Source organism: Streptomyces sp. NPDC033165, assembly GCF_055577965.1.
In genome coordinates this window covers 203,360-260,085 of the sequence record NZ_JBVIPK010000007.1, presented here as the reverse complement: position 1 = coordinate 260,085, position 56,726 = coordinate 203,360, and the positions used below count along the sequence as shown (strand labels likewise).

The following is a 56,726-nucleotide window of genomic DNA, read 5'->3' as shown; positions in this document are numbered from 1 at the left end:
GACTCGTCATCAGCACGGCCAGGTGAACGGAGCGCGCAGGGGACTCCTCCATGGAACGGATCTCATCACCCACGCATGGAATGGGATATTCCGCCTAGGCTGATGGGGTGAGCGCCGAACCGAACACGAACCCGCTCCGGTCCGGGCAGGGGCCCGCCCAGCTCCGGCCCGGCCCTCTCGTTCCGGTGGTCGCCTTCCTGCTCGCCGCGCTGTGCGTGACGACCGTCGCCCTGACCGCCACCGTTCGCGGCACCGCCGCCTCGCCCGGCTTCTACCAGGCCGTACTTGACGAGGAGTCGGCGTACGGCCGGCTCTACAGCGAAGTGCTCGTCGACCCCGAACTCTCGCCCGTCACCCGTGATCTGCTGGCCCGCCTGCCCGTGCCCGAGGCGCTGGTGACGTCCAACATCAAGGTCGTACTGCCGCCCGACACCGTGCGGGCGCTCACCGACCAGCAGATCCACGCGGTCACCGGCTATCTGCGCGGCGAGGACGACGAACTGCGGCTGCGGGTGGACATCACCCCGGTGCTGGAGAACCTCGCCGACCTCGCCCGTATCTACTTCGGCGACCTGGTGGCCAACCTCCAGGGACGCGACCAGCCGGACTTCGACCGCTTCACCGCCGACCTCAACTCCGCGCTCGACGAGCTGAAGGAGGGCCGGGCGCCCGCGCTGCCCGCCCTGGCGCTCACCGACGAGCAGGCCGACCGGGCCGCCGACGCCCTGCTGGCGGCCGCCCCAGGGCAGGAGCGGGCCGCCTTGCGCCCCGAGGTCGAGGTGGCCCTGGCGGAAGGGGACGTGTCCACCGCCCTGGCGGCCACCGTCGCGGCCGTCCTCTCCGACAGCTCACGGAATGCCGCGGCCGGCCTCCGCAGCACGCTCCAGGGCGGTGCGTGGGACCTCACCGGCACCCTGACCGCCGCCGGGAACGACCTCACGGCCCTGGAGCGGGCACGCGACGGCATCCGGTTCCTGCCCCTGGTCCAGATCCTCGCCGTCATCCTGGCCCTCGCCGCTCTCACGACGCTCTGGTTCACCGGTCCCGCAGCCCCGGCCCGACGGCTGATGCGGCTGGGCCAGGCGCTCGCCTGTGGAGGCGCCCTGACCGCCGCGACCGTCGTCCTGGCCCGCCTGATCACCGGAGGACGGTTCCTCACCACGCCGTCCTCCTGGGCCCCGAGCGTCACCGCCCTCGTCGACGACCTCCAGCGCACCGCCGTGGACCAGGTGATGGTCACCGGTCTCGGTGCCGCCCTCGTGGCCCTCGTCGGCGGCGCGCTCCTCACCGGCGCGGGCTGGGCGCTCCTGGTACGCCCGGGCCGGCCGCTGCCCCCGACCCAGACCGTGGTGCGCGGTACGGCGGCGGGCGTGGCCTGCGCCGCACTGGCCGGAGTCCTGATCGTGCCGCCCGTGTTCGGCCCGTCCGCGCCCCGCCACTGCCAGGGCAGCAGCCGCCTGTGCGAGCTGCGCTACGACGAGGTCGCCCACCTCACCTCCCACAACGCCATGTCCACCACGGCCGACCGGTTCATCGGCCCCCTCCAGGACCCCGACATCACCACCCAGCTCAACACCGGTGTCCGGGCCCTCCAACTGGACACCTACCGCTGGGAGAGCCCGCAGGACATCGCGGCACGGCTCGACGACCCCGAGTTCACCCCCGAACAGCGGCGGCTGATCGCCGGCGCCGTCGACCGGGCCAACCCGCCGCGCGAGGGCCTCTGGCTCTGCCACAGCGTCTGCCGCGCCGGAGCCATCGAACTGGTCCCGGCCCTGACCGGCATCGGCGACTGGCTCCGCGCGCACCCCACCGAGATCGTGACGCTGATCATCCAGGACGACATCAGCGCCGAGGACACCGAGAAGGCGTTCCGCGCGGCAGGTCTCGACGACCTCCTGCACACCCCCGCGGAGAACCCGGACGAACCGTGGCCCACGCTGGCGGAGATGATCGACAGCGGTCGACGGCTGGTCGTCTTCGCCGAGAAGGCCGACGGACCGGCACCCTGGTACCGCAACTTCTACCGGTACGGAATGGAGACCCCGTTCGCCTTCCGCAGCCCCTCCGACATGACGTGCGAGCCGAACCGCGGCGGCACCGGCAAACGGCTCTTCCTGCTCAACCACTTCATCACCGACGGGGGCGGCAGCCGCCTGGACGCCGGGCAGGTCAACCACCGCGAATGGGTCCTGGAACGGGCTCGCGCCTGCGAGGCGGAACGCGGCAGCCCGGTGACCTTCATCGCGGTCGACTACACGACGATCGGCGACGCGCTCGGAGCGGTGAACGAACTCAACTCCCGCCGCGCGCAGAAGTGACGGGCCGCAACCCCGGGGGAAGTGTCGGACCGGCGTGAGAGGCTACATTCCCAGCGGCGCCGTACCGTGCGGACGGGGCCGGACGACTGCCGACAGATCGGGAACCAGCGCCCATGACTGCTCCGAGCGACCCCGCACCGCACGGTGCTCCCGCCGCCGTTCCGCCCCCCGGTGAGGGGCCCCGACCGCCGGGCGCGGGCCGCCTGCTGGCCGTGAGCGATCTGCACGCGGCGGTCACCGACAACCGGCCCATCGTGGAGTCCCTGCACCCCACCTCCGACGCCGACTGGCTGATCGTCGCGGGCGATGTGGCCGAGCGCCCCGAGGACATCCGGTGGGCGCTCGAACTCCTTGCGGAACGCTTCGCCCACGTCATCTGGACCCCCGGCAACCACGAGCTGTGGACGCTCGACAAGGACCCGGTCCAACTGCGCGGCGAGGCCCGCTACACCTACCTCGTCGAGCTGTGCCGGAGCCTCGGAGTGACCACCCCCGAGGACCCCTTCCCGCTCTGGCCCGGCCCTGAAGGACCGGTGGCGGTGGCACCGCTCTTCCTCCTGTACGACTACACCTTCCGCGCCCCGGGCACGCACACGAAGGAGGAGTCGCTGGCCGTCGCCCACGAGGCCGGGATCGTCTGCAACGACGAATACCTCCTCCACCCGGACCCCTACCCGGCCCGCGACGACTGGTGCCGCGACCGGGTGGCCCTGACCGAGCGCCGACTCGCGCAGCACGACCCCGAGATACCCCTCGTCCTCGCCGGACACTGGCCGCTCGTCAGGGAACCCACGTCGGTGATGTGGTATCCGGAGTTCGCCCAGTGGTGCGGCACCGAACTTACCGCCGACTGGCACCGCCGCTTCAACGTCACGGCCGTCGTCTACGGCCACCTCCACATCCCCCGTACGACCTGGTACGACGGGGTGCGCTTCGAAGAGGTCTCCATCGGCTACCCCCGGGAGTGGCGCGACCGCGGCCACCCGCGCGGACTGTTGCGCCAGATCCTCCCGTACGAGGGAGAGCCCGCCCCCACCGTCACGACCGGCGCCGAACCGTCCGCCCGGCGCCACACCCCCGGAGGCTCCTCGTGATCGAGCGGCTGTTGCCCGCCGACGTCTCCTGCGCCGCCACCCGCGCGGAGACCGTCCCGGACGGAACCCTCTTCTCCGAGGAGGAGGCGCTGGTCGCCAAGAGCGTCGCCAAGCGAAGGAACGACTTCGCGACGGCGCGCGCCTGCGCCCGCCGCGCCATGGCCGGGCTCGGCCTGCCCCCGGCCCCCGTGCTCCACGGCCACCGGGGGAGGCCGCTGTGGCCCGAGGGCATCGTCGGCAGCCTCACCCACTGCGGCGGCTACCGAGCGGCCGCGCTGGCGCGGGCCGCGGACGTGTTGTCACTGGGCATCGACGCGGAGCCGCACGCCCCGCTCCCCATCGACGTACGGGAGTTGGTCGCCCTGCCCGCCGAACGCGAGCGGATCGGCCCTCCCGCGCCGGAAGGCACGGACGCCATCCACTGGGACCGCGTTCTGTTCAGTGCCAAGGAGAGCGTCTTCAAGGTCTGGTACCCGGTCACCCGACTCGAACTTGACTTCAGAGAAGCCGATCTGACGTTCCGCCAGGCAGAAGGCGGGGTGGACGGCAGCACGAAGGACGGAGTGGCCGAGGGCTCCTTCGCCGCCCGGTTGCTGCGGACCGACCCGGCGCTGCCGACGGTGCTGGAGGGGCGCTGGCGCATCGAGGAGGGAATCGCCGTCACGGCGGTGCTGGTGCGGCCCGACTGGGCCGAGAACGAAGGCTGATGACGGTCAGTCAACGGACGGTCCGGGGGTGGAGGCGGTCAGGGGGCGTCCCAGCCGTACGTTCCAGCGGCCCGGCCTCCCGCTGAGTTCGGTCAGCGAGAGCGGGGCGACGTCCAGTCGCCAGAACGCCTCCAGGGGCAGCCGCAGACCGTGGACGACCGCCGCCCGGACCACCGAGGGTTCGACGACCGCGAGGAGGCTCCCGCCGCTCCCGCCGCCTGAACCCTGGAGGGTCTCCAGGCACGCCCCGGTCCGCTCCACCAGGTCCCGCAGCGATTCGCCTCCGTGCGGGGCCGCCGACGGGTCGCCGAGCCAGTCCGCCACCTCCGCCGGTTCGGCCGCGCCCACCTCGTCGAGCCGACGGCCGGTCCAGCGCCCCAGGTTCCAGCCCGCCAGGGCCGGTTCGGTCACCACGGCCGCCAGCCCGAGCGCGGCGGCGGTCCCGAGGCACCGCGTGGACGGGCCGCTCAGCTGGACCCCGGCCTCCGGCACCGCACCGGCCGCCGCCTCCGCGAGCTCCCGGCCGGACCGGTCCAGCGGGGCGTCGCCGTCGAAGCGGGCCTCCCTCAAGGCCGCGTTCATCGCCGGTGAGGCCAACATCACCCGTATCGTCATGCCCTGTCCTCACTCCTGCAACACGGGCCCCAGGGCCCTGTTCCGCCAGGGAATCCGCGCTCCGCGGACCCGCAGATTGGACCATGGCGGTGCCTGCGTACAGACGGTATGGTCTGGTCGACCATGACGACGGTGTGACGGAAGTCCGGTGAGAATCCGGCACGGTCGCGCCACTGTGTACCCGCACTCCTGCGGGAAGTCAGACCCAGCACCTTCGTCCGGGGCACCACTACAGGGACGCGTGTTCCCACAGGAGGTTCTGCCATGGCACAGTCCGCCGCTCCCGCCACGGGGGCATCGGCGATCACCCCGATCTCGGCGAAGGCCATCGCCCCATGGGCGGTCTTCTTCGGCATTCTCATGCTCGTCCTGCTCTACTTCGTCGGCGCCGAACAGGGCGCCACCGCGCTCATCTCGGGCGAGGGCGTCCACGAATGGGTCCACGACGGCCGTCACCTGCTCGGTTTCCCCTGCCACTGAGGCACCTGAGGCACCTGAGGCACTCAGGGATTCAGCGGGCACGGGAAGCAAGAGAAACCGAGAAATCAGGGATACATCGTGAACTCCATATCTGTCAGAGCTCTGCTCGTGCGCGGCATGCTCGCGGGGCTGATCGCGGGCGCACTCGCGCTCGCCGTCGCCTACTTCCTCGGTGAGTCCCAGGTGGACGCCGCCATCGCCCTGGAAGAGACCCACAGCCACGCCGGCCACGGCGGGGGCGAGGAAGAGGAGTTGGTCAGCCGCACCATGCAGGCCACCGGCGGACTCGCCACGGCCCTCCTGGTCTTCGGCGTCGCGGCGGGCGGGATCGCCGCCCTCGTGGTCTCGTACGCGCTGGGCCGTATCGGCAACTTCGGCCCGCGGGCCACGGCCGCACTGATCGCGGGAGCGGCCCTGCTCACCGTCTACATCGTGCCGTTCCTGAAGTACCCGGCGAACCCGCCGGCCGTCGGCAACCCCGACACCATCGGGCAGCGCACCACCCTGTTCTTCCTGATGGTCGCCCTCAGCGTGCTGCTGGCCGTCGCCGCCGTCATCGTCGGCAAGCGGCTCGCCCCCGGCCTGGGCAACTGGAACGCGACCATCGCGGCGGCCGCCGGTTTCGTCGTCGTGATCGGCCTCGCCCATGCCTTCCTGCCCTCGTTCGACGAGGTCGGCAAGGACTTCCCGGCCAGCCTGCTGTGGAAGTTCCGGCTCTCGACGCTCGCCGTCCAGGTCACGTTCTGGAGCGGCTTCGGCCTGATCTTCGGCTACCTCACGGAGCGGCTCCTGACGCCCGCCTCGGGAGCGGGGCGTCAGGAGGCGAAAGAAGGAGCCGTGGTCGGAGCGTCCTGATCGCGGAGGCCGCCCTCCATGCGCCGCGCCGTGTTCTCGACGATCCTCGCGAGGCTCTCCTGTACGTCCACGTCTCGCTCCTCACTTCCGTGCGGAGCGTACGCGGACACCGAGAGCAGGAGGTCTCCCTTCCGGAGGATCAGGGTGCGGCCGGGGCGGCCCTGCTCGTCGGCGGGCAGGGCGTAGGCGCCCGCGTGCACCCCGGCCGGTCGGCGCCCGCGCGCCCGGTCGACGTCCTCCTTGACGCGGTAGGCGTGCCGGGCGGGCTCGGCGCCCTCGTAGACGGAGGCCGTGGCGCTGAGCTCTCCGATGCCCGTACCGGCGGGTATAAGGAGTGCGGGCCCGCGCTGGAGAGGCGCGGGCCCGGCCCGCTGTACGGAACGGCGGCTCAGGGGCGATCGGTCCCCGGGCCGAAGTCACCGGCGAACGCGGCGGCCATCCGCAGATGCGGCGCCGCGTCGGAGGGCCGCCCCTGGCGCTCCAGCGTCCGGCCCAGCATGAGCCGGGCGTAAGCCTCCACCGGGTCCAGTTCCAGGACGGCCCGCAGTTCCTGTTCGGCCTTGCCCAGCCGTGCGGAGTGATAGTAGGAGCGGGCCAGCAGCAGCCGCGGCGCGACCTGCTCCGGCGCCTCCTCGACGAGTCCGCCCAGGATCAGGGCGGCCGTCAGGTACTCCTTGGCCTCGAAGAACAGCTGCGCCCGGTCCCACCGCTCGGCGGCCGTGCCGAATTCGTAGTAGGTCTCGTCCATCTGTCCTGCTTTGAGTGGTGCGGGCCCCTGGGAGAGCCGCCCCGCCGTACGTTCAGCGATGACAACACCGCAGAATGATTGAACATTCCACTAAAATTCTGGCGTGGGACCCGGCACTCCGCGCGCCCACGGGAATAGGTTGAGCGCCATGAGCAATCTCGATCGCCAGGCCACTCCCTCCGTCTGCGGAGGGCGCGGCTTCGTCGTCGCCGAGCCGGTCCGCGAACTCCTCGCCCCCCGCCGCGTCCAGCTCGGTGAGTCCACCGAGGTCCGCCGCCTGCTCCCCAACCTCGGCAGGCGCATGGTCGGCGCCTGGGCCTTCGTCGACCACTACGGCCCCGACGACATTGCCGACGAACCCGGGATGCAGGTTCCGCCGCACCCCCACATGGGGCTCCAGACCGTGAGCTGGCTCCACGACGGAGAGGTCCTGCACCGGGACAGCCTGGGCAGCCTGCAGACGGTACGCCCCCGGGAACTGGGCCTGATGACCTCCGGCCGGGCCATCAGCCACTCCGAGGAGAGCCCGAAGCGGCACGCCAGGTTTCTGCACGGTGCCCAGCTCTGGGTCGCCCTCCCCGACGCCCACCGTGACGTCGAGCCCCACTTCCAGCACCACACGGATCTGCCCGCCGTCACCGCCCCCGGCCTCACCGCCACCGTCATCCTCGGCGAACTCGACGGAGCGGCCTCGCCCGGCACCGCCTACACCCCCATCGTCGGCGCCGACGTCTCCCTGACCGGGGGAGCCGAAGCCCGCCTGCCGCTGGACCCCGACTTCGAGTACGCGGTCCTGTCGATGTCCGGCGAGGCCGAGGTCGACGGTGTCCCCGTGCTGCCCGGCTCGATGCTCTACCTCGGCTGCGGCCGCACCGAACTGCCGCTCCGCGCTGTCTCCGACGCGAGCCTGATGCTGCTCGGCGGCGAGCCCTTCGAGGAGGAGATCGTGATGTTCTGGAACTTCATCGGCCGCTCCCACGAGGAGATCGCCCGGGCCCGCGAGGACTGGACGAGCGGATCGCGGTTCGGCGAGGTCAAGGGCTACGACGGCCCTCCGCTTTCGGCACCCGAGCTGCCTGCGACGCCACTGAAGGCGCGGGGGAGGGTGCGCTGAGCTGCGATTATAGCCCGAACTGACTTTACGCTGGCTGGTTTCGGGCCGACGTTCGGTGGAACGAATGCTGACCCGCTGTAGATCGTCATCTTCATGACCGGGGCGCTGCCTGGCGGCGGTAGTGGCTGGTTCGGGCTTGGTGGCGGCGTCAGGCAGACGCGTAAGGTGCCCGGATGATCGAGATACCGGAGGAGTTTGCGCAGAGCACCATTGAGCGTGAAGGAGAGCCCGGAGCAGCGTGGCTCGGTGAACTGGCCGGGATCGTGGAAGAGCTGCTGGGGCGCTGGGAGTGCGTGCCGGACGGGGAGGTCATGCACGGGGGCGTCGGGGTGATCATCCCCGTGAGGCAGCGGGCCGAAGGCACTGCCGTGCTGAAGGTGTCATTTCCGCACCCCGGCAACGTCCACGAGCCCGACGCTTTCGCGGCGTGGGGCGGGCGCGGAGCGGTCCTGCTGCACGAGCGCGACGATGAGCGGTTCGCGATGCTTCTTGAGCGGGTCCAGGCGTCAACCCTGGCCGGAGTCGAAGACGGCGACGAGGTTGTGACGGTCGCAGGGCGGATCAGTCGCCGGCTGGCCATTCCCGCGCCCCCGGGCCTGCCCCGGCTGAGGGAGCAGGCCCATGTCTGGGAAGAGCAGCTGCGCAAGGACGCTGAGGAGCTGACGCACGCACTGTCGCGCTACGTGGTGGACGCCGCCGCGGCGACCACCCGCGAGCTGGGCCGCGTCCAGCCGGACACCCTCATCCACGGTGACCTCCACGCAAGGAACATCCTGCGCGCCGACCGTGAGCCATGGCTGGCCATCGACCCCAAGGGATATGCAGGAGATCCCGCTTACGACGGCGGCACGCTGCTGAAGTCGCGCGCGTTGACGCTCCTCGACGCGGACGACCTGCGCAAGGCGGTCCACCGCACCCTGGACGTCTTCGCCGAGGCCGCGGAAGTCGATCGCGAACGCGTCCAGCGTTGGGCCCAGTTCCATGCCGTCCAGGCTGCGTTCTGGGCCCGCCGCCACGGATTCCGCATCGCTCGCAGCGGACCGCGGTTGGACGGGCTCACCGAATTCGCTGACCACCTCGCGGAGTTGCTCGCCGAAGGCCCGTAGGTCGTGATCACGGTGGGCTGGGGCTGGGGCTGGGGCTGGGGCGGGTGCGAAGGCGGGTGCGACCACCGTTGATCATCGCGAGTTGTGTGGACTGGCGAAGAGGCGGTGGCCGCAGGTCACAGCATGGACCCGCCCGCTGGCGGGAGGCGTTCGAGGTGGCCACGGGGCGGATCGCTCTGTCACTGCGGATGGCGCAGGGCGTTGCGGAGGATTGCGAGGACCTCGTCGCGGGTGGGGGGCAGCGAAGCCGAAGCCCATGGTGGCCGGTCGCCCAACGGGACACGCCCCTCACCACGGCCGCTGCTTCAACCCCCGACGCCTGCATGCATACAAGGCGTACGACACTCTCCACCTGCGGAAATGGTTACGCGGCAAGCCCGTCGGGGTGCGCATCGCCCGAAAGGGCGTCGAGTCCAGCGAAGGGTCGGGCCGCCGTCGGTGGGTGATAGAGCGGGCCGTCTCCGGACTATCCGGCTACCGCGGACTCAGCCCTCGCTATGAACGCAATCCAGGCGAACACCTGGCCTTTCTGCGCCTGGCCGCAGCCCTCCGCTGCTACTGGCGGTACATCCACCTCACCCCATAGGAAACCGTCCAATGAGTGTGGATGATGCGCATCAGTGCGTCACCACGGACCTGAGTCCCGTGGCGGTCAAGGGACCGCGCAAGACTCCTTCCGGCAGGCGCGGACTCCCTACACGGTCTTGATCATCCCGCCGTCGAGCACCACATCCGCGCCCGTCAGGTTGGGCGCCGCCGGAGAGGCCAGGAAGGCCACCAGGGCCGCCACCTCCTCCGGCTCCGCGAACTGTCCCGTGCTCACCCCCGCCTCGCCCGGCAGCGACTCCACGAGTTCCTCCAGCGACAGCCCCGACTCGTGGGCGAGCCGCTCGCCCTCGCTCCCGGGCTCCGTCCACACCCCCGTCCGGACCAGGCCCGGCGTGACGGTGTTGACGCGGAGGCCGTGCGGCGCGAACTCCTCCGAGAGCGCCTTGGAGAGATTGGTCAGGGCCGCCTTCGCCGCCGAGTATGCCGCCACCGAAGGCAGCGGCACCCGGGCGTGCGCCGAGCTGATGTTGACGATGGCGCCCCGCCGGTCCAGCAGGCTCGGCAGACATGCGCGGCTGGTGCGGACGCAGCTGAGAAACGTGAGGTCGAACTCCGTCCGCCACAGGTCGTCGTCGATGGTGAGGAACCCGCCCTTCTGCGGAAGGGTGCTCGCCACGTTGTTGACCAGGATGTCGATGTGCCCGAGTTCTTCCAGGGCGTACGCGGCAAGGTCGGCGGGCCCCTGAGGGGTGCTCAGGTCGACGGCCAGGGCGTGGGGCGTGTACCGGGCCAGCTCCCGGCCGGGGGTACGGGCCCCGCCTGCCACGCGGGCACCCTGGCGGGACAGCTCGGCGGTGACGGCGAGGCCGATGCCCCTGCTCGCGCCGGTGACCACGGCGGTCCGGCCCGCCAGGGGAAGGGGGGACTGGGAGGAAGGCGCCTGGGAGAGAGCCATGAGAGTGTCCGCTTCTTTGTCGAGAGATCGAGCAGGTCGGGAGGATCAGGAGGCAGATGGAGGAGGCCGGTTCAGTGCGTGATCTCCTCCAGGACCTCCGCCGCCGCCCGCTCGCCCGACCGGACCGCGCCCTCCATGTATCCGGGCCAGTGGTCGGAGGTCTCCGTGCCCGCCCAGTGCACGCCGCCCACCGGCTCCCGCAGGGCGCGCCCGTGCCGGGAGAGGACCCCGGGGGCGCTCACCGCGACCGGGCCCCCGCGCGACCAGTCCTCGGTGTTCCAGCGGACGAAGCCGTAGTCGGCCATGCGGGCGGCCCGGGGGCCGAAGTAGTCGATGAACGACTGACGGCATTCCGCCACGAACCGCCGCTCCGGGACCCGGTCGAGCCGTCGCATGTCCTCCGGCCGTACGAAGCCCAGCAGCACATGACGATCGCCGTGGTGGCTCTCGTAGATGCAGTCGATGGGCCGTCCGTCGCCGACCACCTGCCCGGACAGCCCTTGCTCCCGCCACCAGGGGCGGTCGTACACGGCGACGAACTTGCCGATCGAGCCCATGCGGAACCCGGCGGCCAGCCCCCGGCGGGCGCGGGGCAGTTCGGGGCTGAAACCGATCCGGGCGGAGAGCGGGGGCGGCACGGCCACGATCACCCGGCGGGCCCGGTACGTGCCCCGGTCCGTGTGAACGCGGAGCAGTGGGCCGCGCCGGGAAACGTGTCGTACCGGCGCCCCGTACATCACCCGCGAGCCCAGCTCCGCCGCCATCGCCAGCGGAATCCCGGCCGCGCCCGGCCCGCCGATGAAGCTCTCCTGGGCGCCGCCCCGGGTGGCCATCAACCGGTTGTAGGTGCCGGGATGGTCCCGGTCACCGGCGGCGGCGTAGTAGTTCATCATGTACAGGGTCGAGAACTCCTCGGGCGGGGTCGAGACCACCGCCGACCCGCTGACGCGGCCCAGCACCAGTCGGGCCGCCGCGTCCGAGGTGCGGCGGGCGATCCACTGCGCGAAGGAGATCGCGTCCAGCTCGGCCGCCTGCGGATGCAGCCATGGCTCGCCGACCGGGAAGTCCCGTGCCAGCGTGTCGATCTCGGCGATCGCCCGGTCCACGGCGGTGCCGCCCAGCTCGGGAGGGAGCGGGGAGTCCACGGGGTAGCGCAGCGGGCTGCCCCGGTACCAGAAGATGCTGTCGCCCTCATGATGGGTGGGCACCACGGGTACACCGAACTCGGCGGCCAGGGCGTACATACGGTTCTGGGTCGGCCCGACGAACTGCGCCCCGCCGTCGACCGTTCCGCCGCCCTGGGTGCCGACGGTCCACACCCGGCCGCCGGGCCGCTCGCGAGCCTCGACCAGTCTCACCCGGCGCCCGGCGGCCACCAGCCGACGGGCGGCGGCCAGTCCCGCCAGTCCCGCGCCGATCACCACGACGTCGTGGACCCGGTCGGCACCACCACCGGGAACGGCCTCGGCGGCATGGGCGGAGAACGTCCCGCCCACCGCGAGGGCACTGCCGACGGCAACCGTTGACTTCAACACCGAACGGCGCTGGAGGTCGGGCATCACGAGGTCACTCCTTCGGGGGGAGAATCACTGGGAGAGAGCAGGAGAGGCCAACGGGCGGCGTCCTCACCGCGGCGCGCGCCACCGCGACATGCGCCACTCGGGCGCGAGCATCGCGTAGACGCACTCGCTGCCCCAATCGCCCTTGAAAATCAGGGAGTCGGTGAACTCGGCCTCCTTGCGCAGGCCGAGCCGCTCCATCAGCCGGGCGGAGGCCGTGTTCCGGGCCTCGCAACGGCCGATGATCCGGTGCAGCCCCATGCGTTCGAAGCCGATCCGGAGCATCTCCACCGCCGCCTCCCCGGCCAACCCCCGCCCCTGGTACGCCGGGTGCAGCACATAGCCGAACTCACCCTGCCGGGCGGCCGCGTCGAGCCAGATCAGCTGGGTCCAGCCGATCACGCGGCCCTCGTGCTCCACCGCCAGCACCAGGACATCGCCCTGCCGGGTCAGTGACGTACGGGTGCAACGGTCCTTCAGTTCCCGTGCGTTGTCCTCTCTGCCGCGCGGCTCGTTGAAGAGATAGCGCGCCACCTCCGGCCGCGATTCGAAGTCCCACATGTCGGCCTCGTCCCCCGGGGTGAAGGGGTGCAGCAACAGCCGGTCGGTCCGGATCGGCTGGGCGATTCTCACGGTGGCGTTCGCCTCGGTACGGGCGGTCATCAGCGGCCCCTTCGGCTCGGGCGGCCAGGATGGTCCCGGCAGCAGTTCGGGCGCCGGGCGGCGGCGGCCTCGGCGGTGAAGCGGGCGGAAGGGGTGGCGGAGGGGCGGTACGCGCCCTCGAAGGGCGCGAGGAGCTCCGGGACGGTGTGGGAGTGCCCGTCCACGAAGATCCGCTCGATGCGCGCGGTGTCGGCGATGTTCCGCAGCGGGTCCCCGTCGATCATCAGCAGGTCTGCCCGGGCCCCCGGGCGGACCGCCCCGAGCAGCCCCTCCGCGCCCAGGCACCGGGCCGCGTTCACGGTCGCCGTCCGTAGCGCCGCCACCGGGCTGAAACCGTGCCGGACCAGGGCTCGGAGGTTCTGGTGGATGCTGATCCCCACGTCGTCCAGGGGCGCGTCGGTGCCCGCGACCACCAGTCCGCCCCGCTCGTGCACGCGCAGCAGCAGATCCACGTCCCCCGCCGTCCAGGCGGCATCCAGCTCGCTCTTCGCACGATCGGCACGTTCCGCCTTCGCCAGCAGTCGCGCGTACTCCCACGGCGGGAACAGCGTCCGGGTCCGGTGGTCGTGCAGCAGGTCGGCCGAGACCGCACCGGCCCCGCCGGCGTACAGCTCGCCCGCGAACAACAAGGTGGTGGAGACCCACATCCCCGAGGCGACGAGGAGGTCCACGGTGTCCTGGGCCGTGCGGCCGCCCGCTGCGCCGAGCGTCCGTGAGTACCCGAGGCGGTTGCCGCCTCCCGTGTGTTCCATGCCGTACAGACCGGTGTGCGCCGCCGGGTACACGTAGTGCGAGGTCACCGGGGTACCCCGACGCGCCAGTCGGCGTACGAGCCTTCGCTCCAGCGGTACCGGCAGCCGCTGGTAGGACTTGACGACGTCGTAGTCGAAGAACTCCGCCCTGCGCAGCTCCCGTTCGAGCTGCTCCTCGCCGGACACGGCCCGCATGAAGCCGAAGGAGACCCGGGTGCCGTCCAGCGGTTCACCGGAGCCGAGGAAGCGGGGGCCGACCAGGGCCCCGGAGCGCAGCGCCTCACGGGTCTCCGCCATCCGGTACACCGGATCGCCGGTGGACCTGCTCGTCGTGACGCCGTATGCCAGCCACAGCGGCCCCTGCCGACTGCCCCAGGATCCACCCCGCATGTGCCAGTGGTTGTGGGTGTCGATCAGGCCCGGTACGACGGTGAGATCACTGGCGTCCACCGTGGGCGCCGCCGCTCCGGGGCGTGCCCGGGTCACCGAGGTGATGCTCCCGTCCTCGACGTGGATGTCCACGTTCCGGCGGTAGCCGTCCGATACGCCGTCCCACAGCCGCCCGGCCCGGATCACGGTCCGGGGCGGCGCCGGACGGCGGCGGCAGGTGAGCCGCACGGGCTGCCGCCGGTGCGGGGAGCGCCCGTCGGCGGCCAGCAACACCGGTTCGCCCAGGGACAGGAAGAGCACCTGCCCGCGCGACGATACGGAGACGGAGTCGGCGACGAGGGAGGACAGGGCGACCGGCTCTCCCGTCACCGTCCCGTCCGGTGCCACCGGCACCCGGTGCAGCAGGCTGTCCAGGACGACCAGGAGATGGCGGCCGTCCGGGGCCCATACCGGGCCGTCATCGCCGCGTGTGCCGATCGACCGGTGCGGGGCGACGGCCTGGTCCACGACGGCGCCGCTGATCCGGTCGACGGTACGCAGGCCGTGCAGCCCGGCCGGATCGCGTTCCGATCCCGGCAGCTGGACCGCCATGGACACCAGGCGGCCGTCCGGCGAAAATGCGGCCCGCCCCGGATGGTCGGTCGGCGCGGCGAGCCGGATGTCGGTGCCGTCGGTCAGATCCAGCAGCCGGGTCGCACCCGCCTCGTCGTGGTACGCGACGAGACCGCCCTCCGGGGAGACCCGGGGGCGCAGGGCCCCCTCGGCCCGCCGGGTCAGCCGTTCGTGCCGCCCGTCGCACGGTGTGAACCGCCACAGGTCGGGGCCGCCGTCACGGTCGCTGGAGTACACCAGGCCCGAGCCGTCGGGCAGCCAGTCGGGATCGGTGTTGGCGTACCCGTCGGCCACCACCCGCCGCGGCCGTTCGCCGAACCGCTGCATCCAGAGCGCACCGAGCGCGCCGAAGCAGACCGACTCCCCGTCGGGTGAGATCACCGGTGCGACCAGACCCTGCACCGGTGCGTCCGCGGGCGCGACGGCCGGCCGGCGGCGGGCAGGCCTGGCGGCCGGGGCCGCCAGGCCGAGGGCGAAGGGTATCTCCAGCCTGCCCGCTGCCGACCGGCCAGGGCCCTCGCGGTGGGTCGTTCCGGCCGACCGGCCAGGACCGTCGGAGTGGACCCTCCGCCGCCACAACCGGCCGTCGCCGCCGTAGACCAGCTCGTTCCCGGAGAGCCACGCGGCGGGCAGCGGGGCAGGCTCCTCGGGCCGCCCGGTGGCGGGGACGCCGTCCACGGAGAGCGTGGCCCGCGGCCCGCTGACGCAGACCCAGGACAGCCGGCCCCCGGGGCCGTGGCCGGTGCCCCGCAGAACGACCCCTTCGCCCGCCCGGTGCACCACGGTGACGGCGCCGGTCCGCAGGTCGTACGTTTCCACGGAGGCGTCCCCCGCGACGTACGAGAGGCGATGTCCTCCGGGGTGCCACGCGGGGGAGTGGTAGGACCGTTCGTCGTCGGTGCCGACGAGCGGGCGCGACCGTCCGCCGGAGGCCTCCCACAGCCAGACCGCACTGGTCCCGCCCGAGTCCGAGACGTAGGCGATGGCCCTCCCGTCCGGCGAGACCGCCGGATCGAGGTCGTACTGCGGCCCGGGGGTGAGCCGTGTGACCTCGCGGCTGCCGAGACCGACGACGGCTATGTCGTAACTGCCGTTCCGGAACGACTGGAAGGCGAGACTCCGGCCGTCCGGGAAGAACGACGGCCGGCTGCCGTCCTCCATGTCGTCGGTGAGCCGCCGGGCCGTGCCGCCGGCCAGGGGCAGGGTCCAGATCACGTTGTGGCCGTCGAGGGCGAGCATCCCGCCGGTCCGGTGGACAGACACCCCGAGGTTGACCGCACGGCGGACCACCAGCCGCCCGTCCTCGCCGGGCGGCGCTGCGCGGACCGGACCGGCCGGGGCGAGGGCGGCGCCCCCGGCCACTGTGGCGGCCGCGCTCCCTTTGAGCACCCCGCGTCGTGACACCGTCATACGGTCTCCTCGGGTCGTCGGGGCTCAGCCGCGCGGGCCGCGCAACGCGGTGACGTATCGCTGGAAGCCGTCGTGGTCGCGGTGGCTGATGACCGACTCGAACCCGGCGGCCGAGAGAATCGCCACCACCTCGTCGGTGACGGCGTCGTAGTGCTCGACGGCCAGCACACCGCCCTCCGCGAGAAGCCGGGCGGAGACCCGGGCCACGGCACGGATCAGGTCGAGCCCGTCCCAGCCGGAGTAGATCGCCTCGGCCGGCTGGTGCACGGCCCACTCCGGGGGAATCCGCAGACTGTCCGGCACATACGGGGGATTGGCGGTGACCAGATCGATGCTGCCGTCCATCGATGCCAGCAGCCCGGGGGCGGTGATGTCGCCCGCGATGAAGGCCACCCGCGAGTCCACCTGCCCGGAGAGCTTCGCCGCGTTGCGTACGGCGTAGTCCAGAGCGGTGTCGGAGAGGTCCACTCCTGTGACCGTGGAACCCGGCCGCAGCGCGCCCACCGCCAGCGCGATCGCGCCCGAGCCGGTGCAGAGGTCCACCGCGTGCAGCGCGCCCGGAGCCGTCCGGGCCAGCGCGTTGGTGACCATCGCCTCGGAGTGCACCCGGGGCACGAACACCCCCTGGCCCACTTCCAGGGCGAGACCGAAGAGCGTGGCGCGGCCGGTCAGATACTCCAGCGGGACCCGATCGGCCCGCCGGTCCACCAGGGTGCGCAGCCGCGTGGCCGCCTCCGGGGCGATCTCCGCGTCGAGGTCGAGGGTCTCCGCCGCCTCGGGGGAGAGCTCCAGCGCGTGTGCGGCCAGGGCCAGGGCGTCCGGACCGGGGGTCCAGACCCGGGCCTGGGAGAGCCGCTCCGTGGCCCGCCGGACCTCGTCGCCGACCCGGACGACCGGCGGCGTCGGCGCCCCGAACCGGCTGCGGCAGCTGTCGTAGTAGGACCGGATCCACTCGGTCATCCCCGGGTGCAGGCGCGAGGAGGCCAGCAGCTCCGGCGGCGGGGTGAAGTCGGGGTCGATGCGCCCGGCCCAGTCCCGGTAGATGGTCTCCAGATCCGGGCCCAGGAGCTCCTGCCAGTCCGTCGGGATGTTCCAGTGGTGCTCGTACCCGGTGGCCAGCATGTGTTCCACGGTGGTCCGTAAGGTCTCCTCACGGGAGGCGCCTTGCAGCGGACGCCGCTCGGGAACGAAGAGGTCCAGATCCAGTTCCGGGGTCTGGCCGTGCAGTCGGGCGGCGAACTCCCTGGCCAGCAGCGGCGACAGGAAGAGCCCGTCCCGGTAGGTCCCGGTCATCATCCACAGGCCGGACAGCGGAGTCTCGCCCAGCAGCGGGAACCCGTCCAGGGACACCGGACGGTTCCCCACCTGTACGCCGACGACGCTGCTGGACCACAGGTCGCGCCGGATCTGCCGGTGCGAGCACTCCAGCAGGAACAGCAGATCACGCATGACGGGGTCGGCCAGCGGACGCGGATTGATGATGTTGGTCGCACCGATGTACACCCGGGCGGTGCCGCGCGGTACCACGTGCAGCCCACAGGCGAAAGCCCGGTTCGGTGTACGGATCACCGCGTCGGGCTGGGTCCCGTCCTGCGTGGTCACCATGGCGGAGACGCCGTATCCGGCGACCAGCCTCGGGATGCAGTCGCCGAGCCCGTCCACCGAGTCGACCAGCTCCTGGGAGCCGACCCCGCCGGCGAGGACCACCGCGGAACCCCGGACGACGGTCCCGTCGTCGAGGAGCACCCCCCGGGCCCGGTCACCGTCCCGGACCACGGACACGGCCCGGTGGTCGAGGAAGCTCACGCCGAGCCGGCGGGCCGTGGTGTCGAGCCGGTGCAGCAGCCGCCCCGAGTCCACGGCGTGCTCGCCGGGTATGTGCATCGCCCGCAGCGGGCGCGAGTTGGGGTCGGGGTCGAGCCAGTCGACGTCCGCCGGGTCCACCGACTCGTACGCCTCGCCGTGCTTGTCGAGGGCCTGCTGGATGGCCGTGTAGTTCTCGGTGTCGATGGGGCCGGTGCCGACGGTGTTCAGGAGCACGGTGGTGCCCTTGGCGGTGATGAGGTCGGAGCCCTCGCCGGTGCCGTCGGCCAGCGTCTCCAGCCAGGCGGGCCATACATCCTTGGCCTTGAGATCGAGGTCGAACTTGGCCTGCCCGTAGGGATGGGCCAGCAGCGATGTGGTCACCTCGCCGAAGCAGCCGAGCATCGCCCCGGCGGCGGTGGACGCCGCGTACGGGCGCTTGGCCGGGCCGACGAGCGCCACCGAGGCCCCGCGCAGGGCCAGTTCGACGGCGAGGGAGGAGCCCAGGGAGCCGTTGCCGACCACGACGACGTCGTGACCGGTGTGCGCGTCGGGCAGGGACATGCGGGTCTCCTAGCGGGAGGGAGGACGGGAGGAAGGAGGGTCGGGACGCGGGCCGTGCCGTACGGGGGGCCGGACGGCCCGCGCCCCGGGTCAGGCGGCGCCCAGGAGGGCGGCCAGTTCCTTGATCTGGGCCGGGGTGTGTGTGCTGGAGAGGGCGAACCGCAGCAGGCCGGTGCCCCGGGCCACGATCGGGTAGAAGACGGGGAAGCACAGCACACCGGCCTCCCGCAGCCGCACCGCCGTGGCGAACGCGGCCTCCTCGCTCTCCAGCGCCAGCCCCCGGATGGGCGACCGCGTACCGGAGTTGACGAGGTCGGCGCCTGCGAGGAGATCGTCGAACAGGGCGGTGTTCGCCCACAGGTCCGCCTGGAGCGCGGCGACCGTGCCGTCCAGGTGCATCCGGGCGGACTCGGCATTGGCCGCCATGTGCGTGACCATGTTCGAGTGTCCGAAGACCATCGTGTTGCCCTCGCGGCGCAGCACGTGCAGATCGCGTTCGGTGTGGGTGAGGACGAAGCCGCCCGAGCCGCCGAAAGCTTTGGACAGCGAGCCGACCAGCAGGGTGTTGTCCGGGACCCGGCCGCCCAGGGCCAGATGCGCGTATCCCGCACCGCGCGGTCCGTCGATGGACGTGCCGTGGGCGTCGTCGATGTAGACGTACCCGCCGTGATGCTCCGCCGCCTTCTGGAGGCGGGCCACATCGATCAGCCCGCCCATGGAGCCGATGCCGTCCACGAGGATCACCGGGGTGCGCCCCGAGGCGCGTGCCGCCGTCATCGCCTCGGCCAGACTCTCCGGGTCCTCCATCGTGAACCGGGTGACCGGCCCGAGCTGTTCGAGGACGCCCCGCAGCACCTGCATGGACGCGTGGGCGGTGCGTTCCACCACGTAGAACGGGCCCGCGGCGGCGACCGGGTAGCCGGGGAGCACACCGGCACCGAGCAGCGGCAGCAGCCCCAGGTGCACACTGCTCACCGAGTTGAACACCAGGGCGTGCATCCCGGGATAGATCTGCCCGAGCAGCTCCTCCAGCTCCGCCGCCTCGGCGGGCTGCATGGAGTTGCGGGACGACGACAGGTGAATCCCGTAGGTGCCGACGGCGGCGCGCACGGCGTGAACCATCCGCGGATGGTCCTCCAGGCCGAGGTAGGAGCAGGAGACGAACTCCACGCAGCGGGCACCGTCGTCGAGGGACAGTGTCTTCCCGTCGCGCCCGGTGACGGTGTGTCCGGTGAGCCCGGCACGTACCGCTCGGTCGTACATGCCGGTGGTCGCCGCCGACCGGCGGGCGACCCAGTTGCCGTGCGCGTCGGTCTCGGCCTGGAGGTGAGGGGCGGGGGGCGTGTTCACACGGGCTCCTGCGGCTTGGTGGGGGTCGCTGGGGTGGACAGGACCCGGGCGGCATCCGCCGCCAGGGTGGGGAGCTCGGGGCCGAACCAGTCGGTCAGTTCGGTGAGGGAGTTCCGGAAGGCGGTGTCGTCGTGCCGGTCCGTCCAGGCGTCGAGGTCGGCGAGGGCCCGGGCGAGGCCCGCCCGGGCGGCGGTGCTCGTCGGCCCGGAGCGCTGGATATCCCAGTAGGTGTCGGGGGAGGCGGTCAGCATCCGCGCGGTCAGGGCCAGCAGCAGCCGGGTCGGCGGCGGCACGCAGGAGAGCAGCTCCGGCGGCAGCCCCGCATCAGCCAGGGTCCGGGCGAAGGCCAGGAGCGCGGCATGGGTCGCGGTCTGCACGGTGTTGAGGCTGGGATCGTGGTCCTCGGGTGCCAGCTGCCGCACGCGCGCCCCCGTCTCCCCGATACGGGCCAGCAGTACGGGACCGAGCCCGCCCTCCCGCACCACACAGGCGGCCACGGCATTGCCCCGCCACCCCAGCGCGGGGTGGAAGAGCGGATTGAGGCTCAGGGTCGGCCGGGGCGCCAGCAGGTGCGCCGCGTCGAGGTAGCGCCGCTTGCCGGAGAGCGTGTCGACGACGGTGGTCCCCGGGCCGGTGCACCGGGCGAGGACGGGGAGCGCGGCCAGGGCGGCCCGCTCCGGGACGGCGAGGAGGACGAGGTCGGACGCGCCGAGCGCCCGCCGCAGCTCGGCCGTGGGCTCCCCGATGTCGCCGGTGAGGTCGGCCCCGGCCGCCGGATCCGCGGCGACGGTACGGACCCGCCCGCCGCCCTCCCGCAGCAGCGGGGCGAACATCCGCCCGACCGGCCCCAGTCCCACCACCAGGCAGGAGGGTGCCGCACCGGCGCTCACCGCGGTGCCTCCTCACGTGTGGCGGGGAGCCCCAGGGTGCCCCGGGCGGCGGCGAGCACGGCCCGGGCCTTGACGAGGATCTCCTCGTACTCGGCGTCAGGATCGGACAGGGCGATGACGGCCCCGCCGACCCCGAAGGTGCACGCGTCCGCACTGTTGACCAGGGTGCGGATCACGATGCTCAGATCGGCCGCCCCCGACAGGGAGAACCAGCCGATCGCCCCGGAGTAGTAGCCCCGGGCCCGTGGCTCAAGACGGTCGATGATCTCCATGGTGCGGACCTTCGGCGCCCCGGTCATGGATCCGCCGGGGAAGGTGGCCCGCACGCAGTCCATGGCCGAACGGTCCGGACGGAGCCTGCCCTGCACGGTGCTGACCAGCTGATGCACATGGGAGTAGGTCTCGACGTCGAACATCTTCGCCACATGGACGCTGCCGACCATGCAGACCCGGTTCAGATCGTTGCGCAGCAGGTCCACGATCATCAGGTTCTCGGCCCGGTCCTTGGGGTTCCGGGCCAGCTCGCGCCGGATCTCCTGGTCGGCGCTCTCCGTGGCCCCCCGGGGACGGGTCCCCTTGATCGGCTTGGCCTGGACCCGGCCGTCACGGCCGATCGACAGGAACCGTTCGGGGGAGGCGCTGAGCACCGAGACCTCGTCCATCCGCAGATAGGCGCCGAACGGCACGGGGCTGAGCGCGCGCAGCGCGGAATAAGTGCCGAAAGGATTCGTCAGCGGCTCGCTCTCCGCCGTGTTGGTCAGGCAGATCTCGTACGACTCGCCGTCGGTGATCGCCGCCAGGCAGGACCGGATGCCGGCGAGGTAGTCGTCGCGCGACCGGTCCAGGGCGAACACGCGCTCCTCACCGGGGGTCTCCTTGGGTACGGACGGGCACCGGGCCGGACCGGACGCGTACTCCGCCCCGTGGCGCCGTACCGATTCGGCGGTCTCCGCCAGCCAGGCGGCGGCCGCGGGAACCGTCGCGGGGTCCAGGGGATCGGTGAGGGCCAGCAGATGGGCCGTGCCCTCCTGGTGGTCGACGACCACCGCACGGTCGGCGAAGATCAGCTGACCGTCGGGCAGCGGTGAGACATGGCAGGCCATGCCGTGCGTCTCGGCTTTCAACTCGTAGCCGAGCACACCCACATAGCCGAGGTTGAAGTCGATGGGGAGCTGCGGCGGGTGCGCGGTGCGCCGGGCGGCGAGCTGCTCGCCGAGGTACTCGAACCAGCCCTGCTCGACGGTCGTGGTCTTCCCGCTCCTGGTGACGGTCCAGGAACGGGAAGAGACGGAGTACGAGAGATGCTCGGCGAGCGGCCCGGAGGCGTCACCCATCACGGTGAACCGCGCGTGGTCACCGCTTCCCGCGCTGTCGAGCCAGAACGCCGCTCCGGAGTCCCCGTACAGCTCGGTGAAGAGCGCTTCGGTGTCCGGTGCGCCGTCGATCCGCCGGTGCTCCAGGTGATAGCGGCCGCGTTCCGGTCCGCCGGACCGGACCGGGCGCGGCTCCTTCGTCCACTCGCCCACCAGGCAACGGAAGTTTTCCAAGAGCTCCACCCCGTATTCGGTGAGGATCGACTCCGGGTGGAACTGCACGCCCCACTGCGGCGCTTCACGGTGCCGCACTCCCATCATCACCCCGCCCGCCGTCCAGGCGATCGCCTCCAGGTCGGGCGGCAGGTCGCTCACGGCGAGCGAGTGGTACCGCACGGCGGCGAACGGGCTGGGGAGTCCCGCGAACAGCCCCGCTCCGCTGTGGTGGACGTTGGACACACGGCCGTGCATCGGCTCCGGCGCGTGCGCCACCCGCCCGCCGTTGACGTGCGAGAGCCCCTGATGACCCAGGCAGATCCCGAGTGTGGGGACCTTGGTCTGACGTAACGCCGCCAGCGACAGGCCCAGATCCCCGGTGCGCTGCGGCCGCCCGGGACCTGGTGAGACGACGATGCTGTCGAACGCACCGAACTCGGCCTCGGACCACGGAGTGTCGTTGGTGACGACCTCGGGCGCCCGGCCGTTCACGCGGTGCAGAAGGTCGTACAGGTTGTAGGTGAACGAGTCGTGGTTATCGATGAGCAGAGTGCGCACGGTCCTGTATCTCCCTCACGATCTCTTCCACCCGGTCCCAGGACGACGCTCTGGCCAGGGCCGGGTCCGCCGACCGGTCGGCGGCCTCCTCCTGACGGCAGGCCTCGGTGATCAGTACGGCGAAGACGTCCTGCAATGCCGTGGGGTTCAGCCGGTGCTCCTCGGCGAACTCCGTGGCCCGCAGCAGCACGGTGCGCACCCGCTGGGGCTGCATCACCGGAATGCTGTGGGAGCCCTTGGCCACACCGATGCGGTGGACACAACGGAACCGGAGCAGCAGGGCGTCGAGCAGGATTGCGTCGATGGCGTCCAGTTCCCGGCGGAGTTCTCCCAGCGGGTCGGGCGCGGTGTCCGTCGAGGGCCGGGGGGCGATGTCGGGCGCGGGGTCCACGGATCTCCTTTCGTCGAGAGGCGAGTGAGCCGGCGGCGGGTGCGAGGGCGGGCGGGCAGGAGGGGGCACCGGCACGAGCGGCGGCCGCGCGGGCCGGCCGGGTGTACCGGCCGGCCCGCGCGGTCAGGTGGGCCTGCGGGTCCGTAGCGCCCAGGCGGTCAGGGCGGCCGCGGCCACCAGGATCACCGCGGCGACCGCGCTGGTCGTGTGGACGCCGGTCAGGAACGCCGCGTGGGCGGCCGACAGCAGCGACTCGCTCTGCGCGGACCCCAGTTCGGCAGCGGCGCCCGCCGCTCCTGCCACGCCTTCGCTCGCGTCCGCCAGCGCGTCCGCCGGGACGCCCGGCGGGGCCCCGAGCGCCGAGCGGTAGGACGAGACGAGGACGCTGCCGAGGATCGCGATGCCGAGAGCGGCGCCCAGTTCGTACCCGGTCTCCGAGACGGCCGAGGCCGCGCCCGCCCGGTCCTCGGGGGCGGCGGACAGCACGGCGTCGTTGGTGAGGCTCTGGGTGAGCCCCATCCCGAGACATACCAGGGCGAACGCGACCACGACGTAAGGGACCTGGGGTCCGGAGGCGAGCTGGGTGAACAGCACGAAGCCGATGGCCATCAGCACCAGACCGAGCACCAGCACGGAGGTCACGCCCCACCAGCGGGCGAACGCCACCGCGATGAAACCGGCGGCGATCGCGCACGCCATGCCGGGCAGCAGCACGAGCCCGGCCTCCAGGGGCGAGATGCCCCGGACGATCTGGAGGTACTGGGTCAGGAAGAACAGGGCCGCGATCATCGCGAAGAGCGTGATCAGGTTGAGCAGCACCCCGACGGTGAACTTGGGGATGCCGAACAGGCGCACATCAAGCATCGGTGCCGTACGGACGAGCTGCCGGCGAGTGAACACCACCCCCAGGGCGACGCCGACCGCGACACAGAGCAGTGGCACCGGGGCGAGCCCTTCCACTGCCAGCTTCTTGATCCCGTAGACCATCGGGAACATGGCGGCGGCCAGTAGCGCGACACTGAGCGGATCCAGCCGGCTCGGCTCCTCCGCCCGGGACTCCAGGATCAGCACCGGTGCGAGGATCACGATGAAGAGCGTCACCGGCACATTGATGAGGAAGAGCGAGCCCCACCAGAAGAATTCCAGCAGCGCACCGCCCAGCACCGGCCCCAGGGCCGAGCCCGCGGACAGCGCGGCGGCCCAGATCGCGATCGCGATCTTGCGCTGGTGATCGTCGCGGAACATGTTGCGGATGAGGGAGAGCGTGGAAGGCATCAGGGTCGCTCCGGCGAGCCCCAGAAGCGCGCGCGCCGCGATCATCGCGACGGCGCTGGGCGCGAACGCCGCTGCCAGGGAGGCGAGGCCGAAGGCGGCCGCCCCGATCACCAGCAGCTTGCGCCGCCCGATCCGGTCCCCCAGCGACCCCATCGTGACCAGCAACGCGGCCAGCACGAAGGAGTAGACGTCGACGATCCACAGCAACTGGACCGACGTCGGCTTCAGATCCTCCCCGAGGTGGGGCACGGCGAAGCTGAGGACGGTCATGTCCACGGAGATCAGGAGGACGGGGAGGATCAGGACAGCGAGTCCGGCCCACTGTCTGGCTCCGGCCCGGTCGGGGGCGGGCGGGGTGTGGGGGGCTTCGGTGTGGTAGTGAGTTCCCATTATTCTTTTCTGCTGGTGGAGCGGGCGGCCAGAAACATCTCTACTGCCATGACTGCTTGTTCAGCATTCAGGCGGGGATCGCAAGCGGATCGGTAGTCGGGAAATTCTGGTGTGTCCTGTCCGGGCCATGAGTGCGTACATTCGGTGACCGGATCCGACGTCATCTCCAGATGAAGTCCACCCGGCCATCCGTCGTTCTCCGAGACCACTTCGACGAATTTCTTGATCTCCTGGAGTATCACCGGAACGGATCGGGTCTTCGTTCCGTCGGCGGTGTTGAAGGTGTTCCCGTGCATCGGATCGCACAGCCAGACAACCGGAATTCCCGTTTCCCGCACCGTACGGACGATCGGGGGCAGCGCTTCGGATATACGACCGGCTCCCATACGGGTGATGAACGTCAGCCGTCCGGGAATGCCGTCCGGGTTCAGCAGCGTCAGCAGGTCGAGCACATCCCACGGCGTCGCTCCGGGCCCGAGCTTCACCCCCACGGGATTCCCGGCGGAGCGCACCAGTTCGACATGGGCGCCGCCCGGTTCCCTGGTCCGCTCGCCGATCCAGCCGAAGTGGGTCGACGCCAGGAGGGGCTTCGGTACCCCGCCGCGCCGCAGAGCCCGTTCGTACGGAAGGAGCAGAAGCTCGTGCGAGGCGAACACGGCCTGCTCGTGCGGCCCTTCCCGCCAGGTCTCCCGCAGGGTGTCGAGGACGAGCCGGGCACAGTTGTAGGCGGTCAGCATCCGCCAGGGGTCCGGGGTGCGCAGACGCCGGTCCGCCACGAAGCTGTTCACCGCGTCGCCCCGGAAGCTCTGTACGCGTTCACCGTAGGGCGCCTGTTCCCAGGGCTCGGTGCGCGGTTTGGCGTACTGCCCGGCCATGCGGCCGACGGCCACGACGGGCAGTCCGGTGCGATCACGCATCAGAGCTGACAAGTCCTGCAATTGCCGGACTTTTCGCCGGACAGCTCCGGAGTCGCTGTCCTCGAAACGTTCCACGCAGTCGCCGCCCTGGAGGAGCAGCGCCGAATCGCGTGCCACGGCGCCGAGGCGCATTCTGAGCATTGATATCTCGTCGGGAGCGGCCAGCGGGGGTAATTCCGCAATGCGCTGCTCAACTTCGTCCACGGCCTCTTGGTCGGCCCAGGGTGGCTGTTGCGACGCGGGCAGGGCGGTGGAATGGGGCAGGCTGCTCATGAGGGCGATCGCTCCAGGTTATCCGGTCACAGCAGGGCACACCGAACGCACGAATGAAGGCGCGTCCGGTGACGTTCGGTCGCGCCTCGCGTCGGGGGGCGATTCCATTACCGGGGCGATGGTCGTAAGGAGTTCCGGCCAAGCGGTCCACAAGCTACACACGCGCGCTCGGACGAGTCCACCGCGATTCGGCGGGAGCCGTTGCCAATCAGCCACCGTGTTGACCTTCCGGATGGCTCATCCGTGAAGCGGAATCGGCCCCGGCGAAGCGGACTTGCCCGGTCCTTTGCCTGTGCCATGCGTCGCCTTTACTAGCATTGATGCAGGTGGCAACGGGGACAAGGGTCGGCCGACGTACTGTCGGGACGAGGCTGCCGCCGATGTGGCGAGCTCGCTGAGCGGCCTCGGGGATCAGCCGAAATAGCATCCATGCCGGTTGGTTTTTTTGTGGCTTCCGGGAGTCGCGCTCCGCTGGTCCGGCTGTCGCCGACCTCGGTCGAGTGGGAGCCGTGGGCCATCCTGATCAGCGACAAGTGGGGTGTGGCCCCATGCGTGCAGGCGGGTCATCGGGAGTCTGTGTCAGGTGCCGGGGGTGAACAGTGGCCGGATTTCTCGAGTCAACCCGGCAGATCGGACATAAAAACAAACCAAACGGTTGGTTCTCTGTTGGTGGGGGTGACCGTCTGGCCCGCTCGCCGTGGCGGCCGAGCGATCGTCGGGCACTCGATCGGGTGGACCCTGCCCGCCATCCCTGCGATCCGGGATGCGATCCGGGCGGAAAGTGCGTTTACCGACGCGATCATTCGGCGGTGATCTCATCGATTCGGAGGCGCATCGTCCCAAGTCCCTCGTCCCCGCCGGGATCGGCGCCCTCGCCTTACTCCCGTTGCTTCCCGCGGTCCGGGCCGGCGCGGCACCGCCCAGGACCCGTCCCCCAAAGCCGTACGGGCCTCGCACCGCATCACCACGCCGGCCGAGCACAGGACCGCGGCCCACCTTGACGCGCTGGGGGGGCGATCCGGCACGGCTGCGGGTGTTCTTCGCCGCGCTGCCCAAGGGCGGCGACCTCCACAACCACCTCTCGGGCGCGGCCAGTACAACAAGCAGATCCTGGGCGTGGCGGGCGACGACCATCCGTTCAACGCCTACCGCAGCCACGGCGTCCCGGCGGTCCTGGCCACCGACGCCCCCGGCGTCTCACGGATCGACATCAGCCACGAGTACCAGTACGCCCGTGAGACCTACGGCTTGAGCTGCATCGAGCTGAAGGACCTGGCGCGGGCCTCGCTGGAGTACGCGTTCCTCGACGGCGACAGCCTGCGGGCCGCCGGCTCCGCCCGCATCGGCTACCGCCCGGTGCGCGTCTGCGCCGGATCGCAGCCGGGCCTCGCCCCGCCCGCCCCGGCCTGCGCCCGCCATCTCGCGGACCATCCGAAGGCCGCGACCGAGTGGCGCCAGGAAGCGACGTTCGCCGCGTTCGAGCGCCGCCACGGCGGAACGCGCTGACCCCACGCGGCCGATGGGACGGCTGAGGGCGCGACCCGCAGCTCCCGCCCCCCAGTCAGGTCCCCCCGGCATGACGCCCCGACGGCCCGGCGCCCCGGCGCCCCGACAGGCGCTCATGGAGCGGGTGGGGGAGCGGCGGGCCCCGCCGTGCGGGTGCTTCGTCCTGGTCGTCGGACTCGTGCTGGTGGCCGCCTCGTTGCTGCTCGCCTCGCTGCCCGTGCTCGTCGCTCGTGCGCTGTGCGGCGGTCTGGGGCTGGGGCTCGCGTTCCGGGGCGCGGTGACGGCCATCAGCGCGGCGGCACCGGCCGAGCACCGGGCGGCGACGGTAGCCGCGTTCTTCGTCGTTGCCCATCCGGGCACCTCGCTGCCGGTGGTGCGCGTCGGAGGCCTGACCCTCCGGATCGGTCTCAGGAACGCCGGACCGACCTCCGCGGGCCGTGTGCCGGCGCTCGTCCCGGGCGTCGGCCCGTACCCGGCCCGGAGGGCGCCCGCCCGCACCTGACGGCCGCGAAAACCATTCCCGTACCAGCCGATCACGGTGCCAGACTGGGCCCGTGGACACAGCGACGCGCTTCCGGCAGACGGTCATCGCCTGGGCGGCGGACGGCGAGGGGGCGCCGACCGGGCCCGCCGCCGCGACCGTACGGGAGTTGGCGGCCGACCTGGACCTGCGCACCGTGGTGCTCGTCGAAGGCGTCAGCGACCGGGCGGCGGTCGAAGCACTCGCCGAACGCCAGGGCCGCACCCTGGCCGCCGAGGGTGTCGTCGTCGTGCCGATGGGCGGCGCCACCAGCATCATCCGCTTCCTGCGCCCCCTCGGCCCCCAGGGGCTGGGCCTCCGGCTCGCCGGTCTGTGCGACGCGGCCGAGCAGCGCTTCTTCCTCCAGGGCCTGGAGCGCACCGGATTCGGCACGGGGCTCACCCCCGGCAACCTGGCGGAGCTGGGCTTCTTCACCTGCCACGCCGACCTGGAGGACGAGCTGATCCGGGCGCTCGGCACCGGCGGTGTCCAGCAGGCCATCGACGACCAGGGCGACCTGCGCACCTTCCGGACCTTCCAACGGCAGCCGGCCCAGCGGGAGCGGCCCGTCGAGGCGCAGCTGCGGCGCTTCATGGGGACCATCGGCGGCCGCAAGGAGCACTACGCGAGAGCGCTGACCGGGGCCCTGGACCTGGAACGCCTGCCACAACCGCTGGACGGACTCCTCAACCGCGTCTGAGGAGACCACACCCGCGTCCGAGGCGGTCCCTCAGCGCGCGGCGAGGCGGGGCGGCGCACCACCGGCTCGGGCTGGAGCACCAGCCTCCGTTCCTCGTGCGCCGCCGGATCGCCCCGGCCCTCAGCCCTCCCGCCGTGACCGCCACAGCAGCCAGATGAAGTACGGCGCGCCGATCACGGCGGTGAGCAGGCCGACCGGGATCTGCGCCGGGGCGATGATCGTCCGGCCGACCGTGTCGGACACGACCACCAGCAGCGCGCCGAGCAACGCGCTGACCGGGATGACGCGCACATGGCGGCGGCCCACCAGGGCCCGTGCCGCGTGCGGGGCGACCAGGCCGACGAACCCGATCACGCCGACCGCCGCGACGGCTCCCGCGGTCAGGACGACGGCGATGCTCAGCAGACCCAGCCGGGTGGTGCCGAGGCGGATGCCCAGCAGGCGGGGGGTCTCGCTGTCCAGGCCGATGAGGTCGAGTTCGCGGCGCATCACCGCCAGCAGCGGCAGCGCGGCGACCAGCGTCACCAGCACCGGGATCAGCTCCGGGAACGTCCGCCCGTAGGTCGAACCGCCCAGCCAGGCCAGCGCCTTCGTCGCGTTGTACGGGTCGGTGAGCACGATCAGCAGGCTCACGAACGCGGCCGCGCCCGACTGGACGCCGATCCCGATCAGCACCAGCCGGTTCTGCTCAAGACCATGGCGTGCGGCGAGACCGAACACCAGCGCGGCGGCGGCCGCCGCACCGACCAGCGCGGAGCCGCCGATCAGCCAGAAGCTCGCCAGCGGTACGACGGTGAGCACGGTGACGGCCCCCACCCCCGCCCCGCTGACGACACCGAGGACCCCCGGCTCGGCGAGCGGATTGCGCGACACCGCCTGGACGACGGCTCCCGCGACCGCCAGGGCCGCACCGGCCAGCAGGGCGGCGGCGACGCGTGGCACCCGGGTGTCGAGGACGTACGTGACGAACTGTCCCGACCGGCCGGCCAGCCAGTTGGCCACATCGCCCAGGAGCAGCGTGGCGTCGCCGAACAGGGTTGCCGCCACCACGGCGCCCAGCAGCCCCACGACCGTCACCACGAGCGTGAGGACGAACGCCCGTCGGCTGCGCAGCCGGGCGAACGCCGTCGAGCCGGCGTCCGTGCCCATGTCCTGCGACCGGTGGGCCAGGTAGACCAGGGCGAGCGCGCCGAAGCAGGTCGTGACGATGCCGGTCGGCACCTCGGCCCCCGCCTGCGCGCCGAACACCGCGCGCAGCACCACGTCCGCCCCGAGCACCACGACGACTCCCGCGAACGCCGAGGCCGGGATGAACGCGTGATGCCGGATCAGGGCCGGGACCCGGGTGCTCAGCAGCCGGACCGCGGCCGGAGCGCACAGGCCGACGAAGCCGATGGGCCCCGCCACCGTCACGGACACCGCCGACAGCAGCACGGCGAGGATCACGGCGATGCTCCGGGTGAGCCGGGGACTGACCCCGACCACGGCCGCCCCGTCGTCCCCGAGCGCGAGGATGTCCAGCCGACGGCCCAGCAGCAGGAGCCCGACGAAGGCCACGAGCGCGACCGGCGTGAGCCGGTCGATGGACTGCATGCCGATCTGCGCCAGCGAACCGTTGCCCCAGGCGAACAGCCCGGTCGTCTGCTGGGAACGCAGAAGCAGCAGCATCCCGCTCAGCCCGGTCAGGGCGAGCGTGAGCGCCGAACCCGCCAGAACGAGGCGGATGGGACCGGCCCCCGCCCGGGACAGGCCGAGGACGACACCCGCCGCCAGCAGCCCGCCGAGGAACGCGGTGCCACCGGCCGGGAGCGCGGGCAGCGTGATGCCGAACGCGGCGACGGCGACGACCGCGAGGTACGCGCCCGCGTTCACGGCCAGCGTGTCGGGGGAGGCCAGCATGTTGCGCGACACGGACTGGAGGGCGGCGCCCGCCGCGCCGAGCGTGCAGCCGACGAGGAGCCCCGCCGCGAGCCGGGGAAGCCGGGAGTGCAGGACCACGGCGGCCGTCTGCTCGTCGGCGGTCCGATCGGCGGCCGGTCCGGTGGCCAACTGCCAGAGCGTGTGCAGGTCGACGGCGGCCGTGCCCTGGCCCAGGTGCACGACCGCGAGGGCGCCGAGCACGAGGAGCGCGGTGAGCGCGAGGAGGAACATCCGGCCACGGCGGGCCGGGGAGCCGGTCGCGGCCGGGGACGGTGCCCCGGCCGGAGCGGCCGCGCCCGCCCCGGTCTGCACGGGGGCGGGCGGGGCGGGTGTGGTGCGGGTGCTCATCGTCAGGCGGTCAGCGCGCCGACGAGTGCGTCGATGTACTCGCGCATGGACGCCGTGCCGCCGAACATCCAGATGCCGTCGGGCAGTCGGTGCACCTCGTCGTTCTTGACGAACGGCAGGGACTTCCACACCGCGTTGTCCTTGAGGCCGTCGGCGAACGGGTCGCCGTTGTCGGCGTCGTTGGCGATGTACGTGAACCGCGCGTCGCCGATCTTCGTGAGGCCCTCGACGTCCGTGGCCGCCAGGCCGTAGGCCTTGTCGCCCTCCAGCTTCCACGGGTCGGCCAGGCCGAGTTCGGTGTTGAGGTCGGAGAGCAGCGAGCCCTTGACGTACGGGCGCACGGAGACCTGGTTGCCCTCCTGCCAGCCGTCGGCGAAGGCGACCGCCTTGCCGTCGAGCCCGGCCGCCGCGAGCTTCTTCTTCCCGTCCGCCACCGCCTTGCGGAACGAGTCGATCTCGGACTTCGCCTTCTCCTCGGTGCCGGTGGCCTCGGCGATGAGGTTGACATTGTCGATCATCTGGTCGATCTGGCGGCTGGCGTCGGCCGAGCGCACCACGACGACCGGTGCGGCCTTGGACAGCTGCGCGACGGCGGAGTCGGACAGGTCGGTCGTCGCGACGATGAGGTCGGGCTTGAGACCGGCCACGGTGGCGACGCTGGGCTCGCCCCGGGTGCCTATGTCCTTGACGTCGCCCTTGAGCGGGGCGGCCTTGTCGTACGCGGTGTAGCCCTTGACGTCGGCCACGCCGACCGGCTGGACGCCCAGCGTGACGAGCGTCTCGACGACGTTCCACTCGGTGCCGACGACGCGCTTGGCCGGGCCGTCGAGCGTGACCCTCTTGCCGCGCGAGTCGGTGACCGTCACCGCGGTGTCCTTGGCGGATTCCTGCTTGGGCGCCTCGGTGGTGCCGCAGGCGGTGAGGGTGAGCGCGGCCGCGGCGGCGAGGACGGGCCACGTCATGTACTGGTTCTTCATGGGGTATTCAGGGCCTTTCGGGGCGGAGGTGGTGGCGGCCGACCGCGCGGGTGCGCGGGATGCCGGTGGAGGAGTCGGGTTCGACGTCGATACGGATGCCGTAGGCGTCGCTGAGCCGCTCGGGGTCGTATACCTCCGCGGGCGTGCCCGCCGCGACGATCCGTCCGGCCGAGAGGAGGACGACCTGGTCGGCCACGGCGGCGGCCTGGTCCAGGTCGTGCAGGACGACCCCGACGGTGACGCCGTGGGTGTCGGCGAGATCACGGACGAGGTCGAGGATCTCCACCTGGTAGCGCAGGTCGAGATAGGTCGTGGGTTCGTCGAGGAGCAGGACGTCGGTGTCCTGGGCCAGGCAGCAGGCGAACCAGACGCGTTGCAGCTGCCCGCCGGACAGGCTCTCCACCCCGCGGTCGGCGAAGTCGGCGAGGTTGGTGACGGCGAGCGCGTGCTCGACCAGCCGCGCCCCGTCCGGGTCGGTGCCGCGCAGCCGGTGGCGGTAGGGATGCCGGCCGAACCCCACCACGTCGCGGACGCTGAGACCGGCCGGGGCGGTCCGGCTCTGCGCGAGCAGGGTGACGCGGCGGGCGAAGTCGGTGCGCGACAGGGCGAGCGCGTCGACGGGCGCGGCGTTCTCGGCCGACACGGTCACCGTGCCGGTACGGGCCTTGTGCAGCCGGGCGACGGCCCGCAACAGGGTGGACTTCCCACTGCCGTTCGGCCCGATGAGAGCGGTGACGCGGCCGCGCGGCAGCCGCAGATCGGCCCCGTGAACGACATCGGCACGGTCGTACGCGATCGTCATGTCGCGTGCGTCGAGGCCGGCGTCGGGGGCGGAGGGCCGGGGCGGCGGAGGGTCTTGTCGGTCGAGGGCGGGAGCAGTCACGGGAAGGGAGGTTAGCCTAACCTAAGTTCCCCAGGTCAAGGGGGATTCGGAATCGTGTCCTCCATGTGATCGAAACCCCCTCTCGCGTGAACCTCGCGCCCCGACGGCCCTCGATGGGCGGCACTTTCCGGCCGAAGCGGTGACTCGGGAAAGTCGGACCACCCCGGAGTCGTCGCAGGTCAGGGCTTCGTTTCTGGTTGAACCACTCCGGGGTGTCCATATGCTGGACGGCGCCTGCGGCCCGCGTGAGCTGCCCGAACGACCATCCGGTCGGTTCGAACTGACGTCTGCGGCTGGAAGCTGGCCGTCGATGTGCGCCTACTTTCCGCATGCGCAAGACTCCTGACCGCAATCAAGCGCCTGACAGAGGAGTTTTCACCGATGCAACGCCACCGTCACACGATCTTCGCGACCATCACGGCAAGCACCCTGCTGCTCGGCGGCTTCGCGACCGCCACCGCCCACGCCGCACCGACGGGCACGGAAAGCCTCTACGCCCCGTCCGCCCTCGTCCTCACCGTCGCCCGGGGCGAGGACCCGATGACCGCCACCGTCGAGCGGGCCGTGACGCTCACCTGCGCCCCGCGCGCCGAGGGCACTCACCCCGAAGCCGCCGCGGCCTGCAAGGAACTGACGTCCGTCCAGGGGAAGTTCGCCGAGCTCACCGCGGGCCCCTCGAACCGGATCTGTACCCGGCAGTGGGACCCGGTCGTCGTCACCGCCCACGGCGTCTGGGAGGGCAAGCGGGTCGCGTTCCACACCACGTACGGCAACGCCTGCGAGATGGCGGGCAGCGTGAACGACAGCTCCGTATTCGCGTTCTGACCCGCCGGGGCGTGCCGACGCCGAGGTGACAGGGCCCCCGCCCGCCACCGCCCGACCGCGTCCGGCACCCGCCCCGCCCGGCGTGCCCCGCACACGCCCACCGACACGACGACCGGGAGCCCCGAGGTCGCCCCAGCCGTTTCCGCCGCGGCTCGGGAAGCGACCCGCCCCGGTCGGCCCGGTCACTCCGGCACGGAGGACTCGGAGGACTCGGAGGACTCGGAGGGCAGGGCCTTTTCCCGCGTCACCCGCGTCCCCGGATGGCGCAGGGAGCACAGGAAGGCGACACCCAGGGCGATCGCCATCCCGTAGAACACCCACTGGTTCGCCTGTGCGAAGTCCATCCGGATCGCCGACATCGAGTCCCGCACCATCTCCTCCACCGGTCCCGAGCCGGACGGCCCGCGGGAGTCCGCGTGGCCGGTCACCGACTGGGCGATGGACTCGGCGGCATCGTTCGCCGCCCCCTCCGGCACGCCCTTGCCCCGCAGGGTCTCGTCCACCTTGCTGATCGTCGTATGCGTCAGCAGGGTGCCGTAGACGGCGAGGCCGACGCTGGCGGCGAAGTTCCTCACGGTCTGCGTGATGCCGGTGACCTCGCCGTAGGAGGCGTCGATCGCCCGGTTCACCGCGTCCGTCGAGGCCGGTGCCAGCAGCAGACCGATGCCCGCGCCCGCCATGGCCGCGTACAGCCACTGGTCGTGCATGTTCAGCGTCGTCAGCTCCCCCGCCCACAGGACGAATCCGACCGCGCCGAGTGCCGTACCGAGCTTCATCGCCGGACGCGCGCCGCGCTTGTCGAGGATGCGTCCGCCCCACTGGGAGGCGATTCCGAAGCCGATGAAGAAGTACAGGAGATACAGCGCCGCCTGGTTCGGCGAGGCGCTGAGCGAGACCTGTGCGTACACGGAAGCGAAGAAGAACACCGGGACGAACGCCATCATGGCGAAGAACAGCACGGCGTTGTCGACCCGGAACGCCCGGTCCCGGAAGACCCGCAGCTTGATGAGCGGGAAGCGGGCGCGCAGCTCGAACCAGCAGAAGAAGGCGAGCACGAGCAGCCCGCCCGCGATGCACGCCCAGGTGGCGAAGCTGCTCCAGCCCCAGGGGGACGCCTGTTGCAGACCCAGCACCGTCAGGCCCATGCCGATCGCGATCAGTAGCGCCCCGGGCAGGTCCAGCGGCTCACGGCGGGCCCGGTCCGGGATGCGGGCCAGCAGCGCCAGCACGACCGCGATGATGGCGATCGGGACGTTGACCCAGAAGATCGCCCGCCAGGTCCACCCGGTGAGCCAGCCGCCGAGGAGCGGCCCCACCGCGGTGAGCGCCCCGGAGACACCGAAGAACAGGGCCAGCGCCCGCCCGCGCCGGTCCACCGGGAACACCGCGATGACCACGGCCAGCGCGGCGGGGAACATCAGCGCCGCCCCGATGCCCTGGACGGCACGGAAGCCGATCAGCCAGCCCTGGGCGAAGTCGCCGGAGGGCACCGCGCCGCAGAGGGCGGAGGAGATGACGAAGATCAGGGTGCCGATGAGCATCACCCGGCGGTGCCCGAGGATGTCGGACAGCCGCCCGCCCAGGGCGAAGAAGGCTGCCAGCGTCAGCAGATAGGCGTTGACGACCCATTGCATCTGCGAGGACGTGAGACCGAGTTCGTCGATGATGTCCGGGGCGGCGATCGCGACGACGGTCTGGTCGATGAAGGTCATCGACACGGCGAACAGCATGGCCGCCAGGGCGAGAGCCTGGTTCGGCGGCGCTCCCCGGGTGCCAGGCCCTCCCGGATCCGGTGACGCCGGATCAGGGCCGTCCTTCCGGGGGATTTCTCTGGCCATGCGTCCCATGGTCCACGTCCTCGGGCCGCGCTGCATCCCGAACGCGATCGTTCCCGCGCCGACGGGGGCGTCGGGCGCGACGGGCCGGAATCGGGGCGACCCGGAGTCCGGGGTCAGGAGCCGGAGTACGGGAGCAGCGCCATCTCTCGGGCGTTCTTGATGGCCGCGGCCATCTGGCGCTGCTGCTGGGCGCTGATCCGGGTGACCCGGCGGCTGCGGATCTTCCCCCGGTCGGAGATGAACTTCCGTAGCAGATCGGTGTCCTTGTAGTCGATGTACGTGATCCCGGCCGCGTCCAGGGGGTTGGGCCTGGCCTTGAGCGGCTTACGGGGGTCCTGCCTGCGTGCCATGGGACTTTCCTCGTGCTGGGTGACGGATGTCGGTTGTGGGGTGACGGGTTTCGGGACCCGCGTGGATACGGGGTGGGTACGGGGGCGGGGTCAGCGGACCGGGTCGAGGAGGGCGTCGAACGCGGCGGGCAGCCGCTTCCAGGCCTCCCGGCCCGGCCCGTACTCCTCGTCCGTGAGCAGGCAGGAGTCCAGGAGTCCGGTCAGCCCGTCCCGGTCGAGGCCGGGGGAGACGAAGACCAGGTGCTGGCAGCAGTCGCCGTGCTCGGGGTGCCAGTCCAGGGCGGCGGCGGCCCGCCGGTAGGGCGGCACCATGGACCAGGCCGCGTCCGGCAGTGAGGCGAGCCAGGGGCCGGTGTCCTCCACGCAGAGCGCGCCGCCCGCCGCGTCCCAGGAGAGCAGGGTGTCCGGCCGGTCCGCGAGCCAGAACCGGCCCCGGCTGCGGGCCGCCGCGCAGCTGAGGTCCTCCAGTGCGTGGAAGAGGCGCTCGGGGTGGAAGGGCCGGTGCCGCCGCCAGACGAGCGTGCCGACACCGGCCTCGTCCGCCTCCTGCGGAAGCAGCGCGCAGGCCGGGTGCTGGCCCGCGGCGGCCGCCTCCACATCGAATCCCGCGAACGCGAGCCGTGCCAACTCAGCTGACCCGGCCGCTGTCTGACGGACCATGGGATTCAGCTGCCGGATCAGCGCGCGGTCCTCGTCGTCGGCCTCCAGGCTCTCGGCCACGGCGAGGACGGGCGCGTACTCCACCTGCCGGGCCCAGGTGTCCCCGATGGTCCGCTGATCGGCCGGCGCCGCCGCGAGACCGGCCTCGGCGAGGTCGTCACCGTTGGTGAGGCAGGGCAGCGCGAGCGCGGGGTCGATCGCGGTGACCACGTTGGTCACCTCGGCGGCGGTGGTGTGGGCGCCGATCACCTCGGCCATGGACTTCGGCTCGACGGAGTCCCAGAGCTCCAGGACGGCCAGTCGCGTCAGCCCGTCCGCCGCCAGCCGTTCGAGCTCGGGGACGAGGTCCTCGCGCAGCGCACAGCAGGCGCAGTCGTTCACCAGCGGCGCCTCGCCGGAGGCCAGTTCGCCGCCGGAGTCCCGCAGGGAGCGGCGGACCGTGCCGCCGACGGCGGTGGAGAGGTCGTGGTGCAGGGCGACGCTCTGCGGAACGTCCCGCAGCAGCCCCTCGACCACCTCGTGCCGGGCCTCGGAGTGCAGACCGCAGACGATGACGACGGGCAGCTTCGCCCCTTCCGACCTGTGCTCCCTCACCTGGCCTCACCCCGCCCGTACCGGCGCTCGAAGCGCTCGACGCGTCCCGCCGTGTCCAGGACGCGGGCGGTGCCGGTGTAGAAGGGGTGGCTCGCGGAGGAGATCTCGACGTCGACCACCGGGTAGGTGTTGCCGTCCTCCCACTCGACCGTGCGGTCGCTGGTCATGGTCGAGCGGGTCAGGAACGCGAAGTCGGCGGCCTTGTCGCGGAAGACGACGGGACCGTAGGCGGGGTGGATTCCGGGCTTCATGGAGGTGTCCTAGGGGCTGGGCTTGAGGGGTGTGCGTCGGGGGAGCGGGCGGGCCGGGCCGGTCTCAGCGCTCCTCGCGGAAGTCGACATGGCGGCGGGCGACCGGGTCGTACTTGCGCAGCACCATCCGGTCGGGGTCGTTCCGCCGGTTCTTACGGGTGACATAGGTGTAGCCGGTACCCGCGGTGGAGCGGAGCTTGATGACCGGGCGTACTTCGTTGCGAGCCATGGGCGCTACTATATGGCAATGGTTTCCATTTTCAATAATGGATGCGTCGAAGGAGAGGTAGGTAACGTCCATGTCCGCCCACTGCCAACTCACCGGATCGAAACCGGGATTCGGCAACAACATCTCCCACTCGCACCGCCGGACCTCCCGCCGGTTCGACCCGAACGTCCAGCGCAAGCGGTACTGGCTGCCCGGTGAGGGGCGTCATGTGCGGCTGACCCTCAGTGTCCGTGCGATCAGGACGGTCGATGTGATCGGCATCGAAGCCGCGGTCGCGCGCATCCGTGCCCGGGGAGGAAAGGTCTGATGGCCAAGAAGAGCAAGATCGCGCAGAATGAGAAGCGCAAGGTGACCGTCGAGCGGTACGCTGCCCGCCGGGCCGAGCTGAAGGAGATCATTCGCCGCCCCGGTACTCCGGAGGCCGAACGCACGGCAGCTATGGTGGAGTTGAGGCGTCAGCCGCGCGATGCCAGTGCGACGCGGGTGCGTAACCGGGACAGCGTCGACGGCAGGCCTCGGGGGTATCTGCGGACGTTCGGCCTCTCTCGGGTCCGGATGCGCGAACAGGCGCACGCCGGATTCCTGCCCGGGGTGACCAAGTCGTCCTGGTGATGCGGGTCTGAGCGCGCTCCGGACGTACGGGGGCGGGTGGCGGTGCGGCTCGAAGCCGTGCCGCTGTCCGCCCCTTGTCCGCTGTGGGCGTTGTCCGTCGGGAGCGTTCGGCTCTCCGGTCGCAGGAGTCCCGCTCGTAGGCCTTGGCCGGGCGCTGCGGCACCTGGTGGACCGTGCCGTCGATCGTCACCAGCGCCACCTGGGGCGTGGCGGCCTTCTACTGGGCGCGGCGCTCCCTGCTCGTATTGAAAATGATAATCATGTGTAAGGTTCTGTGGCGGGGGATCGTTGCCGGGGGATCCGTCGTCGCCCTGCCCCCTCCCCGGGACCGCACAGGAACATGAGGGACTCGTCCGATGCCGCGAACCGCTCTGAGAGTCCGCCGCTGGGCAGCGATCGCCGTACTGGGACGGCTGCGGGACCGGCGGCTCCGACACCGGGTCCCCGGCGGCGGAGCCCGCGGCCGGAGCCGCATCCCGTAGGAGCCCGGAGGCGCGGCCCATCGGGAAGTCGGCCCGGTTCGTCGGATACATGCGGGCCCGCCGACTCACGTACACAGGGGGCGCGGCCGCCCTCAGGGAAGCGGCTGCTCCGCCCAGATGACCTTTCCCCGGGGCGTGTAGCGCGTACCCCACCGATGGGCGAGCTGGGCGACCAGGAACAGGCCCCGTCCTCCCTCGTCCGTCGTCCGGGCGTGCCGCAGCCGGGGCGAGGTGTTGCTCGCGTCGGACACCTCGCAGATCAGCGTCGACTGGAACAGCAGCCTCAGCCGCACCGGCCCCGACGCGTACCGGATCGCGTTGGTCACCAGTTCGCTGACGATCAGCTCCGTCGTCATCGAGAGGTCGTCGAGCCCCCACGTCTCCAGCCTGCGGGCCACCTTGCCGCGCATCTCCCCGACCGCCGCGGGCTCCAGGGGCACGTCCCAGGACGCCAGACGGTCGGGGCTGAGCGCATGGGTCCGGGCCAGGAGCAGAGCGATGTCATCGGGCTGCGGAACAGGCAGGAGCTCCTTCACCACCGTCGGGCACAGCTCCTCCAGCGGGAGATCGCGCCGGGCCACGGCCTGGGCCAGCCGGGCCATCCCGCCCTCCATGTTCTTCTCGGGCCCCTCGATGAGGCCGTCGGTGTAGAGCCCGAGGAGGCTGCCCTCGGCCAGCTCGACCTCCAGGGACTCGAACGGCAGCCCGCCGACCCCCAGCGGCGGCCCGGACGGCAGGTCCGGGAAGCTGACCGCACCGTCCGGCGCCACGATCACCGGCGGCGGATGGCCTGCCCGCGCCATCGTGCAGCACCGGCTCACCGGGTCGTAGACGGCGTACAGGCAGGTCGCTCCCACCACCGTCGTACCGTTCCGCTCCGCCGTGCCCTGCGCGGGCTCCTCCTCGCTCAGCCGCAGCACCAGGTCGTCCAGGCGGGCCAGGAGCTCGTCGGGGGCGAGGTCCATATCGGCCAGCGTCTGCACGGCGGTGCGCAGCCGGCCCATGGTCGCGGCCGCGTTGATGCCGTGGCCGACGACATCGCCGATGACCAGACCGACCCGGGCGCCGGACAGCGGGATCACGTCGAACCAGTCGCCGCCGACGCCGTCCTTCGCGTCCGCCGGAAGATACGAGGACGCCACGTCCAGGGCCGTTCCCCCGCGCAGCGTGTGCGGCAGCAGGCTCTGCTGGAGCACCAGCGCCGCCGTGTGCTCCCGCGTGTAGCGGCGGGCGTTGTCCACGCACACCGCCGCGCGGGCGACCAGCTCCCGGGCGGGCGCCACATCGTCCTCGTCGAAGGGCACCGGGTTCCGCGACCGCATGAAGGTGGTCAGGCCGAGCACCGTGTCCCGCGCCCGCATGGGCACCGAGATGAGCGAGTGCAGCCCGAACTCCCGGATCCGGGCGGCCCGCGCGGGCTGCTCCACCGTCCACGCGTGGCTGTCCGGATCGAGAACCGGCAGCAGGACCGGATCGCCGTCGACGAGGAAGTGCACATCGTGCGGTGGCGGGACGAAGTCGACCGTGTCCCCGACCCGTACGACCGCCTCCGGACACCCCTCGCGCACCGAGCTCATCCCCGCCCGCCGCATCAGCGGCCGCCCTTCGCCCGTCACCCGCGGTGCCGCCCCCCGGCGGTCGCCGCGGATCGCGGGCTCCAGCAGATCGACGAAGACGAAGTCCGCGAACCGGGGAACTGCGAAATCCGCGAGCTCCTGGGCCGTGCGCTGTACGTCCAGGGTGCTGCCGATACTGGCCCCCGCCTCGTTCACGAGCGCCAGGAGCCGGCGGGCGTTCCACCGGTCGGTCACATCGAGCACCATGTAGCCGATGCCGATCCGCTCGTCCTGGGCGTCGGCCAGCGGGAAGAAGGAGCCCGCGTACGCCCGTCTGCGGTGCGGATCGGCCCAGCTCCAGCCCAGGTACTCGTAGTCGGTGATCGGTACACCGGTCGCCAGGACCTGTCGCATCAGCCGTTCGATCGGTGCCGCGAGCGGCCCGGGCAGCACGTCGCCAGGCCTGCGGCCCAGGCGCTGCTCCCGGGGGACGCCGCCGAAGCGCTCCAGGGTGTCGTTGATCCACAGATACCGCAGCTCGGGGTCGAGCACGGCCATGCCGACCGGCGACCGGGTCAGGAAGTCGTCCAGGACCGACCCGCTCATCGTCCAGTGCGGGGTCAGCTGCCGCCCGGACACCAGGAACCCCTCGTGCCCGGCGATCAGGAAGGAGGCCGAGGCCCGCACGTCGACGTCGACCGAGCTGCCGTCCCGGCCGCGCAGGGCGATCAGCCCGCTCCAGCCCGCCCCGCTCCGGCAGCGGGCCGCCACCGCCGCCGTACGCCGGGGGTCCGGGGAGCCGGTCAGCAGCCGGGCGGCGGACCGGCCGACCACCTCCGCTGCCGGAAAGCCGAGCAGCGCCTCGGCCCCGCGGGTCCAGCCGATGACCGTGCCGTCCCCGGCGATCACCGCCGCCGCCTCGTCGGCCACCTGCGCAGCCCCCGGCCCAGCCCCGGAGGGCAGCGGGCCGGGTCCCACCGGGGGGCCCTCATCGGCGGACGACATGCACCTCACCACCATCCGTAGGTCTCCATGGTCGCGCGTCGCCCCGGACCACGCACCGGTGCGCACTCCTCGCGGGGCGGCAGCCCGGCTGTCCCCCGCCGCTCGGGCTGTCCCTCGTTCGGCGGCGTGACGGAGCGGGCCGTCCCCGCGTTGGGGGAGTGACAAGCGGTTGCTTGCCACCCCCCGCGCTGGACCCGTGCGGGTGAACGGCTCCGGCCCCCGACAGCGGGGGCCGGAGCCGTTTCCATGCGCGGGTCCGGTCCCCTGCCCCGTCAGTACCGGAAGCAGATCTTGCGCTCCTTGAGCCACTGGCCCAGCCAGTCGCCGAACGGGACGGTGATGCACCACCTGCGGTCGGTCGGCGTCTCGCTCTCCGGCGGCGTGGGGCTCGGCGTGGGCCGCACGGGGAGGGTCGGCTGCACGGACGGCGGAGGCGTCGGGTCCGGGCTCGGGTCGGTGCTGGGCGTGGGCATCGGGGTCGGAGTCGGGGTGGGAGTGGGGGAGGGGGCCGGTTGCCGGGGCGCCGCCATCTCCGTCAGCATCGTCCGGAACACCTTCGAGGACTTCGGGTTGCTCCTGCACTGCCAGACCCCGTGCGGACAGTAGTCCGTGACGGTCTGGTAGAGCGGTTGGTGCCGGTCGATCCACTCCAGCATCCGCCGCATGTACTCCGGGTTGTCACCGTTGCGGAAGAGCCCCCACTCCGGGAACGAGATCGGCTTGCCGTGCGCCGCGGCGAAGTCGACGTGCTTCTGCAGCCCGTAGGGATCGGTGACCTGGTCGTCGAAGGTCTCACCGGGCGGCTGGTCGTAGGAGTCCATCCCGATGATGTCGACGACGTCGTCGCCCGGATAGCACTCGGTCCACGGCACATCGTCCCGCCCCCGGCTGGGAGTGAAGTCGAAGCGGAACTGCTGGCCCGGCACCGAGCGCATCGCCGTGACGATGCGCTCCCAGTACGCCTTCCAGGCCACGGGGTCCGGTCCGCACCGGTGCGTGTACGTGGTGCCGTTCATCTCCCAGCCGAGCACGATCACCGTGTCCGGCACCCCCAGCCCCACCAGCCGCTCCGCGAGGCGGGTGAAGTGCCGGTCGAAGTCGCCGGCCGCACCCGCCCGGAGCAGCCTGCGGACCTCACCGTCCGGCACCCGGTCCTCGTTGCGCTCCAGCATCGGTACGTTGAGGACGAACATCCGGTCCCTGTCCGCCTGCCGCCAGGCGGCCCAGGCGGCCAGGAAGTCGGGGGTGCCCTCGATGTTCACCCACAGATCGCCCGGCAGATAGGTGTGCCCCACCCGGAGCTCCGCCCCGCCCAGCCAGCGCGACAGGTCGGCCATCCTGCTCACCCCGGCGGGCCCGTAGTCCAGATACGCACCGTGCGCCGTGCCGCTGGTGGCCGCTTGAGGTCCGGGAGCCGCACCGTCGACGGAGTCGGTGCCCGGCGAGCGGCCCGCGATGCCGCCGCCGGCCAGGAGGCTGAGAGCCACCGCCGCGATGCACGTACTGATAAGACGGCGTTTTGCCGGCATTACTCCTCCTGGCTGCGGTGAATTCCGGCCGGTTCGGCCTCATGGGGAGAGAGTCGCATCATCATGCACCGCTGTCATTCGCAGAAGTCCATTTATCGTATTCGGCGTTGCGGGCGTGCCGTTCAGGTGAATGTAGGGCCGAACGTGAACGGCAGTGACCCGACCCGGTTGTCGAAATTCGAATCGACCAGCCCCGGGTCGCCCATCTGCCGGATGACGAGGCGTCGGCTGAGCAGTTCCCGGAACAGTGCCGTCATTTCGAGCCGGGCCAGGTGCGCGCCGAGGCAGTGGTGGGGGCCGCCGCCGCCGTATCCCAGGTGCGGATTGGGCGACCGGGTGATGTCGAAGCGGTCCGGGTGGGTGAAAACCTCCTCATCGCGATTGGCCGACGCATAGATGAGTGCGACCTTCTCTCCCGGAAGGAACGTACGGCCACCCAGTTCGTATGCGGCGGTGACCGTTCTGCGGAATTGGATGATGGGCGTGGAGTGGCGGACGATCTCGTCGACCGCGCCGCCGATGTGCCGGTCGAAGTCCGACGCCAGCAGAGCCCGCTGCTCCGGATGCCGGTCGAGCAGGAACAGCCCGTGCGCGATGGCGTTGCGGGTCGTCTCCACGCCCGCCACCAGCAGCAGCGAGAAGAAGGCGCCCAGCTGCCGGCCCGACAGGGCCTCGCCGTCGACGTCCGCGGTGACCAGCGCCGAGACGAGGTCGTCCCCGGGATGCCGGCGGCGCTCCCGGGCCAGTCGTGCCATCAGGAACTGCATCTGTGCCAGGGAGGCCAGCCCCCGGCCGGGAATCCGCAGCCGGGCCCGGCCCCGGCGCTCCACGCCGACGTGTTCCGACGCCCGGTCGATCCGGTCCGCGATCCAGGCCCGGTGCGCCACCGGGATGCCCATCAGGCCGCAGATCACCTCCAGCGGCAGCCGCGAGGCCGCCGACGGCATGAAGTCCCGGGGGCGCTCGGCGATCAGCTCGTCGACCAGCCGCCCGGCGAGAGTGCCGATGCTCTCCTCGGTGTCGGCGAGCAGCCGGGGGGTGAAGCGCCGGGAGATGATCCGGCGCAGCGCCGTGTGCTCGGCCCCGTCCATGTTGACCATCGAGTTCCCGAACAGGGCCTTCGCCCATCCGGCCGGCTCGGGTGTGGTGACGCCCGGAGCGCTCGCGAAGATCTGCGAGGTGCGGCTCGCGGTCCGGACGTCGGCATGGCGTACCAGGGCGTAGAACGGCTTGCCGGAGGTACGGGCCGTGCCGGGCCGGGGAGTGAACAGCACAGGCGCGTCGCGCTCGCGCAGCAGGGCGAACGCCCTGAGCCTTTCGGGACGCGGCAGCCGCCAGAAGGCCGGGTCGGCCAGATCCACGTCCGGCCCGACCGGCGCACGGTTCCCGGACATCTGCATCGGAACGGTCATGCCCACCACCTCCACGGGTTCGACACGTCATGCTCGGGCCCGGGCACCGGGACGGGCCGCCCGACGCGGCCCGCTGCCGCCGATGGCCGCCCACGCTCACGCGTTTGACGGAACGTGACCGGGCGTGGTGTGCGCCGTACGCCGCATGCACGAGAACTGTTTCGCCATCGCCTCGTTGTCAACATCGCCATCAGCAGCACCTCGGACGAGTTAACGAGAGGCAGGCAGTCACCTCATGAGCCCCACCCCCGCGAAACCCGGCGGCGCCCACCATCCCGCCCGCCGGGCCGTCCTGCGCGGCGCGTTCACCGCCGCCGTGGCCACCGGCACCGGTGCCGCCCTGCTCCCCCTGCTCGACCGCGAGCCTTCCACCGCCGCCCGTCCGGCCCCGGGACCGGCGCCCGAGGGTGCCAGGCCCGCGGTGGAACAGTTCGCCGAGATGTACCGGGGCCGGCAGATCCGGGGCACGCCGATCGTCGTCCCCGCCGCCGCCCCGGACGGCGACCGGGCCGCGCTCTCCGCCGTACCGGCCACCGAGGTCCGGATCGACGGCAGGCCCCTGCACGTCATGAGACGGGCGGACGGCACCTATCTGAGTGACGTCACGCACTACGAGTCGTTCCCGACGCTGCTGGAGACGGCCCGCGCCGCCGTCGACGAACTCGGCCCCACCGCCCGGCTCGCGCCCGCCGCGGCGCACCGTATGTGAACCAGGAGGACCAGCACCGGTGTACACCCGCAAGAACCAGCGCGACCTCACGCGCACCGAGAAGCGCCGGCTCGTCGACGCGATCCTGAAACTGAAGCGCTCGGGGCGCTACGACGACTTCGTCGTCATGCACCGCGAGTTCTACGTCATGGACACCGAGAACCGGCCCCGCCCCGCCCACATGACGGCCTCCTTCTTCCCCTGGCACCGCCGGTACCTGCTGGAGTTCGAGGAGGCGCTCCAGGGCATCGATCCGGGCGTCAGCGTCCCGTACTGGGACTGGACCACGGACAACACACCCAGCTCCTCGCTGTGGGCGGAGGACTTCCTCGGCGGCAACGGCAGGCCCGGCGACCGCCGGGTCACCACCGGTCCGTTCGCCTACGAGGCGGGCAACTGGAGCGTCGGGCGCGGCGTCACCGACGAGAACTACCTCACGCGCAACTTCGGCAGGCCCGGCAGGAACCCGGTCTCCCTGCCCACCAAGGACGACGTGGCGCGGGCGCTGAAGGACCCGGTCTACGACACGGAGCCCTGGAACAGCATCAGCACCGAGGGCTTCCGCAACCGCATCGAGGGGTGGGGAATCCGGGGCGTGCGCACGGTGGCCAACCACAACCGCGTCCACCAGTGGGTCGGCGGGCCCATGGCGGGCGCCGCCTCCCCGGAGGACCCGGTCTTCTGGCTCCACCACGCGTTCATCGACCTGCTGTGGGACCGGTGGCGCAAGGCCCACCCCGGCTCCGCCTATCTGCCGGGCCGCAAGCCCGCATCGCCCGGCCGGGACCGCGACTACGTCTTCGGCCTCTACGACCCGATGCCCCCCTGGAATGTGACGCCCGCTCAGCTCCTCGACCACAGCAAGCTCTACCGCTACGCCTGAGTCCGGTCACGGGGACGGCCGACCCCCTCCGCAGGGAGGGAGCCGGCCGCGTGGGTACAGCGGGAGGGTCAGCGGCCGTAGCCGTAGTCCCCGTTGTCACCGGTGTCGTGACCCCCGGAGACGTTGGCGCAGGTGTTGCCGAACGCCGGGTTCAGCAGACCGGCCACGTTGATCGTGTTGCCGCAGAGGTTGACCGGCACGTGAATCGGGACCTGGACGCTGTTGCCCGAGCCGACACCGGGGGAACCGGCGGCGAGGCTCTGCGCACCGGCGTCCGCCGAGGCCATGCCGGCGCCGCCGACGATCAGGGCGCCGGTGCCGGCCATCACGGCGGCAACCTTCGTCATACGAGACATTCAGAACTCCTTGAAAAGAGGGGGGGTGTGCTGCGGACACGAGGCCCGCACCCCCTGACAACGCGAAAAACGCCGGACGGTAACGGATCAGCTCATACGTGGTATCTCCGACGTATGTCCCCGGCGTCACCGTCCGTACCGCGCGCCACGTCTCAGCGTCCGATCACCGGCAGCGCGGTCAGCCGCTCGTGCCAGTCCCGCGCCGCCGGGAACCGGGCCTTCACCGTCTCCACCGCCCGCTCCCGCACCGCCACCTGCGACTCGCGGAGCCGCAGCAGCGGCTCAAGCCCCGGACGGGCCAGCAGCAGCCGCTGGTTGACCACGGGCACCGGCTGCCAGTGGTTCTTGTAGCTCTCCGCGCCGCGCAGCAGGCTCAGCACCTCGCGCCCGCTGTCCGAGGCCTGCTGGGCCACCTCGCGCAGCAGCATCGTCGACACATCGACCTTCCGCTCGCGCAGCGCCGGGTCCGCCCCGTAGAGATAGCCGCCCGTCAGATGCCCCGACTGCAACGACAGGTTGGACGCCACCACCTCGCCCTCCAGCCGGAACTCGGTCATGGCCGCCGTGCCGTCGCCCACCATCCGCCCCACCGACCGGATCAGATGGTCCGAGAACCGTGCCCTGAGGTGCTCGGGGTTGACGCCCCGGCCCTCCCACTGCCGTTCGTGCAGCCGCAGCAGCGTGCCGATCGCCGCGGGAACCCCGCCCTGCGGGACCCGGTGCGCCTCGACGCCCAGAGCGTCGACCTTGCGCAGCTTGGAACGCAGCCGCTGGCCCCGCGAGCCGCTCAGCCGCGCCACCAGATCGCCGAGCGGCTCGGCCGGAAGCTCCATGCACGTCGAGTCCGTGAGCCTGCTCCGGGCCCCCGGCCACCGCCCGAACAGCAGCTGTGCCGACGCGTCCGGCCGGACCTCCCGCAGGTCCACCACGGTGTGGCGGGCCGCCCGGTCCAGACCGCGCTGCAACGCCCCGACCGCGTAACCGGCCTCCTCCTCGTCCAGCAGGATGTCGAAGAAGTCGGAGATCGCCCCGCCCATCGGGACCAGCAACGGCATCGGACGGTGCACCAGCATCAGCGGGGCCGCCCCGATCAGCCGCCCCGACCGGCGGACCAGCAGCACCCGCAGCCGGCCCTCCTGGCCGTAGGAGATCCACCACGAGTGCAGCCAGGCGTGGCTCTGGAAGGGCGTGGCGGTGGCGCAGCGCCGGTGCAGGGCGTCCCACTCCCCGGCGAGCGCGCCGAACTCCCGGAAGTCCCGGCACAGGGTCACGGCGATGCCGCCCGTGCGGTGCGCCGTCATCGGACCAGCTCCCGTTCGTCCTGCGCGACGCTCCCCTCGGCGGCGGGCGCGGGCACCTGCGCCGAGACGCTCCAGCCCGCCCGGCGCGGCCGTACCAGCAGCACCAGGCCGCCCAGCAGACCGCCCGCGGCAGCCCCCACGGCCGTGCCCAGCGGAACGGACGGCGACACCGGCTGGTCCGGCGTCATCGCATGGGTGAACTTGATCAGCTTCACCCCGGTGTCCTTGGAGACGTGGCCGCTGCTCACGATGACCGCCTCGATCACCGCGTTGGCGATGTCGGCGGCCTTGCGCCGGTCCTCGGACGTCCCGGTCACCGCGATCATCGGCGAGTCGGGAGAGGTCTCCGACCGGACGTGGGACCGCAGTTCGCGCATCGGCTCACCGGCCGCGCCCTGCGCGTAGGAGAGCGTCGCGTCGCTGGTGACCAGACGCCCGTACGACTGCGCGTAGCCCAGTGCCGCCGCGGAGGCCGTCTCCTCCTCGGCGACCGCCATCGCGTAACTGGTGGCCTCGTACTGCGGGGAGGCGAACGCGCCGTACGAGAGCCCGGACGCGGTGCCGAGCAGGACGCAGACGGGCAGGGGCCACCACTGGGGCAGCCGGGTGAGGGCGGTGCGCAGCCGACGGACGACGGCGTGGCGCTGCTGCTCGGGTGACTCGGTCATGAAAAGGCTCTCCGGTTCGGTGGGGCGGTGTCGAGGGCGTACGCGTAGACATCCATCAGACGTTCGCTGCTGCGCCTGATGTCGTAGTGGCCGACGGCCCGGGGAGGCGGCATCCGGTCGGTGCGGTCCTGTATCCGCTGCCGCAGCCGGGCCGTCAGCTCCTCGGGGCTCCCGGCGATCCGGGTGGCGCCCGGGGCGTGGGCGGCGGGCAGGTCGTCGATGGCCGGGCAGGCGTCGTGCAGCACCGGAAGACCGGCCGCGAGCGCCTCCACGGCGGCCAGCCCGAACGACTCCTCGCGGGAGGTGGAGACGAAGACGTCGAGCGCGCTCAGCAGCGCCGGAACGCCGGGCACCGGACCGCCGCCGTCCTCGTCGCACTCCCCGAGGAACCTGATCCGGTCCGCCGCACCGAGCCGGACCGCCAGCGCCCGCAGCGGTCCGGCCTCCGGACCGTCCCCGGCGAGCAGCAGACGGGCCTCGGGCAGGGCGGCGACCGCGCGGAGCAGTACGTCGAAGCGCTTGCCGGGCACCAGCCGGCCGACCCCGCCGACCACGAACGCCTCGCCCGGGATCTCCAGCGCCGCCCGCACCGCAGCCCGCCGCCCCGCGTCGAAGCGGAACCGGTCCGCGTCGATGCCGTTGGGCACCAGCCGGATACGGTCGGCGGGCACCCCCCAGTCCCGCAGCCGCCCGGCCACGGTGGAGGAGACGGCGACGGTGGCCGCGCCGAGGCGTTCGGTGGCCAGGTAGAGGGAGCGGATCGACCGGGTGAGCGGGCGGCCCTCGATCTCGGCGCGCCCCAGGGAGTGTTCGGTCGCCACCGTCGCCCGGGTCCCCGCGAGCCGGGCCGCGATCCGCCCGTACACACAGGCCCGGTACAGGTGCGTGTGGACCAGGTCGTAGCGGCCCTCCCGGATCAGCCGGGTGAGCCGGCCGACCGCCGAGAGATCCCGGTTGCCGCGCATCCCCAGATGGGCCACCCGGACGCCGTCGGACCGCAGCCCGTCCGCGACCGCGCCCGGGTTGGTGAGCGTGACGACGTCGCACTCCACCGGCAGATGACGCAGCAGCAGCCGCAGCTGCTGCTCGGCGCCGCCGACCCCGAGCCCGGTGATGATGTGCAGCGCCCTCACCGTCGTCCGCCCGTCCGCGCGGGCGCGGCGGCCCGGGACCCCGTACCGGGCACCGCCCCGTGCCGCAGCCCGTGCCGCAGGTCCTTCGCCCACAGCCGTACGCCCCGGTCCGCCTGGCTGATGTGGGTACGGGGCAGGGCGAACCGGCTCAGCAGCGGGCCCGGCGCCAGCGCGCACGCGTAGCCGTAGCCCGCGGAGCGGGCGGCGGCCGTGACCCGCCGGTCGAGGATGCCGTACGGGTAGCAGAACCCCTCCGGGAGCGTGCCGGTGAGATCCCCGATCAGCGCCCGGCTGTCGCGCGTCTCGCGGCGCAGCTCCTGGTCCGTCAGCGTGGTCAGATCCTGGTGGTAGAGACCGTGCGAGCCGACCTCCATGCCTGCGGCGGCGACCCGCCGGACGTCCTCGTGGGTGAGCAGCGGCTTGCGCGGGCCCAGCGGGTCCCACTCGTTCACCCCGCCCGGCCGCCCCGGCAGGACGAACACCGTCGCCCGGCAGCCGTGCCTGCGCAGCACCGGCAGCGCCTCGCCGAGGAAGTCCGCGTACCCGTCGTCGAAGGTCAGCCCGACCAGCCCGCGCCGCGCCGCCGCCTCCGCGCGCAGCAGCTCCGCCACCCCCACCCCGGTCAGTCCTCTGCTGCGCAGCCAGGACAGCTGCTCGTCCAGGCGCCGGGGGGAGACGGTGATGCCGTAGGGGTCGTCGCTCGGGTCCGTCACCGAGTGGTACGTGAGGATCCATGGCTGACGGCGGGTGTGCGGGTGGAGCCGGGACGAGGGAGCGTCGGCGCAACGCGCCGAGCGGTCAGCGGCCATCAAGAAACCTCCGTCGGATGAGTGCCAGCAGGGAAGCGACGTCGGGCGAGCGCAGGGCGAGCCCGGTCAGGAAGAACACGGAGGGGACGAGGAGGCAGCCGACGGCCAGGCTCAGCAGCGGATCGGGGACGAGCGGTGCGGCCGCCCAGCCCGCGGCCCCGGCCGCCAGCGCGGCCCCGGCCAGCCGGCCGAGCGAGAACGCCACGGCCCGCGTCCGGATCGGCACCACGCGGGTGCCGAGCCCCATCAGCAGGAGCAGAGCCGTCGTGCTGATCCCGATCGCGTTGGCCGTCGCGATGCCGTCGACGCCGAAGCGGTACGTCAGGGCGTACCCGGCCCCCAGGGTGACGATCAGCCCGGTGCCCATGGCGAACGCCGGGAACCAGGTGGGCCGCCCGGACGAGAAGAACGGCCGGCTCAGTGCGCCGACCAGGCAGTGCCCCAGCAGGCCCAGCGCGTACACCCGCATCACCTGGGCGGTGGTTTCGGTGTCGGAGACGTCGAACGCGCCACGCTGGAACAGCACCTCGATGATCTGGGGGGCGTAACCGAGCACCACGGCCGTGCCGAGCAGCACCACCATCCCGGCCAGCGCGAGATCCCGCTCGACCCGCAGCCGGGCCTTCTCCCGATTCCCGGCCGCCATGGCCTGCGCGACGACGGGGAAGGTCACCGTGCAGATCATCAGCGACAGCACCATCGGCATCTGCGCGACCTTCTGCGCGTAGTTCAGATGCGAGATCGCCCCGGCGGGCAGGGTGGAGGCCAGGAACCTTTCCACCAGCACCTGGGACTGACGGCTCACCACGAACAGCACCACCGGTGCCAGTACCGCGAAGCCCAGCAGGGGAGCGGTGGGCGCGGCCCGCCGTCCGCGCCGGGGGAACCGTGGCAGGCGCGGTCGGGCCAGGGGCACCAGCCTCAGGAACATGGGCAGTTGGGTCAGGATCATCAGCGCACTGCCCACCGCGACCCCCGCCGCGGCCGCCCGCACCCCCCACGCCGCGTGCAGGGCCAGCGTCATGCCGATGATGCCGATGTTGTACGCGACGTAGACCCCGGCGGGCGGCAGGAAGCTGCGGTGTGCGCGCAGGGCGGCGCTGAAGTAGCCGGTGATCCCGAACGTGAGCACGGTGACCGCGGTCAGCCGGGTGCAGTCCACCGCGAGCCGGGGGTCGGCGAGCCCCGGGGCCAGGACGCCCACGACCCACGGCGCGCCCGCGACGAGCAGGGCCGCGCCGCCGGAGAGCAGGAGGAAGAGCCGGGGGAGCGTGGCCGCCACCAGATCCCGTACGGGGTCGGACTCCCCCTCGCCCTCGCCCGCCGCCCGCCGGGTCAGGGCCAGGCTGAACGCGGGGACGAGCAGGAGCGCCATCCCGTCCTCGATCAGCAGCGTCGCCGCCATCTCGGGCACGGTCCAGGCGATCAGGAACGCGTCGCTGGCGTCGCTCGCGCCGAAGTACCGGGCGATGGCCTGGTCCCGCACCAGACCGAGGACCGCCCCCAGCACGGTGAGCACCGCCGTCGCCGCTGCCGCACGGGCGAGGAAGGACCCGAGCCGGGGCGCCTCACCGCCCGTCGGCTCCGCCTCCGTGCCGGGCGCGAGGGGCCCTTCGGGGCCGGACCCGGGCGCCGGGAGCAGGGGCGGGGCGGCCGCGCCCGCCGTGCGTGGCTCGGCCTCCGTGCCCGTACCGGACTCGCTCATGCGGCGCTCACCCGGTCCCGGTCCGGCTCGCCCAGTGCCCACCAGGCGGCGAGACCCAGCACCACACCGCTCAGTACGGTGGTGGGCCCGCCGATGTCCGCGTACAGGAAGTTGACGCTCTGCCAGGTCATCAGGGCGACCGCCGCCAGACCGCAGTCCAGCGCCGCGTGTCCGCGCGACCGGGCCTGTGCCAGTCTGCGTACGGCTCCGACCAGGATCGCCGCCCAGCTGCCGAGGACGGCGGTCAGACCGATGAGGCCCTGTTCGCAGAGGATGAGGAGGTACATGTTGTGCGGCGACAGGAGCGCCTGCCTGCGGAACTCCTGGCCCGCCCCGGCGGTGTCGCTGCCCGAGGAGAGCCCGATCGAGGCGTGTGCGTCGCGGTGGTCGGCGAAGCCCTTGAGACCCACCCCGGTGGCGGGCTGCTCGCGCCACATCGAGCCCGCCGCGCTCCACATGGCGTACCGGTCGCTGACCGACCGGTCCGGGGCCCGGGTCACCTGAGTCACGCTCGCGGCCCGCTCCGCGATCATCTCCGAGCCGATGCCGAAACCGCCGACCAACACCACCCCGGCCGCGCCCAGCACGGCCAGCGACGTCAGCGCCTGGCGCCGTCCGGTCAGCGCCAGGGCGGCCAGGACCGCGACGGCCGTGGCGATCCACACGCCCCGGCTGAAGGAGAGCGTCAGGGGCACGACCAGCGCGACGGCCACGACGGCGGCGCACGGCCGCAGCCAGGCCGGGGCGGACCTCGGGGTGCGCAGCGCGCAGGCCGCCGCGGCGAGCAGCCCGTAGGCGACCACCGTGGCCATGCCCATGATGTCGCTGGGCCCGAAGGTGCCGACCGCCCGGATCTCCTCACCCATGTACGAGGCGCCGGTCCCGGTGACGTACTGGTGGACGCCCGTGACACCCTGGACCACCGCCAGCACCACCAGCGAACCGGCGACGATCCGGAACCCGTGGGCGTCCTTGAGCAGGAGGAACACGGCGACGGGCACCAGGACGAAGACCTGGAGATAGCGGACGAGGCCCGGCAGGGCCGCCGCCGGGTCCGCCGCCGTGACCGTGGCCACCGCGAAGCCCACGGCGGGCAGGCCCAGGACGAGCGCGGCCGCCGCGCCGAGCGGGCGCTGACGCAGATACAGCAGCCGTCCCACGCACACCAGCACCGCGATACCGGAGGCGATATCGGCGGGTCCGACCGCCGGTCCGCCACCCCCGCCCATGACCCCGTGGGGCAGGGCGGGCAGCAGGACCGTCGCGATCAGCGGCAGCAGCGGCCACCGGCTCCGCCACCCGCCCGGCGACGGACGGGGAGTGGTGCGGGGCCCGGCCGACGCTGCCGGGGCGGGCGGAGTCAGGGTGGCGGCCATCGTCAGCTGCCTCCGAGCCGGAACAGGGAACCCGCGGTCCGGGCCAGCACACACGCGTCCTGCCACAGCGACCAGGTCTCGATGTAGCGGTTGTCGAAGCGGGCCCGCTCCTCGATCGAGGTGTCCCCGCGCAACCCGTTCACCTGGGCCAGCCCCGTGATGCCGACGGGCATCCGGTGACGCGCCTGGTATCCCGGATGGGCTCGGCTGAACTGCGCGACGAAGAAGGGGCGTTCGGGGCGTGGGCCGACCATGCTCATATCGCCGCGCAGGACGTTCCACAGCTGCGGCAGCTCATCCAGCGAGGTACGGCGCAGCACCCGGCCGACGCGGCTCATCCGCCCGTCGGACGCCACGTTCCACCGGGTGGCCGACTCCTGGGCGTCGGCGGGACGCAGGGTACGGAACTTCAGCAGGACGAACGGGCGCCCGTGCCGGCCGATGCGCTCCTGCCGGAAGATCACGCCCGGCCCGTCCGAGAGTCGCACCGCCAGGGCGCAGGCCGCCATCACCGGGGCCGCGAGCAGCAGACCGAACGCGGCCAGGACGGCGTCCGCCGCCCGCTTCACCCCGTGGCCCAGCGGACGGCGCGACCCGTCGTCCAGGAGCCGCACCCCGAAGCCCCACAGATGGTCGGGGCGGGCGGCCCCCCGCGCGGGCACGGCCCCCGCGCCGGGGTCGGTGACCAGCCACACCCGGCAGCCGTGCCCGGTCAGCAGCGCGAAGAGAGCGGCGCCGTCCGGGGTGGCCTCGGGCGGGGCGGTGAACACCGCGTGCCGCACACTGTTCTGCACCACGGCCCGCCCCACCTCCTGCGGGGTGCCCAGGACCGGCAGTGGCAGGGCACCGGAGTCCGCCGGAAGCTCCTCGTTCCCGCCGCCGACCAGACCGACCGGGCGCAGCCCGTACCCCGGGTGCTGGTGCAGGGCCGACGTCACCTGACGGGCCAGGGGGCCGCTCCCCACGACCAGCGTGGACCGGGGACGCCGGGCGGCCGCCCGCTGCCGCGCCCGGTGGACCAACGCACGCCCCGCACAGGTCAGCGCGGTCTGCGCGCCGGCCCCGTACGCGAGCACCGCCCACCCGATCGCGTGCTGCGGGGCCCAGACGTCCAGCACCTCCATCGTCACGTACCACTGGAGCAGGGCGAGGCCGAGGAGCGCGGGCAGTTCGGACAGCACCGAGGGGGACAGGCACCTGCGGTACAGCCCGCGGCGGGCGAAGAACAACACCTGCGCCAGCGCCTGGACGGCCACCACCGCCCAGGGCCACGACGCCGGGACGACCAGCGCGAACGTCACGACGGGTGCGAGGGCGTCGACGCACAGGAGCTGTACGACCCGGCCGCAGCGGACGCCACGGCGCTCGCCGCGCCCCACCCGGGTCCTTCCGTCGCTTCTTCGCGGCGGATGAACTGTGTGAGCCTGCACGGCTGTCGCCTGTGCGGTGCCGGGAACCGGTGCACTCTCCATCGTCATCGCTCGGTGCGCTTCCTCGTGGTGGGTCCGGACATGCCGACAAGTTCCTGGTAGAGACCGGCAACGGCCCCCGCGGTGCGTCGTACGTCGAAGGCCGCCCGGGTATGGCGCAGGGCCCCGCGGGACACCGCCTCGCGCAGCTCCGGGTCGGTGAGCAGCGAGGTCAGCGCCGCGGCGAGCGCCGCGGGGTCCTCCGGCGGCACGAGACAGTGCTCCTCGTGACCCGGCGGCAGGCTCTCCCGCGCCCCGTTCACATCGGTCAGCACCACGGCGCGGCCGCAGGCCATGGCCTCCAGGGGAGCCAGCGCCATGCCTTCCCAGCGCGAGGGCAGCACCAGGACGTCCGCCGCGTGGATCCACGGCCGTACGTCCTCGCTGGCTCCGGTGAACAGCACGCCGGGCGGCGCCGACTGCTCCAGTTCCTCCCGGTCGGGCCCGTCGCCCACCAGCACCAGCCGTGCCCCGGCCACCCGCAGCCGCCGCCAGGCCCCGAGCAGGACGTCCTGCCCCTTCTGCCGGGTGAGCCGGCCGACGCAGACGACGAGCGGGGCGTCCGGGGCGATCCCCTTCAGCAGGGGAAGGGAGGCGCGGGCCGCCGTGCGGTCGGCCTGGCCGCCCGGCCGGAAGCGGTCGAGGTCGATGCCGTTGTGGATCACCGACCAGCGGGCCGTGATGCCCGCCTCCTGGCCGGTGCGGCGTTCGGACTCGCTGACACAGAGGATGTGATCGGCCCAGCGGGCCCCGAACCGCTCCCAGCCGAGGGCGAGTCCGGCGGTGCGGCCGCCGACCGCCTCGAACGACCAGGCGTGTGGCTGGAACACCGTGGGCACCCGGCCGCGTACGGCGATCCGCCCCGCAAGACCGGCCTTGGCGCTGTGCGCGTGCACCACGTGCGGGCGGCTGACGCGGACGATCCGCCGCGCGGCCGCGACCTCACCGGCCAGCCGGGGCCCCGGCGCCCGGGTGGCCGCCCAGCCGTGCACCTCCGCCCCGGCCGCCGCGGCCCCGACGGCCAGCGGACTCCCCGGCGGACAGGCCACCACGGGACGCAGCCCGGCCCCGGCCTGGGCCCGCACGAGATCGGTGACGACCCTGGCCACTCCACCGTCGACGGGCTGAACCAAATGAAGGACCGTCAATTGTCTTTCTTCAGTACGACACATCTGCAGCACGCACGGCTCTCTTCGTTCAATCCGGTGAGTAAAGCCGAAGTGCACTTTGGCAGAGATGTGGCGAAATGGTGCGCGTGACTCGCTCATACGACCACATGGGGAGTACCCGGACGACAGGACCGTCCGGGTGGTCGCGCGACGGAATCCCGCAGGCCCGCGAATGCTTCGCCGTCAGGCGGCGAAAGGGCTTGCGGAGTGCGGCCGCACGGAATTGAGGGGGCTTCGCGCGCGGATTGTTCGGGCGGTCGCTCCGCCCCTTTCCGGCGTGCCGCACTCCGCCGATCGCCGCACCGGATGGCGGCACCATGTAAGTGAGGCGATTACGCCGTTCTCGTGTCAGGCCGTTCCCGTGTTCGTGAATACGACGTCCTCGGCGCGGGCGACGACCTCCACCTCGTCGCCGAGCGCCCACTCCGCGACCCGCGACGCCATCGCCGCCGGGACCGGCTCACTGATGCCCGGCGCGGCCGGAACGTCGTACGTGGCATGGGAGTCGTGCGGCAGGACGACCCGGAAGTCCAGCTCCAGGGCACGACGTGCGGTGGCCAGCACGCACATCTCCGACAGCATCCCGCAGACGGCGACCGCCCGGACCTCCGCCGCGGTCAGCTCGTCCGCCAGCGAGGTCCCCTCGAAGCCGTCGTCCTCCTCCTTGCGGATCACGCTCTCGGCAGGGCCCGGGCGGACCGGAAGGTGCAGCTCCCACCCCGGGGTGTGCGGCTCGTCCGGCGCCCCGGCCGGCCCGTCGTTCTGGAGGTGCACCACGAGCGCCCCGGCCTCCCGGGCCCGGGCGACCAGATCCGTCACCCGGTCCAGCAGCCGGGGCGCGTCGGGCACGGCGTTCTTCCCGGTGACGAACGCCGACTGGACGTCGATGACGAGCAGCGCCTGCACGGGAGCGGGGAGAGCGGTCATATCGGGGAGGGACTTCCGTCGGGGCGTACGCGGACGGACAGCCCCAAGGGCTGTCCGGCACGACCTGGACCGCCCATCCTCCCAGGCGACGACCGGGGGCCGTCCACCGGTTTCCGCCGGTGGACGGCCCCCGGGTCAGCCGGTGCGGTCGACG

Annotated in this window: 49 protein-coding genes and 3 pseudogenes (2 of these 52 running past the window's edge); 16 read left to right on the top strand and 36 right to left on the bottom strand. The window is 72.2% G+C overall.

Annotation, left to right across the window (positions count from 1 at the left end; genetic code table 11):
- On the bottom strand, positions 1-52 hold the start of the coding sequence (locus tag ACZ5WC_RS19195) for a glycosyltransferase family 2 protein (RefSeq protein WP_468541903.1). The gene continues 848 nt to the left of window position 1, outside the view; 52 of the gene's 900 nt are visible here — the first part of the coding sequence; its start codon is at positions 50-52; the stop codon falls past the left edge of the window.
- A gap of 55 nt (positions 53-107) precedes the next feature.
- Between ACZ5WC_RS19195 and ACZ5WC_RS19190 the strand changes: the two genes are divergently transcribed.
- From ACZ5WC_RS19190 to ACZ5WC_RS19180, 3 genes are all read left to right on the top strand, one after another.
- Complete coding sequence (locus ACZ5WC_RS19190) at positions 108-2,321, top strand: PI-PLC domain-containing protein (protein ID WP_468541902.1); 2,214 nt, start codon at positions 108-110, stop codon at positions 2,319-2,321.
- Positions 2,322-2,434: 113 nt separating this feature from the next.
- Complete coding sequence (locus ACZ5WC_RS19185; RefSeq protein WP_468541901.1) at positions 2,435-3,415, top strand: metallophosphoesterase family protein; 981 nt, start codon at positions 2,435-2,437, stop codon at positions 3,413-3,415.
- On the top strand, positions 3,412-4,122 hold the full coding sequence (locus tag ACZ5WC_RS19180) for a 4'-phosphopantetheinyl transferase family protein (protein ID WP_468541900.1): 711 nt from the start codon (positions 3,412-3,414) through the stop codon (positions 4,120-4,122). The genes ACZ5WC_RS19185 and ACZ5WC_RS19180 overlap by 4 nt, the downstream gene beginning before the upstream one ends.
- Before the next feature lie 6 nt (positions 4,123-4,128).
- On the opposite strand, the gene ACZ5WC_RS19175 is transcribed toward ACZ5WC_RS19180, so the two are convergent.
- Positions 4,129-4,737, bottom strand: a complete 609-nt coding sequence (locus tag ACZ5WC_RS19175) for a histidine phosphatase family protein (protein ID WP_468541899.1) — start codon at positions 4,735-4,737, stop codon at positions 4,129-4,131.
- A gap of 264 nt (positions 4,738-5,001) precedes the next feature.
- Here ACZ5WC_RS19175 and ACZ5WC_RS19170 point away from each other — a divergent pair, with 264 nt between their 5' ends.
- The gene (locus tag ACZ5WC_RS19170; RefSeq protein WP_468541898.1) at positions 5,002-5,217 is read left to right on the top strand and encodes a CbtB domain-containing protein; all 216 of its coding nucleotides are present in this window, start codon (positions 5,002-5,004) and stop codon (positions 5,215-5,217) included.
- 78 nt (positions 5,218-5,295) lie between these two features.
- The gene (locus ACZ5WC_RS19165; protein ID WP_468541897.1) at positions 5,296-6,072 is read left to right on the top strand and encodes a CbtA family protein; all 777 of its coding nucleotides are present in this window, start codon (positions 5,296-5,298) and stop codon (positions 6,070-6,072) included.
- A 388-nt stretch (positions 6,073-6,460) separates the two neighbouring features.
- On the opposite strand, the gene ACZ5WC_RS19160 is transcribed toward ACZ5WC_RS19165, so the two are convergent.
- Entirely contained in the window at positions 6,461-6,820 is a 360-nt protein-coding gene (locus ACZ5WC_RS19160) for a tetratricopeptide repeat protein (RefSeq protein WP_468541896.1), read from the bottom strand.
- A gap of 148 nt (positions 6,821-6,968) precedes the next feature.
- On the opposite strand from ACZ5WC_RS19160, the gene ACZ5WC_RS19155 reads away from it, so the two are divergent.
- The 3 genes and pseudogenes from ACZ5WC_RS19155 to ACZ5WC_RS19145 form a co-directional block, all read left to right on the top strand.
- On the top strand, positions 6,969-7,934 hold the full coding sequence (locus ACZ5WC_RS19155) for a pirin family protein (protein WP_468541895.1): 966 nt from the start codon (positions 6,969-6,971) through the stop codon (positions 7,932-7,934).
- Between the two features lie 173 nt (positions 7,935-8,107).
- Positions 8,108-9,040, top strand: coding sequence for an aminoglycoside phosphotransferase family protein (locus ACZ5WC_RS19150; RefSeq protein ID WP_468541894.1), 933 nt, complete (start codon positions 8,108-8,110; stop codon positions 9,038-9,040).
- Between the two features lie 250 nt (positions 9,041-9,290).
- A pseudogene (locus ACZ5WC_RS19145) lies at positions 9,291-9,626 on the top strand (IS5/IS1182 family transposase); the annotation flags it as partial.
- A 108-nt stretch (positions 9,627-9,734) separates the two neighbouring features.
- Here the strand turns inward: ACZ5WC_RS19145 and ACZ5WC_RS19140 are convergent.
- The 11 genes from ACZ5WC_RS19140 to ACZ5WC_RS19090 form a co-directional block, all read right to left on the bottom strand.
- Positions 9,735-10,544, bottom strand: coding sequence for an oxidoreductase (locus tag ACZ5WC_RS19140; protein ID WP_468541893.1), 810 nt, complete (start codon positions 10,542-10,544; stop codon positions 9,735-9,737).
- Between the two features lie 71 nt (positions 10,545-10,615).
- Positions 10,616-12,103 carry a flavin monoamine oxidase family protein gene (locus ACZ5WC_RS19135; protein WP_468541892.1) on the bottom strand — a complete coding sequence of 496 codons (1,488 nt, stop codon included), beginning with the start codon at positions 12,101-12,103 and terminating at the stop codon, positions 10,616-10,618.
- Positions 12,104-12,169: 66 nt separating this feature from the next.
- Entirely contained in the window at positions 12,170-12,766 is a 597-nt protein-coding gene (locus ACZ5WC_RS19130; RefSeq protein ID WP_468541891.1) for a GNAT family N-acetyltransferase, read from the bottom strand.
- Positions 12,766-15,930: an amidohydrolase family protein gene (locus ACZ5WC_RS19125; protein ID WP_468541890.1), complete on the bottom strand. Its 3,165-nt coding sequence runs from the start codon at positions 15,928-15,930 to the stop codon at positions 12,766-12,768. Before ACZ5WC_RS19125 ends, ACZ5WC_RS19130 begins: the two co-directional genes overlap by 1 nt.
- Positions 15,931-15,954: 24 nt before the next feature.
- Positions 15,955-18,297 (bottom strand): HemK family protein methyltransferase, encoded by a 2,343-nt coding sequence (locus tag ACZ5WC_RS19120; RefSeq protein ID WP_468541889.1) that lies wholly within the window; start codon positions 18,295-18,297, stop codon positions 15,955-15,957.
- A gap of 90 nt (positions 18,298-18,387) precedes the next feature.
- Positions 18,388-19,647 carry an aminotransferase class I/II-fold pyridoxal phosphate-dependent enzyme gene (locus ACZ5WC_RS19115; protein ID WP_468541888.1) on the bottom strand — a complete coding sequence of 420 codons (1,260 nt, stop codon included), beginning with the start codon at positions 19,645-19,647 and terminating at the stop codon, positions 18,388-18,390.
- Entirely contained in the window at positions 19,644-20,537 is an 894-nt protein-coding gene (locus ACZ5WC_RS19110) for a prephenate dehydrogenase/arogenate dehydrogenase family protein (RefSeq protein ID WP_468541887.1), read from the bottom strand. The genes ACZ5WC_RS19115 and ACZ5WC_RS19110 overlap by 4 nt, the downstream gene beginning before the upstream one ends.
- Positions 20,534-22,624, bottom strand: coding sequence for an aminodeoxychorismate synthase component I (pabB, locus tag ACZ5WC_RS19105; RefSeq protein ID WP_468541886.1), 2,091 nt, complete (start codon positions 22,622-22,624; stop codon positions 20,534-20,536). Before pabB ends, ACZ5WC_RS19110 begins: the two co-directional genes overlap by 4 nt.
- A complete protein-coding gene (locus tag ACZ5WC_RS19100; protein ID WP_468541885.1) occupies positions 22,602-23,015 on the bottom strand; it encodes a chorismate mutase in 414 nt (137 codons plus the stop codon). Before ACZ5WC_RS19100 ends, pabB begins: the two co-directional genes overlap by 23 nt.
- A gap of 123 nt (positions 23,016-23,138) precedes the next feature.
- Positions 23,139-24,680, bottom strand: a complete 1,542-nt coding sequence (locus tag ACZ5WC_RS19095; RefSeq protein ID WP_468541884.1) for an MFS transporter — start codon at positions 24,678-24,680, stop codon at positions 23,139-23,141.
- Positions 24,680-25,870 carry a 3-deoxy-7-phosphoheptulonate synthase gene (locus ACZ5WC_RS19090; RefSeq protein ID WP_468541883.1) on the bottom strand — a complete coding sequence of 397 codons (1,191 nt, stop codon included), beginning with the start codon at positions 25,868-25,870 and terminating at the stop codon, positions 24,680-24,682. Before ACZ5WC_RS19090 ends, ACZ5WC_RS19095 begins: the two co-directional genes overlap by 1 nt.
- Before the next feature lie 1,098 nt (positions 25,871-26,968).
- Between ACZ5WC_RS19090 and ACZ5WC_RS19085 the strand changes: the two are divergent.
- The 3 genes and pseudogenes from ACZ5WC_RS19085 to ACZ5WC_RS19075 form a co-directional block, all read left to right on the top strand.
- Positions 26,969-27,376 (top strand): annotated as a pseudogene (locus tag ACZ5WC_RS19085) (adenosine deaminase); the annotation flags it as partial.
- 106 nt (positions 27,377-27,482) lie between these two features.
- Positions 27,483-27,878, top strand: a pseudogene (locus ACZ5WC_RS19080) (MFS transporter); the annotation flags it as partial.
- 52 nt (positions 27,879-27,930) lie between these two features.
- On the top strand, positions 27,931-28,596 hold the full coding sequence (locus ACZ5WC_RS19075) for a TOPRIM nucleotidyl transferase/hydrolase domain-containing protein (protein ID WP_468541882.1): 666 nt from the start codon (positions 27,931-27,933) through the stop codon (positions 28,594-28,596).
- A gap of 120 nt (positions 28,597-28,716) precedes the next feature.
- Here ACZ5WC_RS19075 and ACZ5WC_RS19070 read toward each other — a convergent pair whose 3' ends face one another.
- Genes ACZ5WC_RS19070 through ACZ5WC_RS19060 form a run of 3 tightly spaced genes read right to left on the bottom strand, consistent with a single transcriptional unit; the run spans position 28,717 to position 32,643 of the window.
- Positions 28,717-30,864: an iron ABC transporter permease gene (locus ACZ5WC_RS19070; RefSeq protein WP_468541881.1), complete on the bottom strand. Its 2,148-nt coding sequence runs from the start codon at positions 30,862-30,864 to the stop codon at positions 28,717-28,719.
- Positions 30,865-30,866: 2 nt separating this feature from the next.
- Positions 30,867-31,841 carry an iron-siderophore ABC transporter substrate-binding protein gene (locus tag ACZ5WC_RS19065; protein ID WP_468541880.1) on the bottom strand — a complete coding sequence of 325 codons (975 nt, stop codon included), beginning with the start codon at positions 31,839-31,841 and terminating at the stop codon, positions 30,867-30,869.
- A gap of 7 nt (positions 31,842-31,848) precedes the next feature.
- Positions 31,849-32,643, bottom strand: coding sequence for an ABC transporter ATP-binding protein (locus ACZ5WC_RS19060; protein WP_468541879.1), 795 nt, complete (start codon positions 32,641-32,643; stop codon positions 31,849-31,851).
- Positions 32,644-33,105: 462 nt separating this feature from the next.
- On the opposite strand from ACZ5WC_RS19060, the gene ACZ5WC_RS19055 reads away from it, so the two are divergent.
- Positions 33,106-33,549, top strand: a complete 444-nt coding sequence (locus ACZ5WC_RS19055) for a subtilase-type protease inhibitor (protein ID WP_468541878.1) — start codon at positions 33,106-33,108, stop codon at positions 33,547-33,549.
- Between the two features lie 182 nt (positions 33,550-33,731).
- Here the strand turns inward: ACZ5WC_RS19055 and ACZ5WC_RS19050 are convergent, their stop codons facing one another.
- From ACZ5WC_RS19050 to rpmG, 5 genes are all read right to left on the bottom strand, one after another.
- Positions 33,732-35,387, bottom strand: coding sequence for an MFS transporter (locus tag ACZ5WC_RS19050; protein WP_468541877.1), 1,656 nt, complete (start codon positions 35,385-35,387; stop codon positions 33,732-33,734).
- A gap of 113 nt (positions 35,388-35,500) precedes the next feature.
- Positions 35,501-35,737 carry a 30S ribosomal protein S18 gene (gene rpsR, locus ACZ5WC_RS19045; protein ID WP_468541876.1) on the bottom strand — a complete coding sequence of 79 codons (237 nt, stop codon included), beginning with the start codon at positions 35,735-35,737 and terminating at the stop codon, positions 35,501-35,503.
- A 90-nt stretch (positions 35,738-35,827) separates the two neighbouring features.
- Positions 35,828-36,991 (bottom strand): CobW family GTP-binding protein, encoded by a 1,164-nt coding sequence (locus ACZ5WC_RS19040; protein ID WP_468541875.1) that lies wholly within the window; start codon positions 36,989-36,991, stop codon positions 35,828-35,830.
- Complete coding sequence (locus tag ACZ5WC_RS19035) at positions 36,988-37,242, bottom strand: type B 50S ribosomal protein L31 (protein WP_096627281.1); 255 nt, start codon at positions 37,240-37,242, stop codon at positions 36,988-36,990. Before ACZ5WC_RS19035 ends, ACZ5WC_RS19040 begins: the two co-directional genes overlap by 4 nt.
- 64 nt (positions 37,243-37,306) lie before the next feature.
- Positions 37,307-37,471 (bottom strand): 50S ribosomal protein L33, encoded by a 165-nt coding sequence (rpmG, locus tag ACZ5WC_RS19030; protein WP_003964410.1) that lies wholly within the window; start codon positions 37,469-37,471, stop codon positions 37,307-37,309.
- Between the two features lie 70 nt (positions 37,472-37,541).
- Between rpmG and rpmB the strand changes: the two genes are divergently transcribed.
- Positions 37,542-37,778, top strand: coding sequence for a 50S ribosomal protein L28 (gene rpmB / locus ACZ5WC_RS19025; RefSeq protein ID WP_468541874.1), 237 nt, complete (start codon positions 37,542-37,544; stop codon positions 37,776-37,778).
- Entirely contained in the window at positions 37,778-38,083 is a 306-nt protein-coding gene (rpsN, locus tag ACZ5WC_RS19020) for a 30S ribosomal protein S14 (protein WP_468541873.1), read from the top strand. Before rpmB ends, rpsN begins: the two co-directional genes overlap by 1 nt.
- Positions 38,084-38,657: 574 nt before the next feature.
- On the opposite strand, the gene ACZ5WC_RS19015 is transcribed toward rpsN, so the two are convergent.
- The 3 genes from ACZ5WC_RS19015 to ACZ5WC_RS19005 all read right to left on the bottom strand — a co-directional run bounded on the left by ACZ5WC_RS19015 (position 38,658) and on the right by ACZ5WC_RS19005 (position 44,067).
- Complete coding sequence (locus ACZ5WC_RS19015) at positions 38,658-41,126, bottom strand: SpoIIE family protein phosphatase (protein WP_468541872.1); 2,469 nt, start codon at positions 41,124-41,126, stop codon at positions 38,658-38,660.
- A 272-nt stretch (positions 41,127-41,398) separates the two neighbouring features.
- Complete coding sequence (locus ACZ5WC_RS19010; RefSeq protein WP_468541871.1) at positions 41,399-42,655, bottom strand: glycoside hydrolase family 26 protein; 1,257 nt, start codon at positions 42,653-42,655, stop codon at positions 41,399-41,401.
- Positions 42,656-42,777: 122 nt separating this feature from the next.
- Positions 42,778-44,067: a cytochrome P450 gene (locus ACZ5WC_RS19005; protein ID WP_468541870.1), complete on the bottom strand. Its 1,290-nt coding sequence runs from the start codon at positions 44,065-44,067 to the stop codon at positions 42,778-42,780.
- A 235-nt stretch (positions 44,068-44,302) separates the two neighbouring features.
- On the opposite strand from ACZ5WC_RS19005, the gene ACZ5WC_RS19000 reads away from it, so the two are divergent.
- Positions 44,303-44,776 carry a tyrosinase family oxidase copper chaperone gene (locus ACZ5WC_RS19000; RefSeq protein WP_468541869.1) on the top strand — a complete coding sequence of 158 codons (474 nt, stop codon included), beginning with the start codon at positions 44,303-44,305 and terminating at the stop codon, positions 44,774-44,776.
- A gap of 19 nt (positions 44,777-44,795) precedes the next feature.
- Complete coding sequence (locus ACZ5WC_RS18995) at positions 44,796-45,659, top strand: tyrosinase family protein (protein WP_468541868.1); 864 nt, start codon at positions 44,796-44,798, stop codon at positions 45,657-45,659.
- 68 nt (positions 45,660-45,727) lie between these two features.
- On the opposite strand, the gene ACZ5WC_RS18990 is transcribed toward ACZ5WC_RS18995, so the two are convergent.
- From ACZ5WC_RS18990 to ACZ5WC_RS18940, 11 genes are all read right to left on the bottom strand, one after another.
- Entirely contained in the window at positions 45,728-46,015 is a 288-nt protein-coding gene (locus ACZ5WC_RS18990; RefSeq protein ID WP_468541867.1) for a chaplin, read from the bottom strand.
- 152 nt (positions 46,016-46,167) lie between these two features.
- The gene (locus ACZ5WC_RS18985; protein ID WP_468541866.1) at positions 46,168-47,316 is read right to left on the bottom strand and encodes a GNAT family N-acetyltransferase; all 1,149 of its coding nucleotides are present in this window, start codon (positions 47,314-47,316) and stop codon (positions 46,168-46,170) included.
- Entirely contained in the window at positions 47,313-47,984 is a 672-nt protein-coding gene (locus tag ACZ5WC_RS18980) for a YveK family protein (RefSeq protein WP_468541865.1), read from the bottom strand. The genes ACZ5WC_RS18985 and ACZ5WC_RS18980 overlap by 4 nt, the downstream gene beginning before the upstream one ends.
- Positions 47,981-49,117 (bottom strand): glycosyltransferase, encoded by a 1,137-nt coding sequence (locus ACZ5WC_RS18975; protein ID WP_468541864.1) that lies wholly within the window; start codon positions 49,115-49,117, stop codon positions 47,981-47,983. The genes ACZ5WC_RS18980 and ACZ5WC_RS18975 overlap by 4 nt, the downstream gene beginning before the upstream one ends.
- Positions 49,114-49,926, bottom strand: coding sequence for a polysaccharide deacetylase family protein (locus ACZ5WC_RS18970; protein ID WP_468541863.1), 813 nt, complete (start codon positions 49,924-49,926; stop codon positions 49,114-49,116). Before ACZ5WC_RS18970 ends, ACZ5WC_RS18975 begins: the two co-directional genes overlap by 4 nt.
- On the bottom strand, positions 49,916-51,631 hold the full coding sequence (gene murJ, locus ACZ5WC_RS18965) for a murein biosynthesis integral membrane protein MurJ (protein WP_468541862.1): 1,716 nt from the start codon (positions 51,629-51,631) through the stop codon (positions 49,916-49,918). The genes ACZ5WC_RS18970 and murJ overlap by 11 nt, the downstream gene beginning before the upstream one ends.
- Positions 51,628-53,007, bottom strand: a complete 1,380-nt coding sequence (locus ACZ5WC_RS18960; RefSeq protein ID WP_468541861.1) for an O-antigen ligase family protein — start codon at positions 53,005-53,007, stop codon at positions 51,628-51,630. The genes murJ and ACZ5WC_RS18960 overlap by 4 nt, the downstream gene beginning before the upstream one ends.
- A gap of 2 nt (positions 53,008-53,009) precedes the next feature.
- Positions 53,010-54,485, bottom strand: coding sequence for a sugar transferase (locus tag ACZ5WC_RS18955; RefSeq protein WP_468541860.1), 1,476 nt, complete (start codon positions 54,483-54,485; stop codon positions 53,010-53,012).
- A complete protein-coding gene (locus ACZ5WC_RS18950) occupies positions 54,482-55,657 on the bottom strand; it encodes a glycosyltransferase (RefSeq protein WP_468541859.1) in 1,176 nt (391 codons plus the stop codon). The genes ACZ5WC_RS18955 and ACZ5WC_RS18950 overlap by 4 nt, the downstream gene beginning before the upstream one ends.
- 336 nt (positions 55,658-55,993) lie before the next feature.
- Entirely contained in the window at positions 55,994-56,572 is a 579-nt protein-coding gene (locus tag ACZ5WC_RS18945; RefSeq protein WP_468541858.1) for an isochorismatase family protein, read from the bottom strand.
- A gap of 135 nt (positions 56,573-56,707) precedes the next feature.
- Positions 56,708-56,726, bottom strand: the 3' end of a protein-coding gene (locus ACZ5WC_RS18940; protein WP_468541857.1) for a polyprenyl synthetase family protein. Its footprint extends 1,031 nt past the window's final position; 19 of the gene's 1,050 nt are visible here — the last part of the coding sequence; its start codon lies off the right edge, out of view; the stop codon is at positions 56,708-56,710.

Bases quoted from the DNA above. Each gene is read 5' to 3' on its own strand.
- ACZ5WC_RS19140 (WP_468541893.1), bottom strand. From the start codon at position 10,544: ATGGCTCTCTCCCAGGCGCCTTCCTCCCAGTCCCCCCTTCCCCTGGCG.
- ACZ5WC_RS19150 (WP_468541894.1), top strand. From the start codon at position 8,108: ATGATCGAGATACCGGAGGAGTTTGCGCAGAGCACCATTGAGCGTGAA.
- ACZ5WC_RS19055 (WP_468541878.1), top strand. From the start codon at position 33,106: ATGCAACGCCACCGTCACACGATCTTCGCGACCATCACGGCAAGCACC.
- ACZ5WC_RS19095 (WP_468541884.1), bottom strand. From the start codon at position 24,680: ATGGGAACTCACTACCACACCGAAGCCCCCCACACCCCGCCCGCCCCC.
- ACZ5WC_RS19120 (WP_468541889.1), bottom strand. From the start codon at position 18,297: ATGTCCCTGCCCGACGCGCACACCGGTCACGACGTCGTCGTGGTCGGC.
- ACZ5WC_RS18945 (WP_468541858.1), bottom strand. From the start codon at position 56,572: ATGACCGCTCTCCCCGCTCCCGTGCAGGCGCTGCTCGTCATCGACGTC.
- ACZ5WC_RS18960 (WP_468541861.1), bottom strand. From the start codon at position 53,007: ATGGCCGCCACCCTGACTCCGCCCGCCCCGGCAGCGTCGGCCGGGCCC.
- rpmG (WP_003964410.1), bottom strand. From the start codon at position 37,471: ATGGCTCGCAACGAAGTACGCCCGGTCATCAAGCTCCGCTCCACCGCG.
- ACZ5WC_RS19065 (WP_468541880.1), bottom strand. From the start codon at position 31,841: ATGAAGAACCAGTACATGACGTGGCCCGTCCTCGCCGCCGCGGCCGCG.
- ACZ5WC_RS19010 (WP_468541871.1), bottom strand. From the start codon at position 42,655: ATGCCGGCAAAACGCCGTCTTATCAGTACGTGCATCGCGGCGGTGGCT.
- ACZ5WC_RS19185 (WP_468541901.1), top strand. From the start codon at position 2,435: ATGACTGCTCCGAGCGACCCCGCACCGCACGGTGCTCCCGCCGCCGTT.
- ACZ5WC_RS19090 (WP_468541883.1), bottom strand. From the start codon at position 25,870: ATGAGCAGCCTGCCCCATTCCACCGCCCTGCCCGCGTCGCAACAGCCA.
- ACZ5WC_RS19130 (WP_468541891.1), bottom strand. From the start codon at position 12,766: ATGACCGCCCGTACCGAGGCGAACGCCACCGTGAGAATCGCCCAGCCG.
- ACZ5WC_RS19170 (WP_468541898.1), top strand. From the start codon at position 5,002: ATGGCACAGTCCGCCGCTCCCGCCACGGGGGCATCGGCGATCACCCCG.
- ACZ5WC_RS19005 (WP_468541870.1), bottom strand. From the start codon at position 44,067: ATGACCGTTCCGATGCAGATGTCCGGGAACCGTGCGCCGGTCGGGCCG.
- rpsR (WP_468541876.1), bottom strand. From the start codon at position 35,737: ATGGCACGCAGGCAGGACCCCCGTAAGCCGCTCAAGGCCAGGCCCAAC.
- murJ (WP_468541862.1), bottom strand. From the start codon at position 51,631: ATGAGCGAGTCCGGTACGGGCACGGAGGCCGAGCCACGCACGGCGGGC.
- ACZ5WC_RS19015 (WP_468541872.1), bottom strand. From the start codon at position 41,126: ATGTCGTCCGCCGATGAGGGCCCCCCGGTGGGACCCGGCCCGCTGCCC.
- ACZ5WC_RS19000 (WP_468541869.1), top strand. From the start codon at position 44,303: ATGAGCCCCACCCCCGCGAAACCCGGCGGCGCCCACCATCCCGCCCGC.
- ACZ5WC_RS19035 (WP_096627281.1), bottom strand. From the start codon at position 37,242: ATGAAGCCCGGAATCCACCCCGCCTACGGTCCCGTCGTCTTCCGCGAC.
- rpsN (WP_468541873.1), top strand. From the start codon at position 37,778: ATGGCCAAGAAGAGCAAGATCGCGCAGAATGAGAAGCGCAAGGTGACC.
- ACZ5WC_RS19175 (WP_468541899.1), bottom strand. From the start codon at position 4,737: ATGACGATACGGGTGATGTTGGCCTCACCGGCGATGAACGCGGCCTTG.
- ACZ5WC_RS19050 (WP_468541877.1), bottom strand. From the start codon at position 35,387: ATGGCCAGAGAAATCCCCCGGAAGGACGGCCCTGATCCGGCGTCACCG.
- ACZ5WC_RS18970 (WP_468541863.1), bottom strand. From the start codon at position 49,926: ATGGCCGCTGACCGCTCGGCGCGTTGCGCCGACGCTCCCTCGTCCCGG.
- ACZ5WC_RS19070 (WP_468541881.1), bottom strand. From the start codon at position 30,864: ATGAGCACCCGCACCACACCCGCCCCGCCCGCCCCCGTGCAGACCGGG.
- ACZ5WC_RS18990 (WP_468541867.1), bottom strand. From the start codon at position 46,015: ATGTCTCGTATGACGAAGGTTGCCGCCGTGATGGCCGGCACCGGCGCC.
- ACZ5WC_RS19155 (WP_468541895.1), top strand. From the start codon at position 6,969: ATGAGCAATCTCGATCGCCAGGCCACTCCCTCCGTCTGCGGAGGGCGC.
- ACZ5WC_RS18985 (WP_468541866.1), bottom strand. From the start codon at position 47,316: ATGACGGCGCACCGCACGGGCGGCATCGCCGTGACCCTGTGCCGGGAC.
- ACZ5WC_RS18955 (WP_468541860.1), bottom strand. From the start codon at position 54,485: ATGACGATGGAGAGTGCACCGGTTCCCGGCACCGCACAGGCGACAGCC.
- ACZ5WC_RS19125 (WP_468541890.1), bottom strand. From the start codon at position 15,930: ATGACGGTGTCACGACGCGGGGTGCTCAAAGGGAGCGCGGCCGCCACA.
- ACZ5WC_RS18980 (WP_468541865.1), bottom strand. From the start codon at position 47,984: ATGACCGAGTCACCCGAGCAGCAGCGCCACGCCGTCGTCCGTCGGCTG.
- ACZ5WC_RS19135 (WP_468541892.1), bottom strand. From the start codon at position 12,103: ATGCCCGACCTCCAGCGCCGTTCGGTGTTGAAGTCAACGGTTGCCGTC.
- ACZ5WC_RS19060 (WP_468541879.1), bottom strand. From the start codon at position 32,643: ATGACGATCGCGTACGACCGTGCCGATGTCGTTCACGGGGCCGATCTG.
- ACZ5WC_RS19160 (WP_468541896.1), bottom strand. From the start codon at position 6,820: ATGGACGAGACCTACTACGAATTCGGCACGGCCGCCGAGCGGTGGGAC.
- rpmB (WP_468541874.1), top strand. From the start codon at position 37,542: ATGTCCGCCCACTGCCAACTCACCGGATCGAAACCGGGATTCGGCAAC.